Below are 41,365 nucleotides of genomic sequence, written 5' to 3'. Positions count from 1 at the left end.
CATTAAGCACTTCGCATTGCCGGGTAACCGGTCAATAGCTTTTGTGCCGTTCAATCCAGGCGTACTTCACACTGATTCCTGCGCAAAGTACGCCGTCGCTTTTTTTAGAATGTCACGCTCCATCTTCACTCTTGCAAGCTCTGCCCTCAGGCGCGCCAATTCCATTGGTTCCGAACTCACCAATTGGCTTTTTGCCGCTTGCCGAACCCAGTTCTCTAATGTCTGACTCGGCATCTCCCCAGAACTTTGGCTGTCTCTGCGCATGACCGACCACTCTGAACCAATCGCACCGCTTCCAATTTGTATTCCAGTGTATACGAAGCTCTCTTGACCTTTTCTGCTTTCATTTCTTCGTCTCCTTAGCTTCTATAGTTTAACCTCAGTTAAGAAATACGTTTCTACAGGGCAAGGTCACTGCATTATTTCCCGGATAATACTTGTGATTTATTGCACGCCCCCACGGCCGTTCATGAGAACGATGTCCAACGTCTAGCGCTTGTTTTTTTAGTCTACTTCTCTTCGTACCTTCATTTGAATCCATGGCAAAAAGAGGCTCGTGGAAATGAAGCAATTCAAATGGAAATTAATCGATTATCAAATACCACATGTCCGATTCAGCGCACAAAACAGCTTGTCGAATGCAGGCTTATAGCGTTATCGTCTACTCAAGAAATTAAGAATCTTCTCCGTTCGTTTTGATGAAGGTGAACGAAAGATCACAGCATTACTCTTATCTAACATGCTTCAATCAATGTAGGACCATGAGCATATTGCTCATGAATGAGTATCACTAAAAATTCCATGCAGAAAATTTCCAGAAGAGAATTGATCAAATTCAGCCTGCTAGGCAGTGTGGTCAGTGCATTAGGCAGCCGTAGTTTTGCCAAGGCATTGGCGCTGATACCGACTCCCGATGAAACCGAAGGGCCGTTTTATCCGGTGAAAGATCAGCAAGACAAAGATGCCGATTTAACGCAAATCAAGGGACATACGGCTGCTGCGCAAGGTCAGCACATTGTTGTGAGCGGTCAAGTTCAGGATGTGGCAGGGCATCCCGTTGCACAGGCTGCATTGGATATTTGGCAGGCTGATGCCCATGGGCGTTACCACCATCCGCGCGATCCTAATCCAGCGCGTCCGGACAAAAATTTCCAAGGCTGGGCGATCATCCATAGCGACGAGAATGGTTTATTCCGCTTCAAGACGGTGATGCCCGGCGCTTATCCTGCCAGCGGATCCTGGATCCGGCCGCCGCACATTCATTTTAAGATCTCAAAACCAGGCTATCGTGTTCTGACCACGCAAATGTATTTTCCCGCTGAAAAGCTCAACCACAGCGATTTATTGTTGAACGCAAAATCGGAGCGGGAACGCACCGCGATGACAGCACAGCTGGTTGCCAAGCAAGGCAATTTACCCGTTTACGAGTACAATATCGTTCTTGATTTACTTCGCCGATAAAACATGACAACCAAACACAATACATTGCTCATTCTGGGCTCCGGACCTGCCGGTTATACCGCTGCCGTCTATGCTGCGCGTGCAAATCTGAAACCAGTTCTGATCACCGGACTGGCGCAAGGCGGACAGTTGATGACGACAACCGATGTCGACAATTGGCCGGCCGATGCGATGGGCGTGCAAGGCCCGGAACTGATGGAGCGGTTTCAGAAACATGCCGAGCGCTTTCAAACCGAAATCATTTTCGACCATATCCATACCGCCAAATTGACGGAAAAACCGATTACGCTGATCGGCGATCAAGGCACTTATACCTGCGATGCGCTCATTATCGCCACCGGCGCTTCCGCGCAATATCTCGGTCTGCCGTCGGAAGAAGCGTTCATGGGACGCGGCGTATCCGGTTGCGCGACCTGTGACGGTTTTTTCTATAAAGGACAGGACGTTGCCGTGATCGGTGGCGGTAATACCGCAGTTGAGGAAGCGCTTTATCTGGCCAACATCGCGCGCAGCGTGACCGTGGTGCATCGACGCGATCAGTTCCGCTCGGAAAAAATTCTGATTGATAAATTGATGGAAAAAGTCCGCAACGGCAATATCAAACTGGCATTGAATCATGTGCTGGAAGAAGTGCTCGGCGATCAATCCGGCGTGACTGGCATGCGTATCAAAAGCACGCAGGACAATTCCACGCAGACGATCAACTTGCAGGGCGTATTCATCGCCATTGGCCATAAACCCAATACCGATATTTTCACCGGACAACTGGACATGGAAAACGGCTATATCGTCACGCGCGGCGGCGGTCAGGGCAATGCGACAGCAACCAGCATCCCCGGTGTTTTTGCTGCTGGCGATGTGCAGGATCACATTTACCGTCAGGCGGTCACAAGCGCTGCGAGCGGTTGCATGGCGGCATTGGATGCGGAAAAATACCTCGATCATTTGAAATAGCCCATGCACCGGGAACTCTGCAGCAAGCAGTCAGTGATATGGAATGAAGGACAAGAATCCCACGCAAGATGACGATGAGATGGCGCTGTTTCACGCTGCGATGCGCGACGTAGCGCCGTTACCCGCCACCGGCACGGTCGTCCAGCATAAGCCTTCCGTCTCTCCGGTTCCCCGTAAAAGTAATCTGCAGGAACAGCCCATCACAGCGGATGTACTCTCTGATCATATTGCCATCGAAATGGAGGCAGGTGATGATTGGTCCTATGTGCGCCCCGGTATGCCGCGCCTGACATTGCGGAAATTGCGGCGCGGTCACTGGGGAATCCAGGACAACCTCGATCTGCACGGATTTACTCGTGACGAAGCCAGGCAGGAATTAAGTATTTTCCTGAATGCCTGCTCGCAAAATAAGTTTCGCTGTGTCCGCATCATTCACGGCAAAGGGCTGAGCTCGAAGAATCGCGAACCGGTTCTGAAAACCCGGATTGGAAACTGGTTGCTGCAACACGCGGATGTGCTGGCTTTTTGTCAGGCTAAAGCGGAAGACGGCGGTGGCGGTGCAATCCTGGTTTTGCTTAAAAGCAAAGCATAGATCGATCGAACCTTACCTTCACAGCGAAGGACTGGATTCCTGCGGAAAAGCTTTTTCGTATTTGCTTTGGCACTCAATACAGCGTTGTGCGGACGGGTACGCCAGCAACCGCTCAAACCCGATTTCGTTGCCGCAATCGATACAATCACCGAATTCCAGCTCGTTGAGATACTCCATCGACATTTCCAGCTCGCGCATCTCGTTGATTTGCCGGTCGATCAGTGCGGTATCGATGTCATCCGGGGTATCATTTAAGTATTCCGACCGCTCAGAGTCACGAATATCGTTGGTATGCGCCAACTCGTTTTGAACCTCTTCCTGCAACGCAAGATATCGCTCATGGAGTGCGGTTTTTAACTGCGCTAACTGATCTTCTGTGAAATTTGCCATTCAGTCTCCTTTCAATTTTAGCTTTCATATATTGTCTGAGATGTGATTTTCAATCCTTGATCGAAGTCAAATGAACATGTCCCTATCAGGGCTCTGCCGGATCAAGCCGCTTGTAAATGCTTCAAATCCGCGATCACTTCAGCAGAGTTACGGGCTGCGCTCGCTGACAGATACATCCGTGCGATTTTTCCCTGCGGATCGATCAAGAAGGTATTGCGCTGGGCGAATTTGATAATGCCCAGATTAATCAGGGAATGATAACGTGCCGCCGTTTCTGTTGTAGTATCCGCCAGTAATGGAAATTGCAGCTGAAACTTCTTAGCGAAATCAGCATGACTGCTTGTGTTATCGACACTCACGCCGACCACATCAGCACCCAAATCCACCAATTCCTGTAAGCCGTCACGGAAAGCGCAAGCTTGTTTGGTGCAACCAGGCGTATCGTCCTTAGGATAAAAATATAATGCCAGCCATTTGCCGCGAAAGTCAGCCAAAACGTGCGTTTTTCCATGCTGATCAGTCAATTTGAAATCGGGCGCAAGCTGACCCAGCTCGAGTGACTTTCTATTCCTGGAAAAAAACCAGAACATGAATCCCAGCGTGAGGATTGATAAGGTAATAGTCAACCATTCCATCATATTTTCGTCCTTATTCGTTGTTATTCGAATGCCGCAGCGGCCAGGCCCATAGCCGTAATAATACAATAGGCAGTAACGCCAGCAGACTGGCGAACATAAAAGCCGCCGCCGCGCTGTATACATGCCATATCACCCCGAACAATAGTCCCGCCGGGATGGCCGCGATACCGCTGACCAGATGATACCAGCCAAAAGCGGTGCCGCGTTCGTCAGGCGCGGCATAGTCGCTAATCAACGCGCGCTCGGCGCCCTCGCTCAAACCCATCAGCAATCCGTAAAAAACACTGATGATCCATAGCCCGGTGCTCGTTGTGATCTGACTCAGCGCCATAAACGACAGTGCGAGCGCGGACCAGCCGATTAGAATCAATGCGCCGCGGCCGAAATGATCGGCTAATTGCCCTCCCTGCGTGGAAGTAATCGCCTTGGCGAGATTGAGCGCCGCCCATAGCAACAGTAATTCAACCACGCCGATACCTAATTCATGACCAAATAGCAAAATAAAAGTTTCAGAGGCGCGTGCGAAGGTGAACACCATCAGCACCCATAAGTAATGCTGCATCGGCACAGACAATGCAGACCAGCGCAACGGCGTAAGTACCCGCTGCGCTGCTGGGGATGGGATTTGGCTGGCCGTGGCTTCTTTCACCCCCGCGCCCAAAAGCGCCACCGCGACAAAGCCGGGGACTGCCGACCATAGAATCACTTCGCTCAGACTTAAATCCGACCATGCCAGAATAGCCGCAGCCGCCAAAGCACCCGCAACCGCACCGGCATTATCCAATGCGCGATGAAAACCGAATGCATAGCCGCGGATCTGCGGCGGTGTAGCGTCGGCGACCATCGCATCACGCGGCGCGCTACGCAATCCCTTGCCAATACGATCCACGCTCCGCAGCAATAATACGGTTAGCCAGGAACCCGCCAAGCCAAGGAGCGGACGCGTCAGATTGGAAAGCGTATAGCCCGCCAGCGCCAGCTTTTTACGCCGCCCGCTCATCACATCGGAATGCCGTCCCGCCCATAACTTGAGAAAACAGGCCAGCGCATCCGCTACCCCTTCGATCAATCCCAGCGCAATCGGCCCCGCAGCCAGCACAGTTGTTAGCAAAATCGGGATCAATGGCACCACGATATCAGACGCAAAATCATTGAAAAAGCTAACTAATCCGAGAACAATGACCGTTCCTGGCAGTTTTCTTGAGGTTTCCGGACTGGAAGGATCCGGTTGATCAGGTTTATTCATGGTGTGATATTAGCGTAAAATATCAAGTTCGCCCTGGTAGCTCAGTGGATAGAGCAACCCCCTCCTAAGGGGTAGGTCGCACGTTCGATTCGTGTTCAGGGCGCCATGAACAACGCATAATAAACATGCGCCCTAAAACGATGAAGTCAATTATATCCAGTTGGATGATGCGCAAATAAACTGTGCCAATCGCCATCCAGCTAGCGTAACCGCACAGTTATACCGGATTCAGGTGGTGAAAGAAGAAGTAGACTAACAGAACAGATTCAAAATCACGAATTTCGCGCTATGTTCTTATGTGATTGCCAGATGTGCAATGCCCGAATTGAGATCCTGCGATTTGGCTTCAGCGCCTTCCAGCTTAATTTTCAGGCGCAGTTCATTCATTGAATCCGCGTTGCGCAGCGCGTCTTCATAACTGATTTTTCCCGCTTCATACAGCTCGAATAGAGCCATATCGAAAGTTTGCATGCCAAGTTCACGGGATTTTTTCATGATGTCTTTGATCTCATGAACATTACCCTTGAAAATCAAATCTGAGATCAGGGGCGAATTAAGCAGCACCTCGATCGCGGCAACCCGCCCTTTACCGTCTTTGGCCGGTATCAACCGTTGCGCAACGAGGGATCGCAAATTCAGCGATAAATCCATCAGTAACTGTGCCCGGCGTTCTTCCGGGAAGAAATTGATAATGCGATCCAACGCTTGGTTGGCGCTGTTGGCGTGCAGCGTACCCATGCACAGATGACCGGTTTCGGCGAAGGCAATCGCATGCTCCATGGTTTCACGGTCACGGATCTCGCCGATGAGAATGGCATCCGGCGCTTGCCGCAAGGTGTTTTTCAGCGCCGCTTCCCACGATTCGGTATCGACGCCGACTTCGCGCTGCGTAATGACGCAGTTGATATGTTCGTGCACATATTCGACCGGGTCTTCGATGGTGATGATGTGGCCGTAGCTATTTTTATTGCGATGCCCGATCAGTGCGGCCATGGATGTGGATTTTCCAGAACCGGTGCCGCCGACAAAAATGACCAGGCCGCGTTTGCTCATCACCACTTCTTTCAGCACCTGCGGCAACCCCAAATCGTCAAATTCGGGAATTTTAGTGGTGATGGTTCGCAGCACCAAACCAACCCTTTGCTGCTGCACAAAAGCATTAACCCGGAACCGCCCGATTCCTGCGGGACTGATTGCGAAGTTGCATTCCTTGGTGGCATCGAACTCGGCCGCCTGTTTGTCGTTCATGATCGCGCGCGCAAGCATTTCGGTATGTTGCATGCTCAAGGATTGTTGCGACACCGGTGTCATTTTTCCGTCAATTTTCATCGCCGGTGGAAAACCGGCGGTCATAAACAAATCGGAGGCTTTCTTGCTGAGCATTAAGCGCAGTAGATCCGACATAAATTTTGATGCTTGTTCCTTATCCATAATGCACTCCCGGAATTCAACTCAACTGGATTGGCCATCAACCTCTGAAATTATCTTTATTCATCGCTTGCGTTCTGGCTTCGGTCATTGAAATCACGCCGCGCTTCACCAGATCAGTCAAATTCTGATCCAACGTTTGCATGCCGGCATTTTGGCCGGTCTGAATCGCCGAATACATTTGCGCAACTTTTCCTTCCCGTATCAGATTACGGATTGCCGGTGTGCCAATCATGATCTCATGCGCCGCCACGCGGCTTTTGCCATCCTTGGTCCGCAACAATGCTTGAGAAATTACCGCACGTAACGACTCGGACAGCATCGCACGAATCATTTCCTTTTCTTCGGCAGGGAAAACATCGATGATACGATCAATCGTTTTAGCGGCGGAACTGGTATGCAATGTGCCGAAAACCAAGTGACCGGTCTCGGCCGCTGTCATCGCCAAACGGATGGTTTCCAAGTCACGTAACTCACCGACCAGAATAATATCCGGGTCTTCCCGCAAGGCTGAGCGCAAGGCATTCGAGAAACTCAGGGTATCCCTTCCTACCTCACGCTGATTAATCAGACACTTCTTGCTTTCATGCACAAACTCGATGGGATCTTCAAGAGTCAGGATATGTCCGTAATCATTTTCGTTGATGTCGTTGATCATCGCCGCCAATGTGGTCGATTTGCCCGAGCCGGTGGGACCTGTCACTAAAACCACCCCGCGCGATTGCTTAGCAATCTCAGCAAATATTTTGGGCGCTTTAAGATCTTCCAGGCTTAATACTTTTGACGGAATCGTCCGCATTACTGCGGCGGCGCCACGTTGCGTATTGAAAGCATTGACACGAAAACGGGCAAGATTCGGCACCGCAAAAGAGAAATCGCACTCCAGGTGCTCTTCATAAAATTTTCGCTGACCGTCGTTCATAATGTCGTACACCATCGCGTGTACTTCCTTATGCCCCATCTCCGGCAGATTGATGCGGCGGATCTCGCCATGCACCCGGATCAGAGGTGGCATTCCGGCCGATAAGTGTAAGTCCGAAGCGCTATTTTTAACGACAAATGCAAGCAGCTCTACGATATTCATAGTGACACCCTCTTGTGACAATGCAAAATGTAACGTGAAACATTTGGATAAGAATTGATGACTGTAAGGATCAGAATCTGAATCAACCCGCTTATTAACGGATAGGGTCAATAAAAAATTGAATGCGGCTGGTTTAGAAATTCAAGCTTCTTCAGATCAACAGTTATGAGCACTACATCCGTTTCTATGCCGTCTGATTGACGGCATCACTGATCCGGTGAGCCCAGGCTGTGGCCTCCAGTTCCAGCCGGATAAATTCTTCCATGCTGAGAAATCCTAGCTCCGGCAACATCGACAGAACTATTTCCGACTCACCTTTTTCATATGCCTCGATCAATGCGAGTTGATATCCAAGCGATCCACGGCGTGTCAGCAAGGCCTCGCTCATGTCTTTTTGTATACTGAGGGTACTCACGAGCTCGGGCATTTCGATTCCCAGCAATGTATCCAGCAATGACAAAACACCGACCATAAACGCGCGATCCTGGTGGTTCTTATCATGCGGGCGATCCGCGATGGCAATCGACTCCAATAGTTTGCCCCGCACGGTTGCTGTTTGCATCAAGGCATCGGAAGTGCCGCCATCCCTTTGCTTGGCGGCGTAGAGCAGAATCTGCACCCAGCGTTGCAGTTGCTTACGGCCCAGAATCATAATGGCCCGTTTGATCGAGTTAATCGTGCTCGGCAAACCATTGGCAGCCGAATTCACCATGCGCAGGAGGTTATAGCTCAAACCGGGCTGATATTTGAGTTCATTTTCAATTTCACCCACTTCACTTTCTCTGACCACCAGTAACAAAAGCTTCAGCAAGGATAGTTTGGATGGATCGATCCGTTTTCCCGAAATAATCTCCGGTTTTGCAAAATAGAATCCTTGCAGCATTTGAAAATTCAGCGCAATGCAGTTTCTGGCAATCTCCTGACTCTCAACTTTCTCGGCTAACAGCAGCACCGGCCAGCGCCTTAATCTCTTCACCAGGCTCAGCAGATCCTGCTGGCTGAGTGCCGTAATATTGATTTTCACCACATTAATGAGCGGCATGATGCGATCAAATCGCGCATCCAGGTGGGTTACATTGGAAAGTGCCAGCTGATAGCCCTTTTGCTTCAGAAAGGAACAGCGTTGAATGATTTCATCATTAATGTCGACGCTTCGTAAAATTTCCAGCACGACATGCTTTTTCGGCAGCATGCAAATGGTATCGTTAAGCAACAACTTGTCATCCACCTTAATAAAACCGCGCCGCTTACCAATGACATTCTCTATACCTAACTGCCCATAGGTATCGATAATGACATTTGCAGAAGCTGCGGAGTTATCGGTTATCGTAACGACATTGTGTTGATCGGAGCGAAATAAAAGCTCATATGCCACTAAATTTTGTTTGTTATCAAGGATCGGCAATCTGCCTAGATAAACTTCCATCCCATCTGCTCCTGTAACTTTGCGCTGTCCTGCTGATTTTTGTTTATCGTCCCGGATAGGATCAACTTGAGCTTTTGTTTTCCAGGAATAACACGATGAAATAATTGAATTAAGACGACAATTTACAATTCCATGATCGTTAGCGGATGGCGTTAAATACTTCGATGACTTGCAATTTCGCCACCGTCATTACCGACTCGACGATTTCAGCCGATAAGCCTAGAAAACTCCAGGCCTGAAGTGCGCGATCGGAGATAGTTTCTTCGTGCTCTATCGGTTGATTGGTGCAAGGTTGAATATAACTGGCAATATTGACTGCCGCACACAATGTGCTGGCGTCATACTGGAACTCCTTTTCTTGCATTGGATTGAATTGATACTCAACCATCTTGCAGATATTGACCGGTAATTTCCATTGTTTCAGCAGTTCAGCGCCTAGTTGCGCATGGGTAAAACCGAAGATTTTACGTTCCGCCTGGATTACCGCATCTTCGCCCTGATTCATGCAGCTCAATACTTTGGCCGATTCCTTCGGATATTGACTGAAAAGAATTAATCGCCCCACGCCATGCAACAATCCGGCGATAAAAAAACGCTCCCGGCTGTCGACACTGGAAGCCAATAAGCGCGCAGTAACTCCGCAAGTGATGCTGTGATTCCAGAAGGTATCCATGTCCACCAAATCGGGCGGAATATCCTTGAATGTGGAGGTCACGGATGTGGCAAGAACCAGATTGCGCAGTTCTTTATGACCGATAATGGCAATCGCTTTTAAAACGGTTTCCACTTTTCCGGAAAAACCAAAATAGCTGCTGTTGGCAAATTTCAATATCTTTGCCGTTAATGCGGGATCGCTTGAAATAACACGTTCCAGCTCAGTATTGGTGGCTTCTCCGGAATCGATCAAGTCATTGACGCGAACCACAACATCAGGCAAGGAAAAAATTGAGCGAACGTTAGTCACTATCGTGCGTGGATCATCCATTCAGGTCTCTGTTAAGAAGAAATAAAAAGGGGTCTTAGGAAGTTAAATACTCACTAAGATTAAACTAAAACTGAAAGGGTTACGCTGACGATTAAACGGGGAAAACTATCGGATTTCGTCGAGAAGGATCATTGAGATGAGAAGCGTATTGCGAAATACTTTATTTCTTAGCGGAAATAAGCGCCTGATATTTTGCTTGCAGCTGTTCCTTACTTTCAATCACATCGGGATTGAGTGAAATGCAATCAACCGGACATACTTCCACGCATTGCGGCTCGTTATAATGCCCGACACACTCGGTGCATAAGGCTGGATTGATGCGGTAAATTTCCTCGCCCTGGGAAATGGCGCCATTCGGGCACTCGGGTTCACAAACATCGCAATTGATACATTCATCGGTAATGATTAACGCCATTTAATTCTCGCAAAACTATTGATTAACAATCTTTTCATGCAGCTTTTGTGCCACCAGGGGATGAACAAACGCATCCGCATTTCCGCCCAGCGAAGCGATCTCACGCACCATGGTGGCGGAAATGAACATATATTGTTCGGAGGGCGTCATGAACAAAGTCTCGACATCGGGATACAAACCTCGATTCATTCCCGCCATCTGGAATTCGTATTCAAAGTCGGACGCCGCGCGCAAACCACGCAAAATGATGCGCGCATTCTGCTGTTGCAGAAAATTCATCAACAAGCCGGAAAAGGGCATGATCGTGACGTTTGCACAACCGGACAAGACTTCCTGCGCCATTTCCACCCGCTCCTCCAGTGTGAAAAACGGCTTTTTGCTACTGCTTACGGCTACCGCCACCACTACCTGATCAAACAAGCGCGCGGCGCGCCGGACCAGATCTTCATGTCCGCGGGTTATCGGATCAAAGGTGCCGGGATAAATCGCTTTATCCATGCTGCGCCAGCTCCAACAGCCGGTAATGCACGCTGCCGGCTCTTGTGCCACGCTTTACCTGCCATTGCGCATCCACGCTCCAATCGCCTTTGGCTTCAGCATAAACCAACCCGCCGGTTTCAAGATGACATGGCAATAAAGGCAGCAACTCTGGTAACAACCCCAGACGATAGGGGGGGTCGAGAAAAATGACATCAAATTTGCGCATATCCGACTTCAAAAAATTCATCGCATTCATCATCACCAGCTCAACGTGTGTTGCTTGCAATTTTTCCTTATTCTCCCGCAGCATGCGATAGACTCCCGCATCGGCATCTACCATCACCACCGATGTCGCGCCGCGGGATGCCGCCTCAAAACCTAACGCTCCGCTTCCGGCAAACAAATCGAGACAACGCATACCGTTCAAATCCTGTCCCAGCCAATTAAACAGCGTTTCACGGATTCGATCGGCGGTGGGTCTTAAATCGGGATGCTCGGGAAAAGCCAATAAACGGCTGCGCCACTGACCGCCAATGATACGTACTTTTCCCCGGGTTACGGCCATCGGCACAAACTTTATTCGATCGCACCTACGATCACAGTCACCATACCGTCAGGCTGAATCCGGCGTTGAAATGCCTGCCGGATCTGTTCGGTGGTAACTGCCTCAACAGCTTCCAAGTAATCCGTCAAATAGGTCAACGGCAAGCGATAAAAACCGATCACGGACAGAAAACCCAATATTTTGCTATTACTGTCGATACGAAGCGGGAAACCGCCGATAATATTTTGCTTCGCTGCCGTTAATTCATCCTCGGTCGGACCTTGGGCGACAAAATCTTTCAGCACTTTGTGCGTCAAAGCCAGCGCTTCTTCCGATTGTTCCTTCTTGGTTTGCAAACCGATCTGAAACGGTCCTTGCTCCTGATAAGGAGAAAAGAAACTATACACACTGTAAGCCAAGCCACGTTTCTGGCGAATTTCTTCCATCAAGCGCGAAACAAATCCGCCGCCGCCCAGAATATGGTTGCCAACCAACAGAGGAAAATAATCCGGATCACTCCGTCGCAATCCCGGATAGGCCAACTGGATATGGCTTTGCGTTGCGGGATGGGGAATTCTTTTTATCCCCGCTGCCGGAATTGACACCGGCGCAATCCCGGTCTTCGCGCCATCGGCAGGTAAATTGCCGGTGAGTGATTCCGAAAGCGCTGCCGCCTCAAGCCGGGTGATGTCGCCCATGATGGCGATCACGGCATTCTTGGCGACATAATAGGAACGGTAAAAAGTCAGCAAATCCGCGCGCTGCAACCGGTTCAACGGCTCAATCTCACCCATTTCATTGAATCCGTAAGGATGATCGCCATACAGCATTTTCATCAATTCACGATCACCGATGTAATCCGGTTTCGTGCTGGACTCTTTAATACTGGCAATGATTCTGGCTTTTTCCCGCAGCACAACTTCTTGCGGAAATTCCGGGTGCTGAATAACCCGCGCCAGTATATCGAGTGCCTGCTTGCGTTCCCGCTCACTGCTCAAGGTGCGCAACGCAATACCGGCACGATCGCGGTCGAAATGGTTTTTCAGTTGCGCACCGACATCGGCCAGCGCTGTCGCAATCTGGTCTTCCGTTAAGCCACCCGCGCCAAGACTCAGCATATGCTGCACCAGACTGGCGCGGCCGGATTGATTGGCACTATCCATACCGCTACCGGCGGCAAATTCAACGCTGATATCCAATATGGGCAAGTCATGATTCTCGACAAAATACACCCGCGCGCCGGAAGCTGTTTGCCAGTATTGGATCGGCAATGTGGCCCAGGCCCATTGCGCGTAAAGACTGAGCAGCACAATAAAAATGAATCGTTTTATTTGCACCCCAATACCTCCCGCAGTGCGTTCACTAAAAGTAAATAAGGAAAATTCATATCCAGATTAACCGCTATTACGCAGACCGGCGGTTACACCATTGATGGTCAGATGGATGGAACGTTTAACCTCCTCGCTATCTTCACCTGAGCGGTAACGGCGTAACAACTCCACCTGTAGGTGATTGAGCGGATCAATATACGGCGTTCTATTGCGGATACTACGCGCTAACGTCGGATTATCCTGCAGCAACTCGGTATGACCGGTCAAGGCAAATAGCCATTTTTGACTTCTTGACCATTCTTCTTTAATACGCCCGAAAATCTGTTCGCGTAATGCCACATCTTCGACTAATTCCGCATAACGGGAGGCGATACCCATGTCCGTCTTAGCCAGCACCATATCCATATTCGACAATAATGTTTGCATGAACGGCCATTCCCGGTACATCTCCTGCAATAACGCCAACCCTTGACCACCCTGATCTTCACGATTGACAAAAGCTTCCACTGCATGCCCAAACCCATACCATCCCGGCAGCATCATCCGGCTCAAACTCCAGCTGAACACCCAGGGAATCGCGCGTAAATCTTCAATCGCATCGGAATTCTTGCGCGACGGCGGCCTGCTGCCAATGTGCAGCCCCGACATTTCCCGGATCGGTGTGGACTCCAGAAAGAATTTTTTAAATCCCTCGGTTTCGTACACCAAATCACGGTAAGCCGCAAAAGAAACGGACGCTAGTTTTTCCATCACCTGGTAATAGCGATCCGCATTCGCGCCAAGCGAATCATGACCCAGCAGTGTCGCCTCCATTGTCGCAGCCACCAGCGTCTCGAGATTCCGCCGTCCGATTTCGGGTTCAGCATATTTACTACTGATCACCTCGCCTTGTTCGGTAACGCGTATTTGACCATTCACACTGCCCGGCGGTTGCGCCAAAATACTTTGATAGCTGGGCCCGCCACCCCGGCCTACCGTGCCGCCGCGGCCATGAAACAGGCGCAGCTCCACATTGTGTTTGGCAAAAACTTTGGTCAGTTCAATTTCGGCTTTATAAATTTCCCAGTTCGACGTGATAAAACCGCCGTCTTTGTTACTATCCGAGTAACCAAGCATAACTTCCTGCACATTGCCGCGAGAAACCAAAAGCTTACGATAGTATGGCGTGGAGAATAATTGATCCATTATTTCGCCACAGACTCGCAAATCCGAGATCGTTTCGAACAATGGAATAATATTCAGGTGCAATTGCGGGTTTTCACCGCTTTGCAACAGACCAACTTGCTGCAGCAGATATGCGACTTCCAGAACATTGATAATGCTGGTCGTCATGGAAATAATGTAATTCGGCAGCGCGGCCCGTCCAAATCGGCGGTGAATGTCAGCAGCACAGTGCAAAATGCGCAATTCGGATTGCGCCAATTCGGAAAAGCCGTCATAAGTGGCGAGTATCGGCCGGGATTGACTGATTTCGCTCAGCAGCCACTCGGTGCGTTGCTTTTGATCGAGCTGCGCATAACCGCTTTTGCCAGTGTGATGCTGAAATAATTCGCTGACCACTTGCTCGTGAATCTTGCTGTGTTGCCGCATATCCAGCGGAGTTAAATGAAATCCGAAGACATCCGCGGCGCGGCGCAAATTGCGTAATGCTCCGCGAGCAATCCAGGCGGATTTGTGCTGCTTTAATGAAGCAATGATGGTATCGAGATCGCGCAAAAACTCTGCGCAGTCGGCATAAGGTTCTCTCTTTTCCGCTGTGCTGAGCTGCAAAACTTGGTGCCCGAATTGTCTGGCGGTTGCAACCAAACGTGCGCCGATACTAAGAAAAATCCGGCGATAGGGTTCATCAGACCGGTTGGGAATATCGGGTGCGGTGGCCACCAATTCCTTGACATCATCACTGACCTTGACCAGTTGCTCAGTCAGACTCATCGAGCGGCCAATTTTTTGTGCCGCATCAATGTAATAATCCAGTGCAACTGATGATTGACGCTCAACCGCGCGCAACATGACATCATGTGTGACAAAAGGATTACCGTCGCGATCGCCGCCAATCCAGCTGCCGATGCGCAAAAATGAGGAAACCGCAGGAATTTCGTTTTGATTTAAGCGGCGCTCGAGAAAATCCTCAATTTTTGCATAGATATAAGGAATTTCGGTCAAAAACGTATAACTGTAAAAAGTCAAACCGTTTTCGATCTCATCGTTAACCGATAACCGGCTTGGCCGCAGCATGCGGGTTTGCCACAGAATTTCAATGGTTGCCCGTAAATTTTCTTCATTATGACGCAATTCGTTGGGTGTCAGCTCCGTCCGCGCCCGCTCTCTTAACAACCGCTCAATGGTAAGCTGACAGTCCAATATACTCCGCCGTTGCACTTCTGTCGGGTGCGCTGTTAAAACCGGCGAGACGACCGCTTTCTTAAAGAAATCGAAAAGAATAGCCGGGGAATTGTTATTGCTGGTTAGCACACGCTCAAGCGCCAGCGTCAAACTGCCTTCCTGCAGCGGAGACTCTGCGCGCAAATGCGCACGCCGCCGCCGGTTGTGATGCACATCCTCGGCAATATTGGAAAGCAATGAAAAATAACTGAAGGCGCGAACAACGGGCAATGCATTCTCATCGCTCAAACGGTCAAGTATCGCATCCAGCTCCTCGCGCGCCTTGGGATCCTGGTCTCGATGAAAACGAATCGCAGTCTGGCGTATATTCTCGACCAGCTCAAAAGCGCTATCACCGTCTTGCTCCCGCAACGTATCACCCAGCATACGCCCGAGAAAACGAATGTCCTCGCGCAATGGTAAGTCTTTATCATTGACCAATTTATTATTGGCACTATTATTCTCTGAATCAGCAGCGCTCATCGCATTAACATACCCACGATCAAAAATGAACCCGGCGCGTGCTTGCAATAAGCAAAGTCCGTACCGGCCATGCTAAAATAATCATCATACAAAACTTTTTGTAATTTTTTCATTTTATACTATTAATGCCCAACTCACTTTTATCTCCACAGAAAATCATCATTGCATCGCGAGAAAGTTTACTCGCCATGTGGCAAGCCAAATTCATCCAAAAATGTCTCGGCGAATTATACCCGCAAACTGAAGTCAGCATACTTGGGATGACGACACGCGGTGATCAAATACTGGATCAATCCTTAGCAAAAATTGGCGGAAAAGGCTTGTTCATTAAAGAACTCGAACAGGCTTTGGAAGACGGCCGGGCCGACATTGCGGTGCATTCGATGAAAGATATGCCAATGAATGTGCCGGAAGGATTTAAACTGGCGGCCATAACGGAGCGGGAAGATCCGCGCGATGCGTTTGTTTCCATTCATTATAGCGGCCTGGATGCATTGCCTGAAGGCAGTGTCGTCGGCACCTCGAGTTTGCGGCGCGAAAGCCAACTACGCGCGCAATTCCCGCATCTCGAAGTTCATCCCTTGCGCGGCAATGTGCAAACCCGGCTACGTAAACTCGATGAAGGACAATATGCCGCGATCATTCTGGCTGCCGCCGGTTTAAAACGGCTGGGATTATCCGATCGCATTACCGCATTGCTGAGTCCCGAGCAAAGCCTGCCCGCTGTAGGTCAAGGCGCTTTGGGTATCGAATGCCGGGCGGATCGCATCGATTTGGTTGCACTGATGCAACCGTTGCATCACCAGGAAACTGCTTATTGCGTCGAAGCCGAGCGGGCCTTGAGCCGTGTATTAGGTGGCAGTTGCCAAGTGCCGCTGGGTGCATTTGCTGAAATCAGCAACGGCACACTCCAACTGCGCGGATTCGTGGCTCAGCCTGATGGCAAACGCATTGTCAGTGATGCACTGAATGGCAAACCAGAAACCGGCATTACGATGGGACAGCAATTAGCGCAAAAGCTCATCAACAAGGGCGCCGGTGAAATTCTGGCAACCTTGGTTCCTGCAGAGGGCTGGAAATAACATTGCCTGCAAGCACACAACTTACCGGTCTTAATATACTGGTCACTCGCCCTGAGCATCAATCCGCTGTTCTTGCGGAAGGTATCCGCGCTCTGGGCGGCAATCCGATTTTACTTCCCGTACTGGAAATCGCCGATGTCACGGATCTGAGTCCTTTAACTGATCTGATCAAACGCTTGGATGAATTCGACTGGGCAATTTTTGTCAGCCCCAATGCCGTGAACAAAAGCATGCCGTTGATAACCAAGCAGCATGCATTGCTGCCGTCACATCTGAAATTTGCCGCAGTCGGGAAAGGCAGCGCAGACACTTTGCAGCAATACGGCGTCAACGATGTACTCATTCCAACCGAGCATTCCGATAGCGAAGCGCTACTTAAGCTCGACGAGATGCAACATATGGCCGGGCAAAGAGTTGTCATCTTTCGCGGCAATGGCGGCCGTCAATTATTAGGCGACACACTTATTCAACGCGGCGCTTATCTCGAATACGCCGAATGTTATCAACGCAGAAAACCCGATCTTGATACCACACCTCTACTCGCTGATTGGTCACAAGGCAAAATCCATGCCGTGATCATCACCAGCAGCGAAGGGCTGCATAATTTATTTGACATAATAGGCATGCTTGGCCAACAATTGCTGAAATTTACTCCGGTTTTTACAGTTCATGAGCGAATTGCCCAAACGGCCAAAGAGCTAGGACTGGAAAAAATCATAAAAGCGCCTTCCACAGGTGACGAAGGCTTACTGAAAGGCTTACAAATATACTTTCAGGTAACCGGAAAATAGCACAACCGGACGGATGTTCATGTAATTTGCAATCGACGGTTCAATATTAACAATGATCATCTCTACTGCAATGAGGAGAATATATGAAACTGATACTCTGGCTATTGGCACTATTTGCTGCTGCTGTAGCTGTCACGCTAGCTGCTAAAAACACCACAGGGCGCGCTCTAATCGAGGCTCCGCCTTATCAATTGGAATTACCATTGGATCAATTCATCCTCGCGGTAGCAGTGGCGTTTTTTGTTTTTTATATTTTAGTCCGGTTTATTCTGGGGATTTTTGGTTTCAGTCAACGGCATCGTCATAAAAAAACGGATGAGATGCTCTTATCCGGATTAAAAGCTTATTTTGAAGGCGACTACGTTAAATCACAAAAAAATACCGCGATTGCGCTCAAGCTAGCGGATTCATCGACGGCCAAAGCAATCAGCGCTGTTATTGCAGCTCGCTCGGCTCAAATACTTAATGAAGTGGCTGCACGTGATCAATATTTGAACACTGCGCTGTCTCAAGCTCCGGATGAGAAATCATTGTGCCTTGCCGCCAGAACCGAATTTATGTTGCAAAAAGGGGATTATCAAGAAGCCCTTAGAATATTACAGTCACTGTATTCAGAAGGCGGATTACAATCCGTTGCCGTTCTGCAGCTGGAGTTAGAAGCTCAGCAGCAAGCCGGTAATTGGGATGCAGTTCTTGAATTGGCGGACATATTGGCAAAACGCCAATCAGTGAACAAGACGCTGGTAAGAAAATTAAAACACGATGCGCAAATAGAAAATATCAAAAGCAAAGCCACCGATTTGCAGTCATTGAATCAATATTGGCAATGCATATCACCGCTGGATAAAATGGACAGCAAGCTTTCTGTCGCTGCCGTACGCGCCTATATCTCGTTAGGTAACTGCAATATGGCCAATAAAATTATTGAATCGAATGTCCCGATGACATGGGACAACGAATTAATAGAGCTGTATTCGGAATGTTTGGATTATCACGTCAGCAGGCAAATCGAATGTGCTGAAGTATGGCTCAGAGTACACCCCAATAATGCGATTTTACTGCTAACACTGGGTAAACTCTGTACGTACTGCGAGCTTTGGGGCAAAGCGCAAAATTATCTGGAAGCAAGCTTATCCGTTGAATCCGGACATAAAGCGCATTTCGCGTTAGCGCAACTAAATGAAAAACTTGGAAAACATGAGTTAGCAATGGATCATTACAACAAAGGGCTGCAATTAACGCTCAAACAACTCAGTTAAAACGCTAGGGTTCTCGTGCAATCTGGGGATTGCTGGTTGAAGGCGTGAACACATCGGAAAAGAAAGCATCTTTTGGCAAGTTGCGATAACTGGTAAAGTCATGGTAAGCAGCTTTAACCATGGCAGGGACACCGCAAGCATACACTTGATGCTTTTCCAAATTATGATAATCCTGCATGACAGCTTCATGCACCAGACCTGTTCTCCCCTGCCAATTGTCCGTTGGCAGCGGATCCGACAGTACGGGGATAAAAGTAAAATTATCGTGCTGCTGTTGCCAGCTCTCTGCCAAATTCATCAGATATAGATCAGCTTTCGTACGCGCTCCCCAGTACAGCGTCATTTTCCTTTTCTCATTCCGATTACTGTCCTGATAAAAAATATGCTCGAGAATACTTTTTATCGGTGCAAATCCCGTGCCGCTTGCCAGGAACATAATGGCGGTATCGGTGGGCGTATCCCGCAAGAAGAATGAGCCCAATGGACCCGTAAAACGAAGCATGTCCTTAACTTTCATGTCCGTAAAAACATGCTCTGTAAATGCGCCACCTGGATAATTTCGCACATGCAATTGCAGCAATTCGTCGTCATGCGGTGCGTTCGCTAAGGAAAAACTGCGTCGTTTACCATCTTTTAGCAAAATATCGATATACTGACCGGCCAAAAACTGTAATCGCTGATTGGTTGGAAGTTTTAGAGAAATAATCATCACATCCGGAGCAACAAGATCGAGCCTATGCACCCGACAGGGCAAAGTTTTAATTTCAATATCTTTGATTGCACCGATTTCGTGACACTCGATTACCAAATCACTTAATGGGGAAGCACAACAAAACAATGCATTGCCTGCACGCTTATCTTCTTCAGTCAAGGTTTCTTCACTATAATTACCATAAGCGACTGTTCCCTCGATGATTCTTCCTTTACAAATGCCACAGGAACCATTGCGGCAACCATAGGGCAACGAGAATCCTTCACGCAGAGCCGCTTCAAGAATGGTTTCTCCAGGCTCAACCTGGAAAACATGCCCGCTGGGCTGAATAATGATTTGATGCGACATTGAGTAGCAAACAAATAGAAAATATAATAATTAGAAACAAATAACTTATATGAAGAAAACAGTATTAATTATTGGTTGTGGTGATGTAGCGCTTAGAACAGCGCCACTATTACAAGCACATTACCGGATTCTCGGCCTGTACCGCAACTTGGATAACTCCAACCATTTACAATCACATGGAATTATTCCAGTTTACGGAAATCTGGATTCTCCGAAGAGTCTTGAGAAACTCGCTGGGATTGCACAGTTGATATTGCATCTGGCCCCTCCACCCAACCAAGGATTACGCGATCATCGAACCGCGCATTTACTGTCCGCATTAACCAAACGAACTAAAAATCGTGCGCTGATTCTACCACAACGATTTATCTATATCAGTACCAGTGGTGTTTATGGTAATTGTCATGGCGCATTGATCGATGAAAATTACCCCGCTAATCCCGAAAATGACCGTGCAATACGGCGTATTGATGCTGAAAGGCAAATACGTAACTGGGGCAAACGAAATCATGTCCCTGTCTCCATTTTACGTGTTCCTGGAATTTATGCGGCGGATAGATTACCACTGAAACGCCTGCGCGAAGGCCATCCAGCAATTCTGGATAGCGAAGATAGTTATACCAATCACATCCATGCCGATGATCTTGCACGCATCATTTATGCAGCTTTACATCACGCTAAACCCGGCAGGATTTATCATACCTGTGATGACTCCCGGGTCAAAATGGGAGAATATTTTGATCTGGTCGCAGATCATTTTGATTTACCGCATCCTCCTCGCATCAGCCGAAGCCAAGCTTACGCGCAAATATCACCCGGCATGCTGTCTTTCATGAAAGAATCCAGGCAGCTTAAGAATCTCAGAATGAAAAAGGAATTGCGCATTCAGTTGTTATACCCAACCGTTCATGAAGGTGTTAAAGCCGCTCGAGCTAATAGTTCATAAAGTTCTGCTGTTGACCCCACGCTAGTGCAGTTTCTCAAATTAACACTAAGAATATACAAAACTCTGCCGTTAATTCCGCACAATCTCAAAACAATCATTTGGGTTTTGTTGTCCACAACCGTAGCAAAATTTTAGCCTCTACAGTATTTCTAACGTATTGATATTCATGAGAGCCCCTGTTCTTAGGAGTTAACTATGGCAACTGTCACAGCGCGCGCAGAAAAGAAAGTAAAAGAAATCAATTATTCATGGGAAGGAAAGGACAAAGCTGGAAAACAGCTGAAGGGTGAGATGCGTGCTGCCGGAACAGTTGTTGTGACTTCCACATTGCGCCGCCAAGGAATTAAAGTCACAAAAATCAAGAAAACCCAATCCGGCGGTAAAATAACAGACAAAGATGTCACGTTATTTACACGCCAACTGGCCACCATGATGAAATCGGGTGTGCCGCTATTACAAGCTTTTGATATCGTGGGAAGGGGTCACAGCAACCGCGCTTTAAGCAAATTACTTTTGGACATCAAAGCTGACGTGGAAACCGGTAGTAATTTGACGGATGCCTTCCGGAAATACCCGCTTTATTTTGATGCACTCTACTGCAATCTTGTTGGCGCAGGTGAAGCGGCTGGTATTCTGGATGGTATTTTGGATCGCCTGGCTACTTATAAAGAAAAAATTCAGGCTATCAAGGGAAAAATCAAATCCGCACTCTTTTACCCGATTTCAATTCTTGTGGTCGCATTCATCATTACCGCGGTAATTATGATATTTGTAGTTCCAGCCTTTAAAGACTTATTTGAAGGATTCGGCGCTGAACTCCCTGCCCCAACGCTTCTGGTAATGACGATCTCAGATTTCTTTGTTGCTTATTGGTGGGCAATTCTAAGTGTTCTAGGCGGTTCAATCTATGGCTTCTTGTATGCCTGGAAACGCTCGGTTCCCATGCAGCGGGTCATGGATCGTCTTGCACTCAAATTGCCGATTTTCGGTGAGGTCATTCGCAAAGCCACGATCGCACGCTGGTCTCGCACGCTATCAACCATGTTTGCTGCCGGTGTCCCATTGGTAGAGTCATTGGATTCTGTGGCAGGTGCTGCCGGAAATTTCATTTATTACGAAGCCACCAAGACCATCCAGCTTGAAGTCAGTACCGGTAACAGCTTGACGTCTTCGATGGCCGGCACCAACGTTTTTCCTAACATGGTCATACAAATGGTCGCCATTGGTGAGGAGGCCGGATCGCTTGACTCGATGCTCAGTAAAATTGCCGATTTCTATGAAGCAGAGGTGGACGATGCGGTAGCCGCACTTTCCAGCCTGATGGAACCCATCATTATGGTCGTATTGGGCACACTTATCGGCGGTATGGTTGTTGCGATGTACTTACCTATCTTCAAAATGGGTATGGTTGTTAATTAAACATAATTTCCTCAAGAACATGTCATTCTTATCCATATTGCAAGACTCGCCTGTTTTCTTCGTATCCTGTACGACAATACTCGGTCTAATGATCGGTAGCTTCCTGAATGTTGTGATTTACCGGTTGCCTGAAATGATGAAAAGGAATTGGCTGCAACAATGCGCGGAACTTCAAGGTGAGGCAATCCAAACATTACCGAAACTCAACCTTTTTGCACCGCGCTCAACGTGTATACACTGCGAACACAAAATAACCGCATGGGAAAATATTCCGGTTATTAGCTACCTTTTTCTACGAGGACGTTGCTCTCAATGCCATGCGAGCATTTCTCCGCGCTATCCGATGGTAGAAGCAGCAACCGCCATTATCAGCGGTTTTGTTGCTTGGCACTTCGGTTACGGCTTTATTGCGCTTGCAGCGCTTATCTTCGTATGGTCGCTCATCGCCTTGGCTGCTATTGATCTGGATACGCAATTATTACCGGACGATATAACATTGCCATTACTATGGATCGGACTACTGGTTAATATCAATCATGGCTTTACTGATATTCAATCAGCGGTAATTGGCGCCATCGCCGGTTATGTTTCCTTGTGGTCCATTTACTGGTGCTTTAAACTGATAACCGGTAAAGAAGGTATGGGATACGGCGATTTTAAATTGTTAGCTGCAATTGGTGCATGGTTAGGCTGGGGTATGCTGCCATTGGTGATACTTTCTTCATCTCTGGTCGGCGCGCTGGTTGGCATGGGATTGATTCTTGCCGCCAAGCTGAATAAGAATATCCCCATTCCATTTGGCCCCTATCTGGTCGGTGGAGCGCTTATTGCTCTATTCTGGGGAGAACAGCTCATTCATACCTACATTGGCTTATTTTAATCAATGACTTTTATAGTTGGACTTACTGGCGGAATCGGTTGTGGAAAATCAAGTGTCAGTCAATTCTTCGCTGAATTGGGTATTGATATCATTGATACCGATGTAATTGCCCGGAAATTAACCCAGCCAGATGGTCAAGCCATCGGTTTGATAAGAGATTCATTCGGAGATGCTTTTCTCACAGCGAATGGTTCTCTGGATAGAGAAAAAATGCGCAATCAGGTATTCTCCGACAGTCATGCGCGACATAAACTGGAAAAAATCCTTCATCCGCTGATACTGAAAGAAGTAATCGAGCAAACTGAGCAGACCCGATCACCCTATATCGTAATTGTGGTTCCATTATTATTTGAAACGGATGATTACGACGACATCATTCACCGCAGTCTGGTGGTCGACTGTGAGGAATCAATGCAAATTTCACGCACCATGGCACGCAGTCAATTATCGGAGCAGCAGGTTAAGGCGATCATGGCACAGCAGATTTCGCGACAAACTCGCCTACAAAAAACCGATGATATAATTACCAATAATCGGGATATTGATTTCCTGAAGACACAAGTCACTCAGCTACATAACAAGTATCTGATTATTTGCAAGAATAAATCAGATACCGTAAACTTGCACTAAAGAAATTATTTGGGAAAATTTATTTTTTTGTGAAATAATCTTAGTTGCAGCAAAGCTTCAATACCTCTAATTTCTCTTGTGGATGTATAACTATTGTGATTTGTTACGAACACCCGCTCAATGAGCGCATCCGTACCCTTCTTCGACTTGAGGATCTATTTAATAAGATTGATTTCTTCTCTACGAAAGATACTGCTACCGAGCACCATGCGTCACTCATCGCTTTATTTGAAGTGCTTGAGATTACCAGCCGGGCTGATATCAAATCAGATTTGTTGCAAGAGCTTGAGCGGCAGAAACAGATACTCGAAATGCTGCGGAAAAATCCAGAGGTTTCAGAAACCGCATTGGATAATGTACTCAATGACATAAAAATCACTTTCCGGGAAATGCTGGATTTCCCAGGCAAAGTCGGTGAGCATCTGCGTGAAAATGAATGGTTAATGGCAATCAAGCAACGCATTGGGATACCTGGCGGTTGCTGTGTATTTGACTTACCCTCCTATCATTACTGGTTGAATTTGGACCCTGCCCATCGTCACAAAGACTTCGATGAGTGGTTAACACCGTTCCAACCCATTCGAAACGCATTTGGAATTGTGCTTTACCTGTTGAGAAAAAGCGGGAGAACCTTGCAAGTGGTTGCGAATCAAGGCATTTTTCAGCAAACGGGATCGGAATATACCGCACACATGCTAAGACTTAATTTAAGTGATCAATTGCCCTGCGTACCAGAGATCAGTGCGAACAAATATGCACTGAATATCCGTTTCATTCCGATGCACACTAACCAAAAAAACAAGGTCTATGAAGGTGACGTCAAATTTGAGCTCACCTTCTGTAATCTATAACATCATTTCAAGTTATTCCAGCAGACAATTGCTCTTTTCTGTCAATACATAACATATCTGTAAGAAATCTCAGAGTTGTTTACAGATAGGTTGATTGAAATAAGCGGTGAGTATTTCATAAGGAGTGGCATTATTCAAACTCTTATGAGGCTTAACGGTATTGTAGAAATTAATCAAACGGAGAAGCTGAATGTGCCGATCGGCGCAGTCTTTAAAGTGAATCTTGCTGTGCCACATATCCATCAGGGTGCGGATAACCCGCTCAGCTTTACCGTTGGTTTGCGGACGATTGATACGGGTAAACTTCTGACCGATACCGTGCTGCCTGCAAACTTTGACGAAAGCGTGGCCGTCAGTTCCTTTAAATTCTTTGCCGTTGTCAGAATAAGCATAGTCGATCTGGTAAGGACATTGAGCAACAGTGCTTGTGAGAAAGCAAGCTGCACTATGCTGGGTTTTATCGGGAAGAATATCGGCATACAGCTCCCTGGAGAAATCATCGATAGCCACAAATAGATACTCGCGAGGTTCATTGGCGGATTGCCCTTTCAAGAAGGGAAGCCGCTTGGTATCGAAATGAACGAGCTCGCCCGGGTAAGATTTGTTATAGCGCTTCGCTTCACGCTTGAGACGTTCCTGGATGGTTTGCTCGACCTTGGCCAGACGTTTAAGGCCGTACTGCAACGTCTTGAACCGTTGGTTGGTACTATTACGCGGGACAAATTCCTGTAGCCTGGCTCGTTTCAGTACGTCATAAATCGTTGGGCGGCTGACGTGGAAGTGTTCTGCCAGCTGAACTACCTTCCACAACCGGGTTTGATAAAGCCGCCAAATTTCCTGACGATCCAATAATGTTAAACGAGTACGTTTGTGTATGTTCATTTACAGTATTCTCCTGAATACTGTAAACAACGCTAGGAATTCTTACACCCGCCTGAGATACGGCCCATTATTTACACCACCAATGCGATTGAATCTGTCAACATGAGCCTACGCAAAGTCAGCAAAAACCGTGGATCGTTTCTCAACGATGAAGCCATGATCAAATTGTACTATTTGGCTCTCAGCAATATCGCCAAAAAATGGTCTATGCAACTAAGAGATTGGAAACCTGCACTAAACAGGTTTACTATTCAATTTAACGAAAGAATGCCCCCTATTATTAACCACCGTTTACACAAGATCTAGGACACCCCCGAGTTTCATGAAAATTTCAGACACTACAATTTTACGTTAAATTACAGCGAGTATGGTTCTATGGCATCCTCTATAGGAATATTAAAAATCCCTTCCCTAGTCTTGATCAATCACAGTCCGCTACCGTAGAACCTTCATTGGCATCCGGCTGCGGACAAAAAGATTGAGACTGGACCAACATCGGTGAGTTGATTTGCAAAACTAGGACCCAAAACCCAGATGTGCTGATCCGTTGATAATGTTGCAAGATAGTTTTTTGTGTCAGGATAGTACCGGTAGTAGTAACCGGATGTGTAGTTCGAGAAAACTGATGTCGAAGTAAAATAATGAGAGTAGTTTTTCTCGGCATATCGAAATATGCAGTCCGATTTGGTGCTGGAAACAGGGAAAGGAATTGAACTGGCAGGCCAATCGGCAACACCTTCTATGGCAGACCAAAGTGAACGGTCAATATCTGCGAAATAGTCATCGGTTAAAGGCGCCGGGCGAGTATTGATAAGTATTGCCCAAACATATCCATCTGAGGTGCGAACAAGCAATGATCCTTGTCCCGGCAAAGTGTCATCGTGAAAGATGTTATCGCAGTTATAACTCCATCCTTTTGAATACCAAGCAGTACTTTCTGTGGCAGCATAGGATGGTCTGGCAATCATTTCAGAAATTGTTGCTTATGCTAGTAAGGAGTGACTAGCCGATGGTACAAATGATGAAGCAAATACAACGAGATCTACAGCCGATCCAACCCAGCCACCTGCCGCGTCAATCGATTCGATTGAAATTCCTCCGTTCGGCCACGTTGCAGTGCCTGGTGCACGATCATAAATCGAAGTTACAGGGTACAAAGATGGGTCGGTATAATATTGCACCTCCTTTAAGAATCGTTCTGCCGGTAGATCGTGGCCTATTCTTAATTCAGTGATTCCAAGCTCGGACAGTAAAGATCTCGCGTAGCTTTCATAGGACTGTCCGGATACTTTCTCGATGACGCGTCCCAACACAATGGGACCCACATTGGAATATGCCTATCGTGAACCAGGATTGAAGTCCAATGATTGATTCAAAATATAACGAACGAAGGTTGTTGGATCGGGCGGAGAAGATACCCTCATCGACCGCGCAATCGAAGCCATATTGTCGATCGAGTCGCCACTAATATTACGATCCCAGCCAACCAGTATGTTCAAGCAAATTACGTACTGTAATCTGATTTATCCTGGTATCTGATGGCACTCCTAAGTCAAGAAATGGAAATACTTTTGTGTCGAGAGAAATCCTCCCCTGTTCAACAAGCCTCATAACGCAGGTTGCAGTGATCGGTTTGGAGATACTGGCGATACGGAAAAGCGAGTCAGGCATTACAAGCTCATTTTTGGATTTATCCGCGTAGCCATAGCCACGTGCAAAAATAAGACGCCCTTCTTTCATTACTGCGACGGCAGCGCCTGGAATATTCCATCTCGACATGAGTGCGGGTATTACTGTATCGAATGACTCCATGTCAGAATGCGCGATACCCGTGGCAGAAAAGACAGGACACGAGCAGGTCGCCATAAGAATCAGGTTGACGATATAAGTAGGTGGTTTGTGTGTCATAACGGAGAGAATTATTTATCCGGCCATTTCAGCTTGCAGAGCAAGCTTAACCAAGACTTTGGTCGGTTACTAGTATCTGGATGTTCTATCTAGCATAAGGTCGAGGTTTTTGATGGAGAGCTTGTTATTTTCTAACATTATGATTGTATTATTTAATATTATGATAAAGTATTGTGTGAAGCTTAATCTTTTGTAGGCGGGAATTACTGACGCTGTTTAAAGTAAGCTTGATACTATCCATATAATTCATAGGTTGGACAGAAAGTGGAGTCTGATGATAGACGGGGCACTCCATTGAGCTACCGATCAGACTAAAATTTCCATTAGATCGGAAAGTCGTTTACTGTTCCGACAATCATAGTGGTTTCGGTCCACGCATCATAAAAGTAAATATCGCCATTTTTCTCCCCCAAAGCAGTTCCACTGTCTGCATAAATCCTAGCATGATAGCCACCAGCTATTTCCTGCGATTGAGAGTGACCGGAGAAAAGATCAGGATATTGACTCTCTGCCCAGGAAAAAATCTCGTCGGCTCTCTGATCTAATGAAGTATCAGTGTCAACACCTATAATCAAGTCATAAAATGTATAAAAAGAACCTTGATTCCAGCTTGCTTCGACATAATAAGTGCCTGTATAGGTTGCCATAAAATCTTTAACATAATCGGAGCCATGTCCTATACCATCAATCATAAACGCTGAATCAGGCGGATCATTGCTTTCATTATTCGTGACAAGAATATTTCCATTCTTGTCATAAACTCTCAGCAAGAAGGGATCAAAAAAAGATACCGAAAACAAGTCTAAAGTATCCCCTTCGGTTGCATTAAACTTATAAAGGCTATGCAAAAGTGCATTCGAGTCTCGTCCGGCTATGCTCGCTTCAACATTCCATCCTGCTTCATTTGAGGCCGATGATGCAGATTTCTGAAAGGGTATTTGCCGTGCAGATGTCATCTGGCTGCTAGTGAGGTTTGGCAAAGTTGAATTTGTGTTATCTTCACTCATAATAATATCCTTATTAATTAGTATTTAAGGCAAGACTTGCTATTGAGGGATCTCGATTAATTTGTCATGCAATTCAGAGGGGACATCTTGCAAAAGAACAATATTCGCACTATTCGGTGCAATTAATTCGCCTTGTTTTAATGCATTAAATGTCACGTTGACTTCATTGGTATCCAGTGTCCACATGGCTCCGGTAGCTGGGTCGATTATCAACAGACCAAGCAGGCCGCCGAACAAAATATTCCCAACATACCAACCGCCTACTTTGGTATCAACAGTGACAATTTGCTCGTCATATCCATCTTTCAAAATTCGAACATCATATTTCTTGCCGCTAAAATAACCTTTCTTTTTCTCTAAGGGTAACGATGTCGGTGTTTTTCCCTCGAAAATTTTAGTACCGGATTCATCAGTGATGATGACTCTCGCTTGATCGGGAGTGCTGCGGACATTCAGGGTTTCAGGGGCACTGTTCCCCATTATCGTTGCACAACTTGCAAGTGTGGTTAAAGCGATTGAAATTATTAATCCTTTGTATATTTTCGTATTCATTTTTATTCCCCTTTTTGATGATTGAGAATTCATGGTAGCAATACTAATAAGGCTAAGTCAGTACGTACATTTACGCATGATGAGAATTTTTAGCGTGACGGTAAATTGAGTTTCGTAATAATGCGTATATCCAGCAGGAATCTAAAAAAGAAGTGTAAATTGAACTAAAAGCTTCATTAATGAGCAGGGAGTTATTATGAAATCAGGCAATAGAAATTTATTGGTGACTGGCCCGTTAGTTCTTGTTCTAACAGTATGTGCAATTGGCTGGGTAATCTACCAGCAAGCCAGTAAACTGCCCCAGCAATTACGAGCTGAAATCAGAGCCGATTATCTCAAGAGCAAAAAGAATGATCTTAAAGGCTATATCAAGCTGGCAGAAAATGCCATTAAGCACCTGCGAGAACCGGATTTGGAGATTTCGATTGAGGAAGCCAAGAAAGAAGCTAAAAGAATTTTGTCCAATTTGAAGTATAGTGAAGAAGATGGTTATTTCTTTGTGTATGATGTTTATGGGAAAAATATTGTTCACCCGATTAAGAAAGACTGGGTTAATCAGAATAAATGGGACTATAAGGATAAGGAGGGGAAGTATGTAATACGAGATTTGATAACAGCTGCCAGAAAGGCTGCTAGAGGTGAGGGAGATGGATTTGACGAGTATATTTTCCATAAACCTTCAGTGGCAGATGAAATTGGCGGCAGATCAAAACTCGCTTTTGTGATTGAGTTAACAGACTGGGAATGGGTGTTAGGAACAGGTATTTATCTTGAAGATGTAGATAATTTCTTAGATGGCGCAGATACAGAGGTACTGAATTACATTCATATCTCGATGATTTGGATAGCCGGAATTGCATTCATTGGCATGATGGGTCTGAGCTTATCGCAAAGAAATATTGGTAAAACTTTAGAACGCCTGCGAATTGGTGCGGATTTACATGATCAAGTAAAACAAGATTTGGCGTATATTATTCGCGAGTTAAATAACCAATTGCACCAACCTGGGGAAGTGATACTTTCCAGTTCTCGAGAATTTCTCGAAAAGATACGGGATCCGGCGCAACATGCACTGGATTGGATTCGAATCATTATCGCGGGTAAAGATCCGAACAATCTCGTATTGATAGATGGCTTAGGCGAGCTAAAGAGAAATTTTGAGATGAGGGAGCAAGTTCTGGTTACTTTATCCAAAACACAGAAAGCCGAAGCTTATTCAAAGAATTTATCAAAAGAAAAAAAAGCCACAATACTGAAAGTAGTCAATGAAGCCTTGAATAATATTAGGCATGCTGCTGCAACACGAGTGGATCTCCAACTGCAAACCGATGAATGCAATATTGTTCTGACCATTCAAGATAATGGCGTTGGATTTGATGTGAATCACGTTAAATCCGTCAGAATGGGATTAGGCCTTGGTAGTATGGAAGCTCGTATCCGAAGGATCGGTGGAGAATTGACGATTGAATCATCCGACTGCGGCACCACTGTTAAAGCCACATTGCCGCAAAATCATAACTTATGGAGCTATATGCTATGTCTATTGAAGCATCGATAAACGCTATCAATTTTTTACTGGTTGAAGATGATTGGCGCTTGAGAGATAGCCTTCTTCATGGACTGGCTAGAAACCGGAAACTCCGTTGCATTGCTACAGCGGATAGTGGACAGCAAGCATTGGCACATTTGAGAGTCCATAAGATTGATTTGGTTATTATGGATTATGCGTTGAATGATCATGGTCTTTGGGGGGTTGAGCTTACCAGGGATATTCATAAGCGGTTCCCGGAAACAAAAATATTGTTTTGGAGTGCTCATATTAGAGAAGTCGATCTTGAGCGGGCAAAAGAAGCCGGTGCCAACGGCTATGTATCTAAAGATAAATCAGATCAAAATGTTATTGATGCTATCGATAAAATAATGCGTGGTGAGCAGGTATGGGAGGCTGATGAACCTAAGGTGCTGGGTGTTCATGCAATAAACAAAAGATTAACGCCTATGGAAATCAAGATTATGGAGCTTTTAGCAGAAGGAAAACAAAATGCTCAGATTGCTTATAGCTTATTGGAAATAGAGTACCGGAAAATGGCCGAAGATTTCGGGAATGAGTATGTAATAACAAGCTACGGGGATCTGCGAGATTTCATCGATGAGGAAAAACTAAAATCTCGTACACGGACTGTGGAAAGGCATTTCGATAATATCAGAGAAAAATTGAGTATCCGGAATCGGAATGACTTATTCAGGCAAGCTCTTAATGAGTATGGCAAGCTGGAAATCAGGCGAACTTCTACGGAAATCGAAATAAAAGTATTAATGCTGGTACATGAGGAAAAAGAAGATGTGGAAATTGCTGAATTATTGGGCATCAATATAAAAAATGTTCAGAGTATTAAAAACAAATTCCAGGTTGAAAAATGATATGCGTATTTCTACGCATTTTGGTGTGGGGAACTTTCCAGTATTCTTCTGATAGTAAAAATCTGAAACATAATGATACAAGGAATGGGTAACTTGCGATCCGGCATAAAACCATCAGTGTAAGGAGAAATGATCATGTCATCAGAGAATATTACTAAAATTCTGCTTGTCGAAGATTATTGGTTAATAAGGAAGAGTATTAAAAGCGGTTTGTATAGGTATGGAAGTTTGCGGTTTGTTGCAGAAGCTGAGAATAGTTTTCAAGCACTCGAACACCTGGAGTCAATGTCTATTGATCTGATCATTATGGATTATCAATTAACCGATAGCAGCCTTTGGGGAGTCGAGTTAACAAAAGAAATTTTAAAGAAATATCCCAAAATAAAGATTATTTTCTGGAGTATTCATACGCGAGAAATCGATGTCATTAGTGCTATGAAGGTTGGGGCCCATGGTTATCTATCTAAGCAAAGTACAGACGATGAAATAAAAGCGGCAATTGATAAAGTCATGAGAGGGGAGGCAGCATGGCCTCTTGACTTTGAGAGTAAGATCCAGAAAAAGAAGGGATTGTCTCCTATGAAAATGAAGGTTATCGGGTTGCTATCGCAAGGCATGGGATACAAGCAAATCGCTTATGATCTTCTAATTGAGGAATATAATAAAAAGGTCAGCAGATTCGGCGTTGATCGTGTGCTAGAAGAATTTGGTACATTTGATAGATACATCATGCAGAAATGTACTTTCTCAAAAAGTGATGGCGAGAAACTAGAGAAACGCAGTAAAACCCGCTTGGATTCACGCAAACGCACTGTAGAAGGCTACGCAACTGCAATAAAAAAGTGGTTTGGTGCTAAATCACTTTGTATGCTCGGCAAGAAAATCATTCAGGAAGGCCGACTTGAATATCGACGCATTAGTTCAAATTGAACTTGTGAAGCTGATTTGACTTCAGAATATTGAAGTGAAAGATTGTCATGGAGAGTGCGAGGAGACAACAGAATTTAGCCTCCCCCCAATTACACAGCAATCAGACTTCAATAATTCCCTGTAAGTCCTGAAACAGCAACCGGAAACTCTTGGGTGGTTTTTCCGCTGCCTTTTCTTTTTGCGCGTTACGGATCAGCAGTCTTAGGCGCTGCAAGTCGGCTTGCGGATATTTCTGTGCAAATTCGGTGAGCGCGTTGTCATCGTTCAGCAGCCGTTCGCGCCAGCGTTCAAGCTGGTGCAGGCGGGCGGTTTGGTGCACCGATGTTTGATGCCAGGAGTCGAGCTTCTGCTGGATCGGCAGCGCGTCGATGTCGCGCATCAGGCGTCCAATGTATTGCATCTGACGCCGCCGCGCACCGTGTTTTTGCATGGGGCGGGCCTGGTTGATGGCGTCGATTAAAGTTTCCGGCAAATCAAACTCTGTCAGTTTTTTCGGATCCAGTTCCACCAGTTGCTCGCCGATTTCCTGCAAGGCGTGCATGTCTTTTTTGCGCTTCGTTTTACTCGGCGCGCTTTCTTCGTTGTCGTCGTATTCCGGTTCTTTTTGCACGGTAACCTGTGTAATGCGGTGTGAATAAGCTGTTATCATAGCTTCCTCGTTTGAAATCCGCTTATATTTTCATCTTTATTGCACGACATGAATAATTTATCCGTTTCCAATACCCGATTTTCATACCCCATAAGCACACTGCAACAAATCGCTCGCGATATTTTGCAACATGCGCAGAAAGGCGGCGCCAGTGCCTGTGAAACCAATGTTTCCGATGGCTTCGGTCAAACCGTCACGGTGCGCCAGGATGCGGTGGAAACGATTGAATACAATCGTGACAAAGGCCTGTCCGTGACAGTTTATATCGGACAGAAGCGCGGCCACGCCAGCACCTCCGATTTTTCCCCGCAGGCGATCAGCGACACAGTTGCCGCCGCATTGTCGATTGCCCGCTATACCGCGGACGACGATTGCGCCGGATTGGCGGAAGCGGAATTGCTGGCGAAAAACTACCCGAGCTTAGATTTATATTACCCGTGGCAAATCAGCGTTGAAGAAGCCATCGAACTGGCGAAGCAGTGCGAACAAGCCGCATACGCTGCGGACAAACGCATTACCAATTCCGAGGGCGCGACCATTTCCGTCAGCGAATCGCAATTTATTTATGCCAACAGTTTGGGATTCATGGGCGGTTATCCGCTGTCGCGCCACAGCATCAGTTGCGCCATGATCGCTGAGCAAGGCGACAGCAAGCAGCGCGACTACTGGTACAGCGTGGCGCGTGACGCCGCCGACTTGGAAACGGTGCAAAGCATCGGCGAAAAGACGGGCAAGCGCAGCGCAGCGCGTTTAGGCGCGAGAAAAATCGGCACCTGCGAAGTACCGGTATTATTTGAAGCGCCGATTGCTTCCGGCTTAATCGGGCATTTCGCGTCGGCGGTGAGCGGCGGCAACCTGTACCGCAAATCTTCCTTTCTGCTGGATAGCATCGGGCAGCAGGTTTTTGCGCCGGATATCCAGATTCTGGAGCGCCCCCATCTGCACAAAGGGCTGGCGAGCGGTCCGTTCGACGACGATGGCGTCGCGACCGTCGATCGTAACATTGTGGAAAACGGTATTGTGCAGGGATATTTTCTGGGCAGTTATTCCGCGCGCAAACTCGGCATGCGCACCACCGGAAACGCTGGCGGCACGCACAATCTGATCATGCAAAACGGCACAGCAATGAGTTTTGACGCGATGCTGAAGCAGATGGGCACCGGCTTGTTAGTCACCGAACTGCTCGGACATGGCATCAATGCAGTCACCGGGGATTATTCGCGCGGCGCTTCCGGGTTCTGGGTCGAAAACGGCGCCATCAGTTATCCGGTCGAAGAAATTACCATTGCCGGTAATTTGAAAGATATGTTCCGGAACATCGTGGCCATCGGTAACGATGTCATAGTGCGCGGGTCGAAACAGTGCGGCTCGGTATTGATCAACCGCATGACAGTAGCCGGAGGTTGAAAACGCTGCATGAAGATATTGCGGCATATTGAGCAAGCGATTGGTAAATTAACGGGTGCGGCCCGTTGCTCGGAAGTTTAACCGGATCGCCCTGCTTATCGCTTTTTCAGCAAAAAAATGAACTCTTTGTTTATCTCAGACAACGATAACAATTCATTTCCGGTTTGTTCGGCAAAAACCTGGAAATCGATCACGGAACCCGGATCGGTTGCAACAATTCTTAATATTTGCCCGCTGACCATCCCGGCCAGTGATTGCTTGGTGCGTAGAATGGGCAGCGGGCAATTCAAGCCGCGCGCATCTAACTCTTTATCTGCTTTCTGCATTTCTCAGTCATGATGTTTGGGTACATTACTATACTGTCTGTGTGGGCGGATTCAAAGACCGGAGTTAGCTTATCCATTGTTTTATCTTAACGCCAGGGGCTGCGATGACGTGTCGTATGGTTGATTCAAGGTTTCCCTTGGCTGCAGTGAATCTAGTTTTTACAACTAATTCTTTTAGAATAAATCGCTTGGTGTTATAATCCCGGCCTTTTGTTTTATCTTGTTATTCAATCAAAGTTATCGAGGATTTTGCCAATTTATGACGACAATTAAAGTTAAGGAAAACGAACCATTTGAAGTTGCTATGCGCCGCTTTAAGCGTTCAATCGAGAAAACAGGAATACTGACCGAATTGCGTGCTCGTGAATTTTATGAAAAACCGACCGCAGAACGCAAACGCAAGCTAGCAGCAGCTGTGAAGCGGAATTACAAGCGCTTGCGCAGCCAGTTGTTACCACCTAAGCTTTATTAAGTCGTTATATATTAATGCCGGTTTCTCTTCCGGTAGCGTTTTTTCAAAATGATGAACTGATAATCGATTAATTTCATCTATTTATCATGAGCTTAAAACAGAAAATCACGGAAGATATGAAAGCAGCGATGCGCACGGGTGACACCAAGCAGCGGGATACTATCCGTTTGCTGCAAGCTGCAATCAAACAGCGTGAAGTGGATGAACGCATAGTGCTTGATGATGCGGCTGTCATTGCGGTTATTGAAAAAATGCTCAAGCAGCGCAAGGATTCTATTACTCAATATGAAGCCGCGCAGAGATTGGATCTGGCCAATATTGAGAAAGAGGAAGTTGCAATTCTCAGTGCCTATATGCCGCAAGCATTAAGCGATTCCGAAATCGATGCGTTGATAACCGAAGCAATTTCAGAGACGAATGCAGTCAGCATGCAGGATATGGGTAAAGTTATGGCCATACTGAAACCGAAATTGGCTGGCCGTGCTGATATGGGTAAAGTGTCGGCGCTCATTAAAGATAAGATATCCACCTGATACTGATTGACTGTTCCGGATTATTCTTAAAACAAACCACAACGATTGCAATTTATTTATACTTGAAGCTGATTGTTATTGACAGCTCCGGGTAGATGATTCCGCAATCTTTTATACATGATTTACTCAGTCGCGTGGATATTGTCGATGCGATTGATCGTCATGTCCCGTTAAAGAAAGCGGGCGCTAATTTTGTTGCCTGTTGTCCGTTCCATAGCGAAAAGACTCCTTCATTCACCGTTAGTCAATCCAAGCAGTTTTACCATTGCTTTGGCTGCGGCGCGCATGGCAATGCGATCAGTTTTTTGATTGAATATAGCGGCTTAAGCTTTATCGAAGCAGTGCAAGATCTGGCGGCTTACGCCGGTATGCAATTGCCGGAGCAACAAAGCAGTAATATTTCTCATCATTCTGCTTCAGATGACTCACAACAGGATTTCGCAAGCGATTATGACCATAACAACGCTGAAATATCGCTGCAAGACCTGCTAAATGCACTACAAATCGCCACCCGTTATTACCGCGAGCAGCTAAAAGCTTCCGAAAAAGCCATCGCCTATCTTAAAAAGCGCGGCCTATCCGGTAAAACGGCGGCACGATTTGCCATTGGCTATGCACCTGCGGATTGGCAGAATCTTGAAGCGGTTTTTTCTGATTATAATTCTGATAAAACCCGGAAATTATTGACACAGGCGGGGCTAGTCATTACCAGCGGTGAAACCAAACAATATGATCGTTTCAGGGACCGGATCATGTTTCCGATTCTTAACCAGAAAGGGCAGATCATTGGCTTTGGCGGCCGTGTGCTTGCAAAAGAAGAGCCTAAATATCTGAACTCCCCCGAAACGATTTTATTTGAAAAGGGACGGGAGCTGTATAACCTTTTCTCGGCGCGCCGTGCTATCCGTGAAGCGAATTGCGTCATTGTTGTAGAAGGATATATGGATGTCATAGCCCTCTCGCAACACGGAATTGATCATGCAGTCGCTGCCTTGGGTACCGCGACGACGAGTTTTCATATACAAAAACTCTTGCGTCAGACAGATAACATTATTTTCTGTTTCGATGGTGACAAAGCGGGTAGAAAAGCAGCTTGGCGCGCACTCGAGAATAGCCTGGCTCTGCTATCCGATGGCAAATATCTGAGTTTTCTTTTTTTGCCCGAGGGTGCAGACCCGGATAGCTATATCAATCAATTTGGCAAAGAATCTTTTGAACAGCAGCTCAAACAGACTCTGCCGTTATCGGAATTTCTATTCAAGGAGTTATGCTCAGAAGTCAATCTTCAAACCAGCGAAGGCCGCGCAAAATTGATCAGCGATGCAAAGCCGCTACTGCAACAAGTCACGGCGCCGGCTCTATCGCTGATACTGATCAGGCGCTTAGCCGAGCTTAGCGAGATTGATCAAGGGGAATTGGATGAATTGCTGCAGATAAAACGTTCATCCAAAATACGTACAACTGAGAATAAACCAGCAAAACAAATCATCTCGCCTTTACGATGGCTCATACTGATGCTATTACTCAATCCGGATTGTATCGAAAAACTGGATAAAAGCTGGCTTGCAGAATGGAACGAAAACACGGAAGAAGCTGTAGCACTAAAAGCATTGGTTGATTTTCTTGATCAGCACCTCCATTTAACTAAAGATAAGTCAGCGCATTCATTAATGCCCTTTTTACAAAACAGTCCGCACAAAACATTGCTGGAAAGTATTAAAAGTGACGCACTAAAGTGGGATGACGGATTTGATTTAGAGGCAGAATTCTTAGGCGCATTAAAAATATTGCAGCAAGCATACCGCAAAAAGCGTGTTGCCGAATTAAAGAATAAATCTATGACAATGAGTATGTTAACTGATGCAGAGAAGTTAGAATTTCAGCAATTGATCAAGCAGCAAAGTTAGTTATTAGGTGTCAGTAATATCGAATTTTGATATAATCTCGCACTTTCAGCTTTTAATTCATCCAAATTATTGGGAATCCAATATGCCAAAAACAAAAGCGGTCGAATCAAAAGATAAAGATAATAAAAGTATTAAAAAATCAACAGCTCAGAAAATAAAAGATACCGGCGATGAAATGGTAGAAAAAGTAGAGTCTAAAAAATTAACAGCTAAAACTGAAAAAAATGTTAAAGCAACCGGCAAAAAAACAAATGAGAAAGCAATCAGTTTAGATGCAATCGATTCTGCTGAAATAAAAGAAGCGCCGGTTAAACCAACGCGCAGTGCGGCAGAATTCTCTCAAGCAATGCTTGGCAGCGATGATATTGAGTTCAATACAGGCAAGAAAGCCAGGGGCAGAACACCCAAAAAGAATAAGGCGTCGGGAGGACTGGATTCGCTTGATGATATAGACTCAGTTTCCGTTATTGAAGGCGGTAATCCGCAACCGCAAGATATCGAAGCGCGGCGCATGCGCTTGAAAATTTTGATCGGACTAGGCAAAGAGCGTGGCTATCTGACTTACGCCGAAATCAATGATCATTTGCCCGATGATATGCTGGATGCTGAGCAAATAGAAGGCATCATCAGTATGATCAACGATATGGGCATCTCTGTGCATGATGAAGCGCCGGATGCGGAAACATTGTTGATGTCTGATGCTGCAACTACCGTGGCTGATGAAGATGTGGCGGAAGAAGCGGAGGCAGCGCTCTCTACGGTAGACTCCGAGTTTGGGCGGACAACAGATCCCGTGCGGATGTACATGCGCGAAATGGGTTCGGTAGGTTTGCTGACGCGTGAAAGTGAAATTGAAATCGCAAAACGCATTGAAGGCGGTTTGCGTCATATGATTCAGGCGATTTCGGCTTGTCCTCCGATCATCGCGAAAATTGTCGATCTGGCTACGGAAGTTGAGAAAGATGTATTACGCATTGATGAAGTGGTTGATGGACTATTGGACGCCAATGCGCAAGACATCACGAATGAGGAATTTTCAGAGGAATCTCTCGAACAGGAGCTAGCTTCCAGCGACCTTGGTGATGACGACGAAGATGAGGATGGCGATGGCGCGTCAATTGCCAGTGCGGATTTGTTGAAACTTAAAGCAGATGCGTTGGAGCGTTTCACCGTAATCCGTGAAATATATACCGAAATGCAAGCTCTGCTTGAGAAAGAAGGTCCTTATCATCAGGGCTATATTGAGCTTCAGGATAAAATCTCATCCGAACTGATGGGTATCCGGTTCTCAGCGAAAATGGTAGAGAAACTCTGTGATACTCAGCGCGAACTCGTGGGAGATGTGCGCAACTATGAGCGCAGGATAATGGATTTATGCGTATCCAAAGCTAAAATGCCCAGAAATCACTTCATCAAAACGTTTCCTGGAAATGAAACCAATCTTGATTGGGTAGCGCAAGAAATCGGCATTGGAAAGCCTTATAGTCAAGCGCTTGAGCACTATAAGCCTGCGATTCTGGAAGAGCAGCGGAATTTGCTGGAACTCAAAAACAAGGTTGGTATTCCGATCAAAGACTTAAAAGAAATTAATCGTAAAATGTCTACTGGCGAAGCCAAAGCACGCCGGGCCAAGCGCGAGATGACGGAAGCCAATTTACGGTTGGTAATTTCGATTGCCAAGAAATACACCAACCGCGGATTGCAGTTTCTCGATCTCATTCAAGAAGGCAATATCGGACTTATGAAAGCGGTGGATAAATTTGAATACCGGCGCGGTTATAAATTTTCAACATATGCTACATGGTGGATACGCCAGGCAATCACTCGCTCCATTGCGGATCAGGCGAGAACCATCCGGATTCCGGTGCATATGATTGAAACGATTAATAAAATGAATCGTATTTCACGTCAGATTTTACAGGAAACCGGACAGGAGCCTGAGCCGGCGGTATTGGCGCAGAAAATGGAGATGCCCGAAGAGAAAATTCGTAAAATTCTTAAGATCTCCAAAGAGCCAATCTCCATGGAAACCCCGATTGGTGACGATGAAGATTCCCATTTGGGTGATTTTATCGAAGATGCAGCCACGATGGCGCCTGCAGATGCGGCAGTGTACGCTAGCTTGCGTGGTGTCACTAAGGACATTTTGGATTCTTTAACACCACGTGAAGCCAAAGTGTTGCGCATGCGTTTCGGCATTGAAATGAACACCGACCACACCTTGGAAGAAGTCGGCAAACAATTTGATGTTACCCGTGAACGCATTCGTCAAATCGAAGCCAAAGCGCTGCGCAAGTTGCGCCACCCCGCTCGTTCTGAACGTTTACGCAGCTTCTTGGATACCGGCAACAATTAAAAAATAAGGGTCTGTAGCTCAGTTGGTTAGAGCAGGGGACTCATAATCCCTTGGTCGTAGGTTCAAGTCCTACCAGACCCACCAATAAACCAAGAGGTTAGATAATTATCTAACCTCTTTTTTCTTTCTAATGTGACAAAATTGTGTCATCAAGGACGAGAAAATCTGAAACCAACTCAGCATGTTGCATGAGTTGCTGTTTCGATAGGTGTGCATATCTACTTACCATTTCTTCCGATTCCCATCCGCCGAGTTCCTGCAGTACGTTCATGGGCGTGCCTTGTTGAGCTAACCAGCTTGCCCAAGTATGACGCAGGTCGTGCCATCTAAAGTTCTTCTATCCCTACTCGTTTTAATGCTTCTCTCCATGCAGCCTTACGTTCAAGATCAACCTAGCTCCATTCCAGATTAATAACGTTTGATTGCCTCAAGCCTGTTGATAAAGCAACTATCATCATATCCTGTCGATGCTGCAGTAACTCATTAAGCAATTTTTTTACTTGCTCGGGAGTTAACCACCGAATACGGCGCTTAGGTTCTGGGAGAAGCCTGATTTTGGGAATTTTATCCATCTATTCCCAATCATGGCATGCTTTCCGCAGAATTGCGCGTATCAGGGCTAAATGGCGATTAGCGGTTGATGGGCTTGTATCCTTTGCATGTGCAATGTGATCAATTAATTCTCGATCAATTTCTTGCAATCGCCTATTACGTAAGAATTGCTGTAACCATCTCAGTTTCTCTTTGTCGCGTTCATGGGGGGGCTTTATGTTGTGTTGCGAGTAGAAACTTGCATGCTGCTTCATCCCATGTTTACTCCGGCTTTTCTCCCAATCGCTGAATGCGCCATGATTCGGCTTTTAGCTTGACATGGTATTCTTGTGCTGGGCTTTGTCGGCTGTGCCAGCAGAGCATCTAATACACTCTCCTCCTGGTGTGGTGAAAGTGACATGGTTTAATGGAACCGGACACTCCAGTTAAGAGAAAATAGCTTAATTGGAGGAAGAAATGATAACGAGAAAGCAATATGCAAAAGAATTCAAATTAGATGCGATCAGCCTGGTATTGGAACAGGGTCACACGGCGTCAGAAGTATCCCGAAGTCTGGAGATCAACGCCAATATGCTGAGGAGTTGAATCAGGGAATACCAGGCGGATGATGCTGATCAGTCATTCCGGGGTAATGGGAAATTGACCCCGGAGCAGGAAGAGATCCGGCAGTTGAAAGCACAGATCAAGCAACTCAAGCTGGAGAGGG

The 41,365-nt window shown here is 46.5% G+C and carries 40 protein-coding genes, 2 tRNA genes and 4 pseudogenes; 23 read left to right on the top strand and 23 right to left on the bottom strand.

Going from position 1 to position 41,365, the window contains the following annotated elements; translation table 11 throughout:
• Positions 1-34: 34 nt before the first annotated feature.
• Positions 35-347, bottom strand: a pseudogene (locus BLU57_RS16655) (transposase); the annotation flags it as partial.
• Positions 348-780: 433 nt separating this feature from the next.
• Here BLU57_RS16655 and BLU57_RS12230 point away from each other — a divergent pair.
• Genes BLU57_RS12230 through BLU57_RS12220 form a run of 3 tightly spaced genes read left to right on the top strand, consistent with a single transcriptional unit; the run spans position 781 to position 3,007 of the window.
• Positions 781-1,461, top strand: a complete 681-nt coding sequence (locus BLU57_RS12230; RefSeq protein WP_256206303.1) for a protocatechuate 3,4-dioxygenase — start codon at positions 781-783, stop codon at positions 1,459-1,461.
• Between the two features lie 3 nt (positions 1,462-1,464).
• Complete coding sequence (trxB, locus tag BLU57_RS12225) at positions 1,465-2,415, top strand: thioredoxin-disulfide reductase (RefSeq protein ID WP_090321280.1); 951 nt, start codon at positions 1,465-1,467, stop codon at positions 2,413-2,415.
• 43 nt (positions 2,416-2,458) lie between these two features.
• Positions 2,459-3,007: a Smr/MutS family protein gene (locus BLU57_RS12220; RefSeq protein WP_090321277.1), complete on the top strand. Its 549-nt coding sequence runs from the start codon at positions 2,459-2,461 to the stop codon at positions 3,005-3,007.
• A gap of 18 nt (positions 3,008-3,025) precedes the next feature.
• On the opposite strand, the gene BLU57_RS12215 is transcribed toward BLU57_RS12220, so the two are convergent.
• From BLU57_RS12215 to BLU57_RS12205, 3 genes are all read right to left on the bottom strand, one after another.
• Complete coding sequence (locus BLU57_RS12215; RefSeq protein ID WP_090321274.1) at positions 3,026-3,397, bottom strand: TraR/DksA family transcriptional regulator; 372 nt, start codon at positions 3,395-3,397, stop codon at positions 3,026-3,028.
• Positions 3,398-3,498: 101 nt separating this feature from the next.
• Positions 3,499-4,032 (bottom strand): peroxiredoxin, encoded by a 534-nt coding sequence (locus BLU57_RS12210; RefSeq protein ID WP_090321288.1) that lies wholly within the window; start codon positions 4,030-4,032, stop codon positions 3,499-3,501.
• 13 nt (positions 4,033-4,045) lie between these two features.
• On the bottom strand, positions 4,046-5,281 hold the full coding sequence (locus tag BLU57_RS12205) for an MFS transporter (protein WP_090321271.1): 1,236 nt from the start codon (positions 5,279-5,281) through the stop codon (positions 4,046-4,048).
• A 30-nt stretch (positions 5,282-5,311) separates the two neighbouring features.
• Between BLU57_RS12205 and BLU57_RS12200 the strand changes: the two genes are divergently transcribed.
• Positions 5,312-5,387: transfer RNA gene (locus BLU57_RS12200), tRNA-Arg, on the top strand.
• 188 nt (positions 5,388-5,575) lie between these two features.
• Here the strand turns inward: BLU57_RS12200 and BLU57_RS12195 are convergent.
• From BLU57_RS12195 to ppc, 9 genes are all read right to left on the bottom strand, one after another.
• Positions 5,576-6,712, bottom strand: coding sequence for a PilT/PilU family type 4a pilus ATPase (locus BLU57_RS12195; protein WP_090321268.1), 1,137 nt, complete (start codon positions 6,710-6,712; stop codon positions 5,576-5,578).
• Positions 6,713-6,749: 37 nt separating this feature from the next.
• Positions 6,750-7,793 carry a type IV pilus twitching motility protein PilT gene (locus BLU57_RS12190; RefSeq protein WP_090321265.1) on the bottom strand — a complete coding sequence of 348 codons (1,044 nt, stop codon included), beginning with the start codon at positions 7,791-7,793 and terminating at the stop codon, positions 6,750-6,752.
• Positions 7,794-7,977: 184 nt separating this feature from the next.
• The gene (locus BLU57_RS12185; protein ID WP_090321262.1) at positions 7,978-9,219 is read right to left on the bottom strand and encodes an EAL and HDOD domain-containing protein; all 1,242 of its coding nucleotides are present in this window, start codon (positions 9,217-9,219) and stop codon (positions 7,978-7,980) included.
• Positions 9,220-9,358: 139 nt separating this feature from the next.
• The gene (locus tag BLU57_RS12180; protein WP_090321259.1) at positions 9,359-10,204 is read right to left on the bottom strand and encodes an HDOD domain-containing protein; all 846 of its coding nucleotides are present in this window, start codon (positions 10,202-10,204) and stop codon (positions 9,359-9,361) included.
• Positions 10,205-10,364: 160 nt separating this feature from the next.
• Positions 10,365-10,619, bottom strand: a complete 255-nt coding sequence (locus BLU57_RS12175; protein ID WP_090321256.1) for a YfhL family 4Fe-4S dicluster ferredoxin — start codon at positions 10,617-10,619, stop codon at positions 10,365-10,367.
• A gap of 15 nt (positions 10,620-10,634) precedes the next feature.
• Entirely contained in the window at positions 10,635-11,117 is a 483-nt protein-coding gene (gene coaD, locus BLU57_RS12170; protein ID WP_090321253.1) for a pantetheine-phosphate adenylyltransferase, read from the bottom strand.
• Entirely contained in the window at positions 11,110-11,664 is a 555-nt protein-coding gene (gene rsmD / locus BLU57_RS12165) for a 16S rRNA (guanine(966)-N(2))-methyltransferase RsmD (RefSeq protein WP_090321250.1), read from the bottom strand. Before rsmD ends, coaD begins: the two co-directional genes overlap by 8 nt.
• Positions 11,665-11,675: 11 nt before the next feature.
• Entirely contained in the window at positions 11,676-12,980 is a 1,305-nt protein-coding gene (locus tag BLU57_RS12160) for a M16 family metallopeptidase (RefSeq protein ID WP_090321247.1), read from the bottom strand.
• A gap of 57 nt (positions 12,981-13,037) precedes the next feature.
• Positions 13,038-15,839, bottom strand: a complete 2,802-nt coding sequence (gene ppc, locus BLU57_RS12155; RefSeq protein ID WP_090321245.1) for a phosphoenolpyruvate carboxylase — start codon at positions 15,837-15,839, stop codon at positions 13,038-13,040.
• 125 nt (positions 15,840-15,964) lie between these two features.
• Between ppc and hemC the strand changes: the two genes are divergently transcribed.
• The 3 genes from hemC (at position 15,965) to BLU57_RS12140 (ending at position 18,971) form a co-directional block, all read left to right on the top strand.
• Positions 15,965-16,921: a hydroxymethylbilane synthase gene (gene hemC, locus BLU57_RS12150; RefSeq protein WP_090321242.1), complete on the top strand. Its 957-nt coding sequence runs from the start codon at positions 15,965-15,967 to the stop codon at positions 16,919-16,921.
• A gap of 2 nt (positions 16,922-16,923) precedes the next feature.
• Positions 16,924-17,712: a uroporphyrinogen-III synthase gene (locus BLU57_RS12145; protein ID WP_090321239.1), complete on the top strand. Its 789-nt coding sequence runs from the start codon at positions 16,924-16,926 to the stop codon at positions 17,710-17,712.
• An 83-nt stretch (positions 17,713-17,795) separates the two neighbouring features.
• The gene (locus BLU57_RS12140; protein ID WP_090321236.1) at positions 17,796-18,971 is read left to right on the top strand and encodes a heme biosynthesis HemY N-terminal domain-containing protein; all 1,176 of its coding nucleotides are present in this window, start codon (positions 17,796-17,798) and stop codon (positions 18,969-18,971) included.
• Between the two features lie 4 nt (positions 18,972-18,975).
• On the opposite strand, the gene BLU57_RS12135 is transcribed toward BLU57_RS12140, so the two are convergent.
• Positions 18,976-20,031 carry a CDP-6-deoxy-delta-3,4-glucoseen reductase gene (locus BLU57_RS12135; RefSeq protein WP_090321233.1) on the bottom strand — a complete coding sequence of 352 codons (1,056 nt, stop codon included), beginning with the start codon at positions 20,029-20,031 and terminating at the stop codon, positions 18,976-18,978.
• Between the two features lie 49 nt (positions 20,032-20,080).
• On the opposite strand from BLU57_RS12135, the gene BLU57_RS12130 reads away from it, so the two are divergent.
• The 5 genes from BLU57_RS12130 to zapD all read left to right on the top strand — a co-directional run bounded on the left by BLU57_RS12130 (position 20,081) and on the right by zapD (position 24,757).
• A complete protein-coding gene (locus BLU57_RS12130) occupies positions 20,081-20,977 on the top strand; it encodes an SDR family oxidoreductase (RefSeq protein ID WP_090321230.1) in 897 nt (298 codons plus the stop codon).
• A 195-nt stretch (positions 20,978-21,172) separates the two neighbouring features.
• Positions 21,173-22,396: a type II secretion system F family protein gene (locus tag BLU57_RS12125; protein WP_090321227.1), complete on the top strand. Its 1,224-nt coding sequence runs from the start codon at positions 21,173-21,175 to the stop codon at positions 22,394-22,396.
• Between the two features lie 19 nt (positions 22,397-22,415).
• Positions 22,416-23,276 carry a prepilin peptidase gene (locus BLU57_RS12120; RefSeq protein WP_090321224.1) on the top strand — a complete coding sequence of 287 codons (861 nt, stop codon included), beginning with the start codon at positions 22,416-22,418 and terminating at the stop codon, positions 23,274-23,276.
• Between the two features lie 3 nt (positions 23,277-23,279).
• The gene (gene coaE / locus BLU57_RS12115; RefSeq protein WP_090321221.1) at positions 23,280-23,906 is read left to right on the top strand and encodes a dephospho-CoA kinase; all 627 of its coding nucleotides are present in this window, start codon (positions 23,280-23,282) and stop codon (positions 23,904-23,906) included.
• A gap of 95 nt (positions 23,907-24,001) precedes the next feature.
• Positions 24,002-24,757 carry a cell division protein ZapD gene (zapD, locus tag BLU57_RS12110; RefSeq protein WP_090321218.1) on the top strand — a complete coding sequence of 252 codons (756 nt, stop codon included), beginning with the start codon at positions 24,002-24,004 and terminating at the stop codon, positions 24,755-24,757.
• Between the two features lie 69 nt (positions 24,758-24,826).
• Here the strand turns inward: zapD and BLU57_RS12105 are convergent, their stop codons facing one another.
• Positions 24,827-25,639, bottom strand: a complete 813-nt coding sequence (locus BLU57_RS12105; protein WP_090321215.1) for an integrase core domain-containing protein — start codon at positions 25,637-25,639, stop codon at positions 24,827-24,829.
• A gap of 39 nt (positions 25,640-25,678) precedes the next feature.
• Here BLU57_RS12105 and BLU57_RS12100 point away from each other — a divergent pair.
• Positions 25,679-25,945: pseudogene (locus BLU57_RS12100) on the top strand (transposase); the annotation flags it as partial.
• A 143-nt stretch (positions 25,946-26,088) separates the two neighbouring features.
• On the opposite strand, the gene BLU57_RS15870 reads toward BLU57_RS12100, so the two are convergent.
• The 5 genes from BLU57_RS15870 to BLU57_RS12080 all read right to left on the bottom strand — a co-directional run bounded on the left by BLU57_RS15870 (position 26,089) and on the right by BLU57_RS12080 (position 29,106).
• Positions 26,089-26,607, bottom strand: coding sequence for a hypothetical protein (locus BLU57_RS15870; RefSeq protein ID WP_143026976.1), 519 nt, complete (start codon positions 26,605-26,607; stop codon positions 26,089-26,091).
• Positions 26,608-26,622: 15 nt separating this feature from the next.
• Complete coding sequence (locus BLU57_RS16905; RefSeq protein ID WP_090321213.1) at positions 26,623-26,964, bottom strand: serine hydrolase; 342 nt, start codon at positions 26,962-26,964, stop codon at positions 26,623-26,625.
• A 145-nt stretch (positions 26,965-27,109) separates the two neighbouring features.
• Positions 27,110-27,451, bottom strand: coding sequence for a serine hydrolase domain-containing protein (locus tag BLU57_RS12090; RefSeq protein WP_176776444.1), 342 nt, complete (start codon positions 27,449-27,451; stop codon positions 27,110-27,112).
• 419 nt (positions 27,452-27,870) lie between these two features.
• The gene (locus BLU57_RS12085) at positions 27,871-28,554 is read right to left on the bottom strand and encodes a hypothetical protein (RefSeq protein ID WP_090321207.1); all 684 of its coding nucleotides are present in this window, start codon (positions 28,552-28,554) and stop codon (positions 27,871-27,873) included.
• Between the two features lie 39 nt (positions 28,555-28,593).
• The gene (locus tag BLU57_RS12080; protein WP_090321204.1) at positions 28,594-29,106 is read right to left on the bottom strand and encodes a hypothetical protein; all 513 of its coding nucleotides are present in this window, start codon (positions 29,104-29,106) and stop codon (positions 28,594-28,596) included.
• A gap of 196 nt (positions 29,107-29,302) precedes the next feature.
• Here BLU57_RS12080 and BLU57_RS12075 point away from each other — a divergent pair, with 196 nt between their 5' ends.
• From BLU57_RS12075 to BLU57_RS12065, 3 genes are all read left to right on the top strand, one after another.
• Positions 29,303-30,664: a cache domain-containing protein gene (locus tag BLU57_RS12075; RefSeq protein ID WP_090321201.1), complete on the top strand. Its 1,362-nt coding sequence runs from the start codon at positions 29,303-29,305 to the stop codon at positions 30,662-30,664.
• Positions 30,643-31,527 carry a response regulator transcription factor gene (locus BLU57_RS12070; protein WP_176776443.1) on the top strand — a complete coding sequence of 295 codons (885 nt, stop codon included), beginning with the start codon at positions 30,643-30,645 and terminating at the stop codon, positions 31,525-31,527. Before BLU57_RS12075 ends, BLU57_RS12070 begins: the two co-directional genes overlap by 22 nt.
• Before the next feature lie 135 nt (positions 31,528-31,662).
• Entirely contained in the window at positions 31,663-32,457 is a 795-nt protein-coding gene (locus tag BLU57_RS12065; protein WP_176776442.1) for a response regulator, read from the top strand.
• 100 nt (positions 32,458-32,557) lie between these two features.
• Here the strand turns inward: BLU57_RS12065 and yjgA are convergent, their stop codons facing one another.
• On the bottom strand, positions 32,558-33,106 hold the full coding sequence (gene yjgA, locus BLU57_RS12060) for a ribosome biogenesis factor YjgA (RefSeq protein WP_090321191.1): 549 nt from the start codon (positions 33,104-33,106) through the stop codon (positions 32,558-32,560).
• Positions 33,107-33,154: 48 nt separating this feature from the next.
• Between yjgA and pmbA the strand changes: the two genes are divergently transcribed.
• The gene (pmbA, locus tag BLU57_RS12055; protein ID WP_090321188.1) at positions 33,155-34,513 is read left to right on the top strand and encodes a metalloprotease PmbA; all 1,359 of its coding nucleotides are present in this window, start codon (positions 33,155-33,157) and stop codon (positions 34,511-34,513) included.
• A 95-nt stretch (positions 34,514-34,608) separates the two neighbouring features.
• Here the strand turns inward: pmbA and BLU57_RS12050 are convergent, their stop codons facing one another.
• Positions 34,609-34,839, bottom strand: coding sequence for a sulfurtransferase TusA family protein (locus BLU57_RS12050; protein WP_090321185.1), 231 nt, complete (start codon positions 34,837-34,839; stop codon positions 34,609-34,611).
• Positions 34,840-35,098: 259 nt separating this feature from the next.
• On the opposite strand from BLU57_RS12050, the gene rpsU reads away from it, so the two are divergent.
• The 5 genes from rpsU (at position 35,099) to BLU57_RS12025 (ending at position 40,191) form a co-directional block, all read left to right on the top strand.
• Positions 35,099-35,311, top strand: a complete 213-nt coding sequence (gene rpsU / locus BLU57_RS12045) for a 30S ribosomal protein S21 (RefSeq protein ID WP_013648785.1) — start codon at positions 35,099-35,101, stop codon at positions 35,309-35,311.
• Positions 35,312-35,397: 86 nt separating this feature from the next.
• A complete protein-coding gene (locus BLU57_RS12040) occupies positions 35,398-35,844 on the top strand; it encodes a GatB/YqeY domain-containing protein (protein WP_090321182.1) in 447 nt (148 codons plus the stop codon).
• A gap of 95 nt (positions 35,845-35,939) precedes the next feature.
• On the top strand, positions 35,940-37,751 hold the full coding sequence (dnaG, locus tag BLU57_RS12035) for a DNA primase (RefSeq protein ID WP_090321179.1): 1,812 nt from the start codon (positions 35,940-35,942) through the stop codon (positions 37,749-37,751).
• Between the two features lie 82 nt (positions 37,752-37,833).
• Positions 37,834-40,107: an RNA polymerase sigma factor RpoD gene (gene rpoD / locus BLU57_RS12030; protein WP_176776441.1), complete on the top strand. Its 2,274-nt coding sequence runs from the start codon at positions 37,834-37,836 to the stop codon at positions 40,105-40,107.
• A 7-nt stretch (positions 40,108-40,114) separates the two neighbouring features.
• Positions 40,115-40,191, top strand: a tRNA-Ile gene (locus BLU57_RS12025).
• A 21-nt stretch (positions 40,192-40,212) separates the two neighbouring features.
• Here the strand turns inward: BLU57_RS12025 and BLU57_RS16900 are convergent.
• Positions 40,213-41,084 (bottom strand): annotated as a pseudogene (locus BLU57_RS16900) (tyrosine-type recombinase/integrase).
• Positions 41,085-41,115: 31 nt separating this feature from the next.
• Here BLU57_RS16900 and BLU57_RS12015 point away from each other — a divergent pair.
• Positions 41,116-41,365, top strand: a pseudogene (locus tag BLU57_RS12015) (transposase); the annotation flags it as partial.

It is taken from the genome of Nitrosomonas oligotropha, assembly GCF_900106555.1.
Taxonomy (GTDB): domain Bacteria; phylum Pseudomonadota; class Gammaproteobacteria; order Burkholderiales; family Nitrosomonadaceae; genus Nitrosomonas; species Nitrosomonas oligotropha_A.
The sequence above is the reverse complement of the archived record's forward strand: the minus strand, read 5'-3'. Positions and strand labels throughout refer to the sequence as shown.

Excerpts from the sequence above, each read along its gene's own strand:
- BLU57_RS12105 (WP_090321215.1), bottom strand. The coding sequence starts at position 25,639 with ATGAACATACACAAACGTACTCGTTTAACATTATTGGATCGTCAGGAA.
- BLU57_RS12130 (WP_090321230.1), top strand. The coding sequence starts at position 20,081 with ATGAAGAAAACAGTATTAATTATTGGTTGTGGTGATGTAGCGCTTAGA.
- BLU57_RS12220 (WP_090321277.1), top strand. The coding sequence starts at position 2,459 with ATGAAGGACAAGAATCCCACGCAAGATGACGATGAGATGGCGCTGTTT.
- BLU57_RS12195 (WP_090321268.1), bottom strand. The coding sequence starts at position 6,712 with ATGGATAAGGAACAAGCATCAAAATTTATGTCGGATCTACTGCGCTTA.
- pmbA (WP_090321188.1), top strand. The coding sequence starts at position 33,155 with ATGAATAATTTATCCGTTTCCAATACCCGATTTTCATACCCCATAAGC.
- BLU57_RS12040 (WP_090321182.1), top strand. The coding sequence starts at position 35,398 with ATGAGCTTAAAACAGAAAATCACGGAAGATATGAAAGCAGCGATGCGC.
- BLU57_RS12190 (WP_090321265.1), bottom strand. The coding sequence starts at position 7,793 with ATGAATATCGTAGAGCTGCTTGCATTTGTCGTTAAAAATAGCGCTTCG.
- BLU57_RS12080 (WP_090321204.1), bottom strand. The coding sequence starts at position 29,106 with ATGAATACGAAAATATACAAAGGATTAATAATTTCAATCGCTTTAACC.
- dnaG (WP_090321179.1), top strand. The coding sequence starts at position 35,940 with ATGATTCCGCAATCTTTTATACATGATTTACTCAGTCGCGTGGATATT.
- BLU57_RS12180 (WP_090321259.1), bottom strand. The coding sequence starts at position 10,204 with ATGGATGATCCACGCACGATAGTGACTAACGTTCGCTCAATTTTTTCC.
- BLU57_RS12185 (WP_090321262.1), bottom strand. The coding sequence starts at position 9,219 with ATGGAAGTTTATCTAGGCAGATTGCCGATCCTTGATAACAAACAAAAT.
- hemC (WP_090321242.1), top strand. The coding sequence starts at position 15,965 with ATGCCCAACTCACTTTTATCTCCACAGAAAATCATCATTGCATCGCGA.
- BLU57_RS12135 (WP_090321233.1), bottom strand. The coding sequence starts at position 20,031 with ATGTCGCATCAAATCATTATTCAGCCCAGCGGGCATGTTTTCCAGGTT.
- rsmD (WP_090321250.1), bottom strand. The coding sequence starts at position 11,664 with ATGGCCGTAACCCGGGGAAAAGTACGTATCATTGGCGGTCAGTGGCGC.
- BLU57_RS12175 (WP_090321256.1), bottom strand. The coding sequence starts at position 10,619 with ATGGCGTTAATCATTACCGATGAATGTATCAATTGCGATGTTTGTGAA.
- BLU57_RS12090 (WP_176776444.1), bottom strand. The coding sequence starts at position 27,451 with ATGGAGTCATTCGATACAGTAATACCCGCACTCATGTCGAGATGGAAT.
- BLU57_RS12215 (WP_090321274.1), bottom strand. The coding sequence starts at position 3,397 with ATGGCAAATTTCACAGAAGATCAGTTAGCGCAGTTAAAAACCGCACTC.
- BLU57_RS12120 (WP_090321224.1), top strand. The coding sequence starts at position 22,416 with ATGTCATTCTTATCCATATTGCAAGACTCGCCTGTTTTCTTCGTATCC.
- BLU57_RS12125 (WP_090321227.1), top strand. The coding sequence starts at position 21,173 with ATGGCAACTGTCACAGCGCGCGCAGAAAAGAAAGTAAAAGAAATCAAT.
- rpsU (WP_013648785.1), top strand. The coding sequence starts at position 35,099 with ATGACGACAATTAAAGTTAAGGAAAACGAACCATTTGAAGTTGCTATG.
- BLU57_RS12085 (WP_090321207.1), bottom strand. The coding sequence starts at position 28,554 with ATGAGTGAAGATAACACAAATTCAACTTTGCCAAACCTCACTAGCAGC.
- coaD (WP_090321253.1), bottom strand. The coding sequence starts at position 11,117 with ATGGATAAAGCGATTTATCCCGGCACCTTTGATCCGATAACCCGCGGA.
- BLU57_RS12075 (WP_090321201.1), top strand. The coding sequence starts at position 29,303 with ATGAAATCAGGCAATAGAAATTTATTGGTGACTGGCCCGTTAGTTCTT.
- ppc (WP_090321245.1), bottom strand. The coding sequence starts at position 15,839 with ATGAGCGCTGCTGATTCAGAGAATAATAGTGCCAATAATAAATTGGTC.
- coaE (WP_090321221.1), top strand. The coding sequence starts at position 23,280 with ATGACTTTTATAGTTGGACTTACTGGCGGAATCGGTTGTGGAAAATCA.
- BLU57_RS15870 (WP_143026976.1), bottom strand. The coding sequence starts at position 26,607 with ATGATTGCCAGACCATCCTATGCTGCCACAGAAAGTACTGCTTGGTAT.
- BLU57_RS12205 (WP_090321271.1), bottom strand. The coding sequence starts at position 5,281 with ATGAATAAACCTGATCAACCGGATCCTTCCAGTCCGGAAACCTCAAGA.
- trxB (WP_090321280.1), top strand. The coding sequence starts at position 1,465 with ATGACAACCAAACACAATACATTGCTCATTCTGGGCTCCGGACCTGCC.
- yjgA (WP_090321191.1), bottom strand. The coding sequence starts at position 33,106 with ATGATAACAGCTTATTCACACCGCATTACACAGGTTACCGTGCAAAAA.
- BLU57_RS12065 (WP_176776442.1), top strand. The coding sequence starts at position 31,663 with ATGTCATCAGAGAATATTACTAAAATTCTGCTTGTCGAAGATTATTGG.
- BLU57_RS12230 (WP_256206303.1), top strand. The coding sequence starts at position 781 with ATGAGTATCACTAAAAATTCCATGCAGAAAATTTCCAGAAGAGAATTG.
- BLU57_RS12140 (WP_090321236.1), top strand. The coding sequence starts at position 17,796 with ATGAAACTGATACTCTGGCTATTGGCACTATTTGCTGCTGCTGTAGCT.
- BLU57_RS12070 (WP_176776443.1), top strand. The coding sequence starts at position 30,643 with ATGTCTATTGAAGCATCGATAAACGCTATCAATTTTTTACTGGTTGAA.
- BLU57_RS12050 (WP_090321185.1), bottom strand. The coding sequence starts at position 34,839 with ATGCAGAAAGCAGATAAAGAGTTAGATGCGCGCGGCTTGAATTGCCCG.
- rpoD (WP_176776441.1), top strand. The coding sequence starts at position 37,834 with ATGCCAAAAACAAAAGCGGTCGAATCAAAAGATAAAGATAATAAAAGT.
- BLU57_RS12210 (WP_090321288.1), bottom strand. The coding sequence starts at position 4,032 with ATGGAATGGTTGACTATTACCTTATCAATCCTCACGCTGGGATTCATG.